Raw genomic sequence first — 43213 nt, 5'->3', positions numbered from 1 at the left:
TTTCAGAGAATTTCTTTTTCTCATTAAGTGTTAAAAAAGACATCATTTACAATTTTAACAGTTAACCATCTAAAATTCACTGTATTCCGGGGACTTCAACACTTTCTTTATGCTTACCTTAGATCTGCATAAAATTTCAAAAAAATGAAAACCAATATTAGTTCTGTTCTATTTTCGTTAGCCATAGTTATTTCTTCTATAGTTTTAGGAAATGCGTATATGAATCGCAATAAACCCGAAAGAACAATTGCAGTAACAGGGCATGGTACCACTAATTTTACTTCGGATCTTATTGTTTGGGAAGGAGAATTCATCAAAACAAATACCGACCTCCAACAAGCGTATAACGACCTAAAAGAAGATAAAAAAACGGTTACCGATTATTTAAACGCCAATGGTATCGATATAAAAACTGTAGTTTTTGATGCCGTGACAACCCATCGTATTACAAAACCTAATTACTCTAGTACCGGTAATTATCTTGGCGAAAGCTTTACAGGGTATCAATTATCACAAACCATAAAAATAAACTCTAGTGAAATCGAAAAGGTTGAACAAATATCTAGAGAGATCACAACATTATTAAACAAAGGAGTTCAGTTTTCTTCAAAAAAACCACGATATTACTATACAAAACTAGCAGAGCTAAAAATCGAAATGATCTCTAAAGCAACCGAAAATGCACAATTAAGAGCAGAGAAAATAGCTAAGAATTCTGGCTCTACACTCGGAGAGTTAACTCTTGCCAAAATGGGTATTTTTCAAATAACCGGTAAATATTCTGGAGAAGATCATTCATGGGGTGGAGCACTAAACACCTCTTCTAGAGAAAAAACAGCTTCTATCACCACAAAACTTATCTACACACTAAAATGATTTTTTGTAGTGATATTGACATAAGAAAGTAAGAAGTTAACCTAAATATTCTTACAAAGAATACAAATCCAGACACTTAGAATAGCTATTATTCTTACAAAAAATGTTAAAATATCAAGCGTAAAATGCATTTTTGTCTTAAAAAACTACTAAAAACCCTTCCTCTCTTCGTTTTCCACTCAAATCATGTAACATATTGAAAATAAAATAATTAAGGTGTCTCAATATTCTACATAAGCCGTCTTAACCATAGTTTAAGACAGGTGTTTGTTGATCTGAGGTTTTGTTTGGAATAATTTCGTCTCCTTAAAACAAACTCAAAATCAATAATTATGAAAAAAAAACTAAACATCTTAATTGCATTTGCAATGGTACTTATGCTTTCTTCTTATGGACAAGAGAAGTATAACATTGTTCAAAAAGGAGGCGACGGAATGGCCCCAAGAGCGATCGATTTTGATGCTGCTCAAAACGGAGCAAAAAAATCATCATTCTCTTCTCCAGAGATCTTTATGTCGGAGCACTTTGATAAAGTACCAGGGCAAGGCGTTATCATTTCTGAAGTTGTAAAAGATGAATTAGGTTTCACTCACTACCGTTTACAACAATCTATTAATGGGATTCCTGTAGAGAGTTCTATGTACTTGATCCATGTTAAAAACGGGCAGGTAACTTCTGCCAACGGAGAATGGTTTACAGCAACGCCAGCTAAATCTTTTGCAAAAAGCAGTACGTTATCTTCTGCTCAGGCATTACAAAAAGCAAAAGATGTAATTAAAGCAAAGCAATATGTCTGGGAAGCTAGAGCTCCCAGAGCTAACAATAAAACTTTCAGAGGTGAGAAAGTAAGTAGTGAAGGTGAATTAGTGTACATCACTAAAAACAATGCAATGAATGCCAACGCATTGAGATTAGCATACAAATTCGATATGTACTCTGTAGAACCTTTTGGACGTAAAGAAGTTTTTGTAGATGCTTCAAATGGCGAAATTCTTTTTATTGAAGAAAAGATACACCATGTAGATGGTACTACAGACACAGGATACTATGGTCCTCAAAACATAACGGTTACACAAAATGGTGGTCGATATGAAATGAGACAATCTGGAGATAGAAAACTTGCTTTATACGATATGCAAGGAGCACAACTACAAGTTAATGCTACAGGAACAGCAATACTTGAACCTACAAACACTCGTTCTATCTATTCGAGTCAAACTAAAGATTTTAGAATTGGCGGAGAACAAAACCACAGAACAGCTGCATACTGGGGAGCAGAAAAAACCTGGGATATGTTTAAAAACGAGTTTAATCGCTCTAGTTATGATAATAGAGGAAGCAATATCAACATATATGTAAACGGTGCCGGTCGATATGGTGATGACAATGCATTTTGGTCTGGCACCTGGATGTACTACGGAAATACCAGACAACTTCAAGGTACCCCGGTTACTGCGTTAGATGTAGTTGGTCATGAGATGGTACACGGGGTTACTCAAGAATCTGGAGCAATGGTATACCAGGGAGAATCTGGAGCTCTTAATGAATCGTATAGCGATATGTTTGGATCTTTGGTAGAGTATTACACCTTTAATAAAGTAGTAGATGCCAAGGTTTGGAAACTAGCAGATAAACACCCAGATCCAAGACTTAAAAGAGATCTATCTAACCCTAAGCAACATAATCAACCCGATACATATAGAGGAACTAACTGGGTATCTACTGCACAAGGTTCTGCTGACAATGGAGGCGTGCATACCAACAGTGGTGTAATGAACCATTGGTTCTATATCGTATCTCAAGGAGCAAAAGGATCTAATGATAATGGTACAGCTTATGATGTAGAAGGTATTGGTATCGAAAAAGCAGGAAAAATTGCATATCGTTCTCTAACAAATTACCTAACAAGAAGCTCAAAATATGCTGATGCAAGAAATGCAGTAATTAATGCCGCTAAAGATTTATACGGCGCTAATTCGTGTGAAATAAAAGTTGTAACTAACGCTATGAATGCTGTAGGTGTTGGTGCTAAGTTCACTGGTAATGCTAACTGTGATGGTGGCGGTGGTGACTGTTCTGCTGTAAGTGGAGTAGCAGCATCTAATATTACTAAAAATGGTGCTACAATTAACTGGAATGCAGTTACAGGCATCTCTACATACACTTTTGAGTACAAAAAAGCTGCAGATGCTTCGTATACTACATCTTCTGTAACAGGTACCAGCAAAACATTAGACGGCCTAACAGTAGATACTGCGTACGAAGTACGTTTAAAATATGCTTGTACCAATGGTGAAACTGCACCATACTCAACTGTGATAAGATTTACTACTGCTACAGATGGTGGCGGGGGTGATTGTAACGCCGTTACAGGTGTAAATTCATCTAATATAACTATAAACTCTGCAACTGTAAGCTGGACAGGTATAAGCGGAGTATCAAACTATACTTTTGAGTATAAAAAAGCCGCAGATGCTTCGTACACAACTTCTACAGTTTCTGGAGCTACTACTAACCTTACTGGTTTGGCAGCGAATACAAAATATGAAGCAAGAGTAAAATACACCTGTTCTACAGATGGCGGTACAGATCCTTGTGCTGGTGTACCAGCGTATCAAGCAGGTAACCCATATCAGGTTGGTGATAAGGTTACATACCAGGGGTATTTATATGAAAAAACTGCTACTTCATGGAAAAATCTTGGTCAATGCGGAACAACTGGTGGTAACCAGATAGACGCCCCTTACTCTGCTGTAATAAGCTTTACTACTCTAGAAGATACTAATGGTAATAACTGTGACACCATCCCAGAGTATCAACCAGGAAATACGTATTCTATTGGAGATAAAGTAAAATACTTTGGTACCATATACGAATTAACCGCTAGAGGTTGGATAGTTATTGGTTCTTGTGATTCAGCCTTTTTTGCCTCAGCATTTGGAAGTAACCTAAACAACGCTACTGGATTTAATGTGTATCCAAATCCGGCATCGAAAGATCTTAACATATCTTTCAAGTCTTTAGATAATGTATCTCAAATCAGAATTGTTAATATCCTAGGAAAAGTAGTATACAACAAAGAAGTAAAATCAACCTTAGGAAATAACACTATAAAGGTAGATGTATCTGGATTAAACCCTGGTATTTACTTTGTAAAGAGAGGGAATCAAGATGTAAAGAAAGTAATTATTAAATAGTAAGTTATTTGTGTTGTTATAAATATCAGCTAACTCTTTTAACTCAACTTAGATTTTAGCAGCAAGAATCGCCCGGAAATATTTCCGGGCGATTTTATTTTAACATCATAATAAATCGTTTATATACTTTAAGTAGTAACAGATTAGTTTAAAGTAAGGTCCTCAAAAACACAAATATTATGTATTGATATTTTGCAAATTCAATAACTAATTCTTTTCAAAATTAGACAATATCAGAATTTAAGCTATCAAAATAATCTGTTGGAGAAATACCCACAATATCTTTAAAATTTTTATAAAAAGAAGCTCTCGAATTAAATCCGGCTTCCCTAGCTAATGCTGTATTGCTATATTTTTGATACTTCTCTGATTCTATAAGTATTTTAAATTCTTCAACTCTGTAATGATTAAGATACATATTAAAGTTTTTATATTCCATCTCATTAATAGTTTTAGAAATGAGACGGCTCGATTCTCCCACTCTTTTAGCAAAAGTTTTTAATGTCATATCATGATCCAAAAAAGCTTTTTCCTCTACCATACATCGCTCTATTGCTTTGGAAACTCGTTTATAAATTTCCTTATTTTCTTCTTGTTTACGTTTTGACAACTTCACCTCGCTTTCAGACGTAATATTAACAATGTTAATTTGTGTCAAACTTCCTATGGTAACATAATAGAGCAACAATAAAGCCAAACCATCAAGTACAAATCGCATATACTCATTTTCAAGTGCGGTAATTACTGCGCCAAATGCAATTAAATGATAAGCAATAAATACAATACAAAATATTTTTAACCATAACAGAGATTTATATTTCGCATCCGTATAAAAGAAGGGTAAAAATTTATTGTGATCCTTGATAACCAGTATCGTTCTCACACACATATAAATTATAAAAACAGTGGAAGAAAATAAATCAAAATATAAAAACAAGATATGCTCCATAGAAAGTACAAGATCTGGGCTCCCAATTACTTTTATAAGGAGTATAGAAAACACTAAGAATTCTAGTATCGCGGGAATATAATATCGATATTTATTCTTAATCTCAATACCTGTAGTCTCTGTGGCATAGAAGAAAACGAGGACCATATTCAAAAAATTGAATGTGAACGGATTATAAGATTTGAACATTTCCTCCATGTCCCACAACAACACAAAACTCAGCAATTCAATACAAAGAGAGATAAAGAAAAACCCTAAATATTTATTTACTTTTTGTTTCTGGGATTTATAAAAAAATAAAATCAAGGCAACGATCATGGATTGTATCCCTAAAGCCAAATAGAATATAAATAAAGTATCCATTATTTTAAAAAAAATATTGATGCGTTAAAAAAATGATTTTTTGAACTAAAAAAACCTATATGGTATCCTGATTTAAACTCTCAAAATAATCTGAAGGAGAAATCCCTACAATATCTTTAAAGTTTTTATAAAAAGAAGCTCTCGAATTAAATCCAGCCTCTTTAGCTAATGCTGTATTGCTATATTTTTGATATTTCTCTGATTCTATAAGTGTTTTAAATTCTTCAACTCTGTAATGATTAAGATACAAGTTAAAGTTCTTATACTCCATCTCATTAATAGTTTTAGAAATGAGACGACTCGGCTCTCCCACTCTTTTTGCAAAAGTTTTTAACGTCATATCCGGATCCAGAAAAGCTTTTTCCTCTATCATACATTGCTCTATTGCTTTGGTAACTCGCTTATAAATTTCCTTATTTTCTTCTCGTCTACGTTTTGATAATTCTACCTCGCTTTTAGATGTGATATTGACAATGTTAATTTGTATTAAACTTCCTATGGTAAAATAATATAATAACAATAAAGACAAACCATCAGATATAGTTGTCATATACTTATATTCTGATAAAACAAGTACAGATGCTAATGCCATTATATGATAAATAATAAATATAATACAGAATATCTTTAGCCATAACAGAGATTTATATCTTGTATCTGTGTAAAAGAAGGGCAAAAAAGTAGTATGATTCTTAATAACAAATAGTATTCTTATACACATATATGCAATAAAAGCCGAGCAAGAAATGATATAAGAGTACAAAAATATTATAGTATTACGAGAATATACTAAATCCGGGGTATTATTTACTTTAACAAAAATCAAAGACAGAATAAGAAATTCTAATATACCAGGAATATAATATCGATACTTATTCTTGATTTCAATACCCGCAGTCTCTACAGCATAGAAATAAATAAGAATTATATTTAAAAAATTAAATCTAAAAGGATTATAAGATGCTATATATTGATCCGTATTTCGCATCAAAACGTAGCTAAATAATTCAATACTAAGAAAAATGAAAAAAAAACCTAAATACCTATTTACCTTTTGTTTTTTGGATTTATAAAAAAGTAAAATTAAAGCAACTATCAGGGATTGCACACCCAGGACTAAAAAGAAAAGAAAGATCGTATCCATAAAAAAAGTTGAGTTGTGTGTGTTTGCAAAATACTTATTTTTTTCACAAAATTTATACCAAATATGCAATAAAACCTTCAATACGCCTTCTGCATTCCTTATATATATAGATAACCAGTATATGAAGATATTATCATATAGGATATATAGGCTTATATATCAAAAATGAATATTCATGATCAAGATTATTGTTAAGAAGGCTATGTGTAGATGTAAAAATTTAAAACAGTTCTCCCCAATTTTCCCATACTTTTATAAAAAAGAATATAAGAAATCCTACAGATACAATAAACTTAAGAAATGTGCCTGCCAAAAAACCAATAAAGGAACCAAAAGCAGCTTTTAATGCTTTTGAAGATTCACTACTATCTCTTATGAGTTCGCCTATAAAAGCTCCCGCAAATGGACCTATTATGATACCAAAAGGTCCCATAAAAATGATCCCGATAATAAGGCCAATAGAACTACCTATCATTCCGTATTTGGTACCTCCAAACCGTTTTGTGCCCAGAGCAGGAACAATATAATCCAGAACCCAAACTACTATCGATATCCCTAAGGTAATTCCTAAAAAAGTCCAGTTTTGTGGGATAGCATCTGTAAAATGAATAATCAACAACCCTATCCACGAAGTAAATGGACCAGGTAATACAGGAAGAAAACTTCCCACCAAACCCAGAAGGCAAAATAAAAACCCTATGATGATTAATGCTATATCCATGCTCTTTATTTATATGACGAAAATGTTTCTGATTTGTTACGCAAATATCAATTAACAATGTGTTTCATCTATTAATGCCTTCATATCTCTTTTAATACATTTTTATTTTATTTTTTTGTTCCTGTAAATACAAATAATCCAATAATTGATTTAAAACTACCCCAAAATTATGCGATCTTTTTTAGTATTACTTATTGGATTAATGATATTTTCGGCATCTTTTTCCCAAAATAACCCCATTCTGAAATGTAAAGATTCGACCAATGAACGTATAAGACAAAACTGCATTATTACAGTAATACAAGAGTTTGTAGATGCCAATTATAATATCGCCGCAATAACACCATATGCAAAACCAGGAACCAACAGAGTGTACGTTCGATTTAAAATTGATCAAATTGGTCGAATCGTTGATATCCAGGCAAAGTCATCATCTATGGAGCTAGAATTAGAAGCCATAAAAACCCTACAAGCTTTTCCATATACAATTCCAAAATCAGAAAAGACTTCTCTAGAAGAGAAAGAAATTTTTGAAGACGTATACACCTTACCTATTGTATTCGAAATACAAACAACAGAGATCAACTTATCTTCACAAAAACGAATAACAGGTAACGATTAATTCTGAGGCTTATTTTTTTAAATGCACGCAGTCAACTTTTAATTTTTTCAACTAAAAAATTAGTTTAAACTAAAAATTTAGTTATATTTGCTTTATAGAACTAAGTTTTTAGTTAAATCATTTCCGTCTTTTCGGAAACAGGACATAACAACCAATAGATGAAACAACTCACAAAAGCAGAAGAAGAAGTAATGCAATGGTTATGGCAACTAGAAGAAGCCAATGTTGCTTCTATTATTGAGCAAATGCCAGAACCCAAACCTGCATACAACACCATTTCTACCATCATTAGAATCCTGGAGAACAAAGCGTTTGTTTCCCATCGTAAAAAAGGCAAAGGATATATCTACTTCCCTCTTGTTAAAAAAGAAGAATATAGCAATCAATCTCTTAACAAGTTGATGAACAATTATTTTAATGGATCTTTTAGAAATATGGTTTCTTTTTTTGTAAAAAAGAATGATATGGATATCAAAGACCTCGAACAGATTTTAAAAGAATTAGATAAAGAAAAATAAAAATCATGCTCTACTATCTTCTACAAACTGTTATTTTTCAAGTCCTATTTCTAGTGCTTTATGATGTGTTTCATAAAAAAGACACCTTTTTTACCTGGAATAGGTTGTATTTATTAAGTACCTCTATACTTTCTTTCATCCTACCTTTTATCAAAATAAAAAGTATACAAGAAAACATTCCAGAAGAATACGTTTTTCAGTTACCAACAGTATTTATAGGACAACAAATCGAAGTCGAAACCCCTTCCATCTTATACATTTGGAATTCAATGGGAAATATGAATTGGTGGCAACTGTGTTATGGTATCGGAATCTGTATTATGCTTATTTTATTCATAAGAAAAATAATAGCTCTTAAGACTATTCAAAACAACGCAACTTATAATTACATTCATGGTTATAAAATCTACACCATACGAGACAGTAAAGATGCTTTCTCTTTTTTTAAAACAGTATACATTGGTGATCAATTAAATAGTATAGAGAGAAAACAAGTTATTACTCACGAAATAGTTCATCTGCAAGAGAAACATTCTCTAGATCTTTTATGGTTCGAGTTACTCAAAATAGTTTTCTGGTTTAATCCTTTGGTATATCTATATCAATTAAGAATAAATGTTATACATGAATTCATTGCAGATGCAAAAAGCATTAAAATATTAGGTAAAAAAAAGTACTATGAACAATTATTAAATACTGTTTTTGCCACTGAAAACATAAAATTTATCAATCAATTTTTCAATTATTCATTAATTAAAAAACGAATTCTAATGTTACAAAAATCAAAATCAAAAAAAACACTAAAGCTAAAGTATTTACTCTTATTACCTATAGTTTGTAGTATATTGGTATATACCTCATGCACAGAAGATTTAAGCAATCAGGAACCTGAAAAAATTATTAAAAAGCAAGCAGATCAAAAAAGGCCAATAGAACTTATTAAAGACCTAAAAGATGCTATTACGGTTACTGGTGGATTAACTGACGAAGAAGAAGAAGCTTTAAAAGTATTGCTTGCAAAAGATCGTGAGGATTTATCAAAATACAAAAACGATCTTGGTAAAGTCGAAATTCCGTTTTCAATAATTGATAAAGTACCAACTACCAACAGTTGTAATAGCACTATAGATAACTCGCAAAGAAAGAAATGTGTGTCTAATGAAATTAAAAAGTTTGTAAACACCAATTTTAATATAAAAATAGCCGAATCTAATGGTCTAACAGGAATTAACAGGATTTATGTTCGATTCAAAATCGACAATACTGGTAAAATAGTCGATGTACAGGCAAGAGCACCTATTCCTGAACTTGAACAAGAAGCTAAAAGAGTAATACAATCTTTTCCTCAAATGATTCCGGGAGAACATCAAGGAGAAAAAGTAGGAGTTCTATATTCACTACCTATAGTCCTTATGATAGAGTAGAAGAATTTAAAATGTCCACTCTAAAGAGTATTAAAAAAAGAATCTTTTAATACTCTTTAGAGTGTATCATCATCGTTTATAAATTTCATTAACCTCAATCCAAAATAAAACCAAAAACAACTAGTACTTCCTTCTTAAAAACCTTATATAGTTTGGCTATTCAACTTATACTGAACTGAAAAACAATATCTTTCTAACCACATTACTTTTCTTATACAGAACCGATATAAAAAACATGAATAGAGCTTTAATATTTATCTTATACATAATCATTTATCAAGCCATGGCTCAGTCTTCGGCCTTAACCATAGCTGATAGTTTATATAGTTTTGGAGATTATTCTAAAGCAATTAAGAAATATCAGGAAATAGTCCCTAAAAATCAGTACGTACTATTACAAATTGCAAAATCACATAGAGCCAAAGGCACCTATGCAGATGCACTATCATACTACAAACAGGTATTAAAAAACACCACTCCTACAACTTCTGTAAAACTAGAATACGCCAAATTATTAATGATCACAGGTAAATTTAAAAAAGCAGATAGTATGTATACAGGTCTCGCCCTGAAGTATCCGAAAAATCCTGATTTTCAATATCGGTTAGGTGTAATCAAAAAAAAGTTGAAAGACACAGTGGCCATCTCTTATTTTAAAGAAGCGTTTCGACTAGACAGTACGCATCAGAAAAGCTGTTTTGAAATCTCTAAAAATTACCTGAAGAAAAGAAATTATGACATGGTCTGGAAAACGGCAAATATAGGTTTGCGTTCATATCCCGAAAATGTCGAACTTATAAGTGTTTTGGGGCAGAATTTCCTATTTCGAGAAGATTATGATACCGCACTCCCGTATTTTCAAAAACTGTTTGATTTAAATCAGGAAAGTGAATTTATACATTCTAAATTAGGATTGTGCTACAGCAAAGCCTATGCATATGAAAAGGCCATTTTTCATTTTAATGAAGTACTAAAATATAATAGCAAATCTCCAAACACGTATTCATTATTGGGACATGCTTATCAGCAGCTCAAAAAATATGACAATGCATTAGAATATTACAAAAAAGCACTTGCATTAAAAGATATATCCGTAGACGAAGATCTTCTTTCTATCGCATTACTATATCGGTTTCAGGAAAAATGGAAAAATGCAATACGGTATGCTAAACTAGCTATTAAAGAAGCTCCTAATAATAGTAGGGCTCACTATCAATTAGCAATGTTTGCAGATGCACACTATCAGGACCCTGAAATTAAACTAAAATATTATCAAACCTATCTGAAAAAGTTCGATACCGATAAAAAAGATTATTTTAATATGATTGTCAAAAAAAGAATAGCTCAATTAGAAGAAGAAATCCAAAATAAAACCAAAAACAACTAATACTTCTCTCTCTTAAAAATTTTATGTAGTTTGGCTATCCGAAATAGTCTACGCATAATGAGTGTAAGGAATTGGTATATAGGTCTATTGGTTTTTACGTTGTTTTCATGTAAAGATTTTGTGCTTAAAAAAGAGCATAAAGACGATATCATAAAAGAAGGATTAGAGAAACTAAATTGGAATGAGGTAGAACAACCTCCACTATTTGCAGTTTGTAAACGAAAATCTGAAGAAGAACTAGAACAGTGCTTTCAGAATACAATCACACAGCATATACACAACGATCTTATAAAACATACGATTACGGTAAAAGAAGCTGTTAATGATACCATATGGGTTCCTTTACTTATAACCAAAGAGGGAAAAATTATACTCGAAGATATTAGTTTACCACCCGATATAGAAACACAAATCCCAGATCTAAAAGACCGTTTAGAAAAAAGTATTCATTCTTTACCAGAAGTTAAACCAGCCCATACCCGTAGTACACCCGTAACTACACTCTATAAACTTCCTTTGGTAATACATATCGATTAAAGCTGTACTTATTCTTAATTGCTTAGCTTTGTAACATAAAACAATCCCTTCTTTTGAGTAACGAAAAAATTATACTAGGTATTGATCCCGGAACCACAATTATGGGGTTTGGACTTATTAAAGTTCAAAATAAAAAAATGTCTTTTCTACAATTAAATGAGCTTCAACTTGGTAAGTATGACGATCATTATATAAAACTAAAACTTATTTTTGAACGTACTATAGAACTTATAGACACCTATCACCCCGATGAAATCGCAATAGAAGCTCCTTTTTTTGGTAAAAATGTACAATCAATGCTCAAACTGGGGAGAGCTCAAGGAGTAGCTATGGCGGCAGGACTAAGTCGCGAGGTACCCATTACCGAGTATTCTCCAAAAAAAATTAAGATGGCAATTACCGGTAATGGTAATGCGACTAAAGAACAGGTGGCAAAAATGTTACAGAGCCTCTTACAACTCAAAACCTTGCCCAAAAACCTGGATTCTACCGATGGCCTGGCAGCAGCAGTATGTCATTTTTATAATATGGGTCGAGCTAATATCGTAGGCAAAAGCTATACAGGCTGGGCGGCTTTTGTAAAACAGAACGAAAAACGGGTGAAAAAATAACTACAAATCGTAATTCTAAAACCTAACAATATCAGCGGTATTTATATCCATATTCCCTTCTGTAAGCAAGCTTGCCACTATTGTGATTTTCATTTTTCGACCTCGATGAAGAAAAAAGATGAAATGATCACTGCCCTATGTAATGAAATTAAACTGCGAAAACCAGAAGTTGACACCAACGAAACGATTAAAACTATATACTTTGGTGGCGGTACGCCAACTGTATTATCAATAGATAAATTGCAACATATTATAAATGTGATTTATAAATACTATCATGTCGCTGATAATGCAGAAATCACCATCGAAGCCAATCCAGATGATCTTACCGAAGAGAAAATAGAATTATTAGCTAAGAGTAATGTAAATCGCTTGAGCATAGGTATCCAATCTTTCTTTGAAGAAGATCTTAAAATGATGAATCGTGCTCATAATGCCAAAGAAGCTAAAAAATGCCTCTCTATGGCAACACATTACTTTGATAATATCTCTATTGATTTGATTTATGGTATCCCAAATATGTCAATAGACCAGTGGAAACAAAATATCCAATTAGCATTAGATTTTAAAGTGCCGCATATTTCCTGCTATGCCTTAACGGTAGAGCCTAATACAGCCTTACCAAAATTGATCGAAAAAGGAGAAATCCCATCCGTTGATGATAATTTAGCTCAAAAACATTTTGAAATCCTCGTAACGTCTTTAGAAAAAGAGGGGTTCGAGCATTATGAATTATCTAATTTTGGTAAGCCCGGATATTTCAGTAAAAATAATACTGCGTATTGGCAAGGGAAACGCTATTTGGGTATCGGGCCTTCTGCACATTCCTATAACGGAAAACAACGAAGTTGGAACATTAATAACAATGTAAAATACATCAAAGCGTTACAACAAAATCAACTGCCTCGAGAGATCGAAGACCTAACTGTTACCGATACTTACAATGAATATATCATGACAGGATTACGTACCATTTGGGGAGTATCTCTACAAAGAATAGAAAAGGATTTTGGGAAAAAATACAAAGAGTACCTTCTTAAACAAGCTCAAAAACATATCGATACTCATCTTCTATACTTAGATGGTGATACAGTATTAGTAACCAAAAAAGGAAAGTTTTTAAGCGATGGTATTGCAAGTGATCTTTTCTTACTAAATTTAGAGTAATTTTCTTCCTAATAATAGTTGGAACAGCTTATGATTACAACAATAGAACACAATAATCAATCCTATAAAATTGATCTTTCAAAACCGTTAGATATATCCATTCCTTTACGAGCATCACAAGAAAATGTAAATGCGTGGTATATCGATGGCCCAAAGATCGAACCTGTAACCGATGGGGAATGGATTGGAAAAGTATCCGAAGGAGCTTCAACCAACTTCAACAATATTTATTTTAACCCTCATGGTCATGGTACTCATACCGAATGTGTTGGCCATATTACCCCCGAATTCTATAACATTAATGATGCGTTAAAGCACTACTTTTTTATTGCTGAAGTCGTTTCTATTTTACCAGAAAAGCAAGGAGAAGATCATATAATTACCAAAGATCATATTAAAAATGTAATAACTTCTGTACAACCCGAAGCACTTATTATAAGAACGATTCCTAATACAAAGGAGAAATGCAGTAAACAGTATTCTAATACCAACTGGCCATATCTTACAGAAGAAGCAGCTACTTATATAAGAACCTTAAATATAGAACATCTTCTCATTGATTTGCCATCGGTCGATAAAGAAAAAGATGACGGAAAATTATTAGCCCACAAAGCCTTCTGGGATTACCCAAAAGCAACCCGACATCATGCCACCATTACAGAAATGATTTATGTAGACACCAAAATCCCAGATGGGCAATACCTTCTTAATCTTCAGATAGCCTCTTTTGTAAATGACGCATCACCAAGCAAACCTGTTTTGTATAAAATGTTGTAAAAATGAAAACAACACTACAACTAGAAGAAATTGCAATGCTCGGATTAGGAGTATATTTATTTGGTTTATTACCCTACTCCTGGTGGCTGTTTTTAGCTTTATTCCTCGTACCCGACATTGGAATGTTAGGATACATTATAAATAATAAAATTGGAGCATTCACTTATAATATATTTCATCATAAAGGGATTGCAGTTTTGATATATCTTACAGGAATATACTTCTCGAACGAACTAGTACAACTTTCTGGAATCATTCTTTTTTCACATGCTGCTTTCGACAGAGTTTTGGGATATGGCCTAAAATATGAAAAAGGGTTCAAATTCACACATCTGGGCGAAATAGGTAAAAAGAATTAGATTAGAGTTTTTAACTAAAATATAACAATTTCTACAGACAACTTTTTTGATAACATTTCATCTAAGTAGTAGATCAAAGTTCTAAAATCATGAAAACAATACCATTTTCTTACTTACTAAAAATTTTTAGTATTCTTTTTTTATGTACTACTTTTTCATTCTCCTGTTCTGGTGATGACACCAAAAAAGCAGACTCTAATACCGATTTGGCAAAACTTAAAATAACGACTAAGCAATGCAAAGAACCCTGGTTACATGCAGAAGGAAATACATTAGAAAACAAAGTGTATAACTACCTAAAGAGTTTAAATATCGAGCTAAAAGATTTCGAAAATATTACTCCAAAAGATATAGCAATGTGCGAAGCTTGTGAGATTTGTTCTGGCCCTACAATTACAATAAAAGTAGACAAAACTCATGTTGACCGTTTGATTAAAGAAGGGTTTTCTCTAATGACCAATTAATGTAAACACCTGTATTTTCTTAAACGATATTCTTCATATCTTTACACCATGGAGTTATTGTTTATTGGACTTTTAGGGGGGGCTATTGTAGCCTATTTTATTTTTGCAAGATTTAGTGCCGCAAAAAACAAATCATCTGTACAAACACAATCTGTTGTACTTAAAGAAAAAATTAAAAGCGTTTGCAAGCTAGTTACTGTCGAAGGTGATTTTGCTGAAATCTACCATTATGAAAGTGTAAAAGAAAAGTTTTTCAAATTACTATCAGGAACCAAAAAAGCACTAATTATTATCGAAGCAAAAGCATATGTAGGGTTTGATTTATCTCAAATAGCACTAGAGAGCGACACCAAAAATAAGCGAATTATCCTTACGCATTTTCCACAGCCAAAACTCTTAACTATAGAAACCGATTTTAAGTATTATGACAAAAAAGAAGGTTGGCTAAATCCTTTTACCTCTGGTGATCTTACAGATCTTAACAAAGAAGCTAAGCAATTTATAAAAGATAAAATCCCTCAGAGTGGACTTATGGAATCTGCAAAAAAAGAAGCTCTGACAGCTATTTCTCTTATGGAAACTCTTGCAGAATCTATTGGATGGACATTGGATTATTCTGCTTTAAAAATCGACAACAATAATAAAGACGCAAAACAGTTAGAATAAAGAATAATGAGTATAGTTATTTCTACTGATAAAGAAAAATTAGATATTAACTTTATCCATGAGTTTTTAACTCGCTCGTATTGGGCAGCAGGAAGGACTAAAGAACAAGTAAAAACCACTATCGAACATTCGATGTGTTTCGGGATATATCTCGATGAAAAACAAATCGGTTTTACAAGGGTATTAACCGATTATGTGGTGTATGCATACTTAATGGATGTATTTATTATAGAACAACAACAAGGAAATGGATATGCTAAGCAATTAATGCAAACTGTTATGGATCACCCAGAACTACAGGCCATTCGTAGATGGATGCTACTTACAAAAGATGCTCATAAATTGTATCAACAGTTTGGATTTGATAGTATGGACAACCCATCCTGGGTGATGGGAAAATTAAATATATAAACTTTAAAAATGAACATCGAGGCATTTAGAGAATATTGTTTATCAAAAAAAGGAGTTACAGAAGAATTCCCTTTCGATGAAAGCACCTTGGTTTTTAAAGTAATGGGAAAAATGTTTGCTTTAACAGGATTAAATCGAATGCCTTTTAGTGTAAACTTAAAATGTGATCCTGATCGTGCTATCGAACTTCGCGAATATCACCCAGAAATAACTCCCGGATACCATATGAGTAAAAAACATTGGAATACTGTTAACTTTTCTGGTAGTTTGCCTACTAATATGATACTCGATTTGATCAATCACTCTTATGACCTGGTAGTAAGTGGTTTGACAAAAAAAGTAAAACAAGAATTAGAAAATCTTTAATAGTAAAAAACATTAGAATCATTGATAATCATCTCTAGGGATAATAAGGAAGTTCTGTACCCTTAGTCCTTTTACAAAATGGTATTCAATACTCTTATTTGATAAGTACAAAATGAACAACCCGCAACAATTTTATAAAGAGCAAATTTCTCTCCATACCGTATCACTAAAAAAAATAAAAAAACAACTCGCTATCTCTAGTATCATACGCTTATTTGTTTTTTTGGCGATAATAGCAGGAATATATTTTGGGTACCCTAATACTCAGATTATTATTGGTAGTAGTATTATTGGAATTACAGCTTTTATATTTTTAGTAAACAGACATACTGATCTCTCTTATTCTAAAAACAAACTACAAAAACTAATCGATATCAATACACTAGAGCTTGATATTTTTGAGGGTGATGTAACAAAACTTACTCCTGGAAAAGAATATATCGATGCTACACATCCTTACAGTCATGATATAGACCTTTTTGGAGAGCAGTCTTTTTTTCAATACGCCAATCGCACAACTACCCTGGCCGGAAAAAACAAACTAGCAGCTATCCTTAGTGCTAATGCTATTGAGCATATCGAAAAAAAACAAGAAGCAATAAAAAATATCTCAAAACTTCCCGAATGGAGACAAGAATTTAGTGCCATTGCATCACTGGTTAATGTAAGTGTTTCGGTTTCATTAATACAAAAATGGTTACAAAACTACACCGCTTTTGTCCCTAAGGTAATGCGTATACTTCCTGCAATAGTATCTGGTATCTCGTTGATACTATTAACGCTACTATTTCTGAATATGATTACTTTTACTATGTTTTTGATTTGGTTTTTTATTGGCTTGGGAATAACCGGGACACAACTTAAAAAAATCAACAAATTATATAGTAACGCCAATAAAGTAAAAGATACATTTGAACAGTATTATAAGCTAGTAGATAAAATTGAAAATGCAAATTTTGAAGCTGCCTTATTACAAGAAAAACAACAATTAGTAATTAGCGACAAAGAAAAAGCTTCGCAAACCCTAAAGCAGTTTGCCAGTATTCTCAATGCCTTTGATCAGCGCAATAATATGATGTTTGGAGTTCTTGCCAACGGATTACTATTATGGGATATTCTACAAAGTTATCGTATCGAACAATGGATCGTCAAAAACCATAATAAAGTAGCACAATGGTTCGAGGTTATTGCCTTTTTTGATGCATATAACTCCCTGGGTAATTTTACCTTTAATCACCCCGATTATATTTATCCAAAGATAACATCAAACCATAGTATACTCAAAGCCAAAGAACTGGGACATCCAATGCTTAATGCTCATAAAAGAATAGATAATGACATCACCATAGACAAAGAGCAGTTTTTAATCATTACAGGAGCTAATATGGCCGGAAAAAGTACGTTTTTGCGTACCGTTGCTTTACAAATTGTGATGTCAAACATGGGGCTACCTATTTGCGCAAAATCATGCGAATATCGCCCTATCAAATTGATAAGTAGTATGAGAACATCAGATTCACTAAGTGATGACGCCTCTTATTTCTTTTCTGAATTAACACAGCTTAAAAAAATTGTAAATGCCCTGGAAAAAGATGAATACTTTATCATCCTCGATGAAATCCTAAAAGGCACTAATAGTAAAGACAAAGCAGCAGGATCCCGTAAATTTGTAGAAAAACTGGTTAAGGCAAAAGCGACAGGTATTATAGCAACACATGATCTAAGTCTTTGTGAGATTGCATCAGAATTACATCAAGTAGAAAATCGCTTTTTTGATGCTCAAATAGTAAATGACGAGTTATTCTTTGATTATAAATTTAAAGATGGGGTTTGCCAGAATATGAATGCTTCATTCTTATTAAAGAAAATGGGGATTGTGTGATCCTGAAATCGAAAAACAACTATCAATTCGATAGTTATAGATAATAAAATATAATCTTAAATTTGGAGAATAATGCTATCAAAATAAGCATTTGATGCAAAATTCTCTAATTCTCAACTAGATTCAATAACTAAATTCATGCAAAAAGAAGACCTGATTCAGACCCACCAAAGAATTGAACCCTATATTCATAAAACACCTGTGCTCAGCTCTCGATTAATTGATGAAATAGTAGGAGCAACTCTTTATTTTAAATGTGAAAACTTTCAGAAAACAGGAGCATTTAAAATGAGAGGAGCTACCAATGCAATTATGCAACTTACCGAGGAACAGAAACAAAAAGGTGTCGTTACGCATTCTTCGGGGAATTTTGCGCAGGCACTTTCTCTTGCAGCTCTAAAATTGGGTATCAAGGCATTTATAGTAATGCCCTCTAATGCTCCTCAAGTTAAAAAAGATGCGGTAAAAGGTTATCAGGGAAATATTATCGAATGCGAACCTACATTGGTAGCAAGAGAAAATACGGCTAAAGAAATCTCACAAAAAGAAGGAGCCACTTTTGTGCACCCCTATAATGATAATAACGTTATTTTAGGACAGGGAACAGCTTGTAAAGAACTGTTAGAAAAACAGCCTGATTTAGATTATATATTTACACCAGTTGGCGGCGGCGGCTTAATTGCAGGAACAGCTTTATCTGCTCTTTACTTTGGAAATGATTGTACTGTAATCGGGGGTGAACCTTTTGAGGTTGATGATGCATATCGATCTTTACAAAGTGGAATTATCGAATCTAATTTGACCACAAATACTATTGCAGATGGACTTAGAGTGCAATTAGGAGATAAAAATTTTCCTATAATCCAGCAATATGTAAAAAGGATAACACGAGTTACTGAAGAAGAAATCGTAGAAGCTATGAGACTAATTTGGGAACGCTTAAAAATTGTTTCAGAACCATCTTCTGCTGTAGCGTTGGCAGCCATGTTAAAAGAGAAAAATAGTTTCAAAAACAAGAAAATAGGTATTATTATTTCAGGAGGAAATGTAGATCTAAATCAACTACCTTTTAACCTTTAATCAATAAAGAGAGAAAAAACCTGTCGTTTTTAGTACAATAATTGGCAAACTTAATATTAAAAACAAAATGGCTACACAATTTTTTGATCACATCAACATGTTTGTCAACATTGACGAAAAAGATTTTCAAAGAATACTAACCTTCTTTGATTTGCGTAGCGTAAATAAAAAAGAAATTATTGTTAAGGCAGGAGATCTATGTAATTTCAATCATTTTGTAGTAGACGGATGCCTTCAGATGTTTTATATCAATGATAAAGGAACAGAGCGAACCATTCAATTTGCAATTGAGAATTGGTGGATGACAGATTTTTTGGCTTATCATAATCAAAGTATAACAGACTTTTATATTCAGGCAGTCGAAAACACAAAAATCCTTTCTATCTCTTATGATAAACAAGAAGAATTATTAAATGAGTTTCCTAAACTCGAAAAGTATTTTAGAGTAATTTATCAAATTTCATACGGGGCATCTCTAATCAAAATGAAATATTTACTCGATCTTTCTAAAGAGGAAATCTATTTTCAGTTCACAGAACATTTTCCCAAATTCGCCCAAAGAGTCCCTCAATACTTAATTGCTTCTTTTTTAGGACTTACACCAGAATATGTAAGTGAAATCAGAAATAAAAAACGTTCTTAAACCAGTTTAAGTTTTTTCTTGGCAACGGCAAATACCTTTACATCCAATTCAAATACTAAAACAATGGAAAAAAGAATTCAAATTGATGTAAGTGAGCCTTTAGCCTATAAAGCCATGTATGCCCTGGGAAATTATGTAAGACAAAGTCAGTTAAGTGATATTCATAAAGAACTTATAAACATAAGAGTATCGCAACTAAACGGCTGTGCCTTTTGCATAAATATGCACACCAAAGATGCCCTTGAAAATGGCGAAACCCAACAACGTATTTTTTTGCTTGATGCCTGGAAGGGAACCGATATATTTACAGAAGAAGAAAAGGTTATTCTGCAAATTACCGAAGAAGTAACAATGATTCATAATAATGGATTAACCACCAAGACATATGAAAAAGCTATCGAAAAATTTGATGAAAAATATGTATCCCAGATCATAATGGCTGTAATAAATATAAATGCATGGAACAGAATTGCAATAAGTACCCACAAACCTATCGATCAATAATTTGTCTTAGTACGTATAATGTTCATAATTCGTTACAACAACAATGGCGATTTGATTATAAAGTCAAATCGCCATTGTTTTGAAGAACATTTCCTCAAATTCGTTCAAAATACCTCTTTTCAGCATTTAATCATCTCTTTTTGTGACTTATACTAGAACACGCATGTAAAATCCAGGGTAATAATAAGCATGAATTTTTAAAAACATACCGGTAAGAATGTTTTTTGTATATTTGTCATATGAATCAAAAAATCAAATCCAAAGAAACTCAAAATTTGATCATTAATAGCGCTTTTGAACTATTCTACAAGCATGGCTATAACAAAACCAGTATTCCCGAAATCATAAAAGGTACAGGACTTTCTAAAGGTGCTTTTTACCATCATTTTAACAGCAAGAGAACTATTGGGGAGAAAGTAATTGATCTTACCGTAAGGAAAAGAGTCTATGAAAGAATGGTTGCTCCTCTCAAAAATCCGGATAACGCACCTATAATACCATTGTTATGTGATGTCTTTGTTAAGCGTATCGAGGGGTATTCTGATTTGGAAAAAGATTTAGGTTGCCCTGCAAATAACTTGATTAATGAAATCGGGTATTCAGAAAATTCATTTAGAGAAATGCTTAGAGATATAATTGATCATTGGAAGCAGATCATGGTCGATCTATTAGAGCAAGGCAAAATTAAGGGTGAGATTAGAAAAAATGTCGATACATCGGCAACAGCCATTTTTCTGATAAGTGCTTTTGAAGGAGTAAGAGGTATTAGAAAAGTATATAATAATGATAAAATATTAGACGAATACCTTATAGCTGTAAAAAGTTATATCGAGCAACTAGCATAATTTTTTAATCAAAAAATGAAATGGAAACAATTCGAATAACACTAGGACAAATATCAAATACAGCAATGAAATTAAACAATGATTCCATAAAAGTTATTGTAGATCGACCTATAAGTCAAGGTGGCGGTGGCAATGGCTTAATGGGAGGTCAATATTTATTGACTGGTATTGGTGGCTGTTTTTGTAGTACATTTTTTGCCGCAGCACAATCCAGAAGTTTCGAGGTCGAAGGATTTCAGGTAGATGTTATCGCAACTAAAAGCGAAGACTTGCCCAAACGTTTTACAGATATACAACTTGATATATCTTATAAAAAATGCAGTGATCCAGTAGTGTTTAAAAAATTACTCAAAATTGCAGAAATGGGTTGTTTATCAATTAATACTATTAAAGAAGGAATGGGGTTTAAAGTACATCAAAAATAAAGAAGATATGAAACTTATAGAAAAATTTAAAGACATTACAGATTACTTCTCTCCAAAAATAATTGGAGAAGTTAATGATACTTATGTTAAGCTAGCAAAAATAAAAGGTGATAAAGTACCCTGGCATAACCATGAGCATGAAGATGAACTTTTCTACATTATCGAAGGAAGCCTGCTTTTTGAAGTAGAAGGAAAAGACCCTTTTACTATGAATCAGGGAGATTTGTTTATTGTAAAACGTGGTATTAATCATAGAGTTTCTTCGATAGAGGAATGTAAAATTATGTTGATAGAAAACAAAACGACAGCACATACAGGAAAAGTAGAATCTGAAATCACTAAAAATATTAAACAACAATTAGAATCATGAAAAATCTATTCTAAATTCAAAACTATTAGTATAAAATATTGTACTAAATACTTGCTTTAGGCAAGTATTTAGTACATTTGTATTATGGAAAACATAGTCAACAAAATCCGAAGGTTTAATCGCTTTTATACCAGAGTCATAGGAGTAATTAACAATCACATACTAGAAAGTCAATATTCACTTTCTGAGGTTCGTGTTATGTACGAAATTTATCATAATCCCAAAATTACAGCTCGGCAAATAAAAGAGATTATTGAGGTTGACGAAGGCTATTTAAGTCGCTTAATAAAAAAATTGGTTAAGCTAAACATCATCAATAAAATAAAATCACAAGACGACTATAGAATATCGTACTTAAACCTCACAGAAAATGGCAAAAAAATATTTTTAACCCTTAATCAACGCTCATCAGATGCTATTTCTGAGATCATCCAACATCTTAACCAAAAAGAGCAGGAAGAATTAATTCTATTGTATGAAAAAATAGAAATTTTACTAACTAAAAAAAGAAATTAAAATGCAGCTTAATGACATTTCTATCAGAACGACCATTAAACCTGGTGACCTGGGGTATATCATTCATCGTCACGGTAAAATATACGGAGAAGAATATAATTACGGCGTAGCATTCGAAACCTATGTTGGAGAAGGAATGCACGAATTTTATAAGAGTTATAATCCCGAAATGGACCGAGTCTGGATATGTGAGCATAATGACAAAATTGTAGGTTTTGTTCTATTAATGCATAGAGGGAACAAAACTGCTCAACTTCGGTATTTCTATCTCGAACCAGCTTATAGAGGATTAGGACTGGGGAAAAAATTAATGTCTCTTTTTATGGATTTCTTTTATAAAAAAGGGTACCAATCTGCCTATTTATGGACTACACACGAATTATCTGCTGCGGCTTCGTTATATAAAAAGCATGGATTTAAATTAACAGAATCAAAAAAATCAATCGCTTTTGAAAAACCCGTGATAGAAAATCGCTATGATTTGTCGACTATACCTAAAAACTATTGAAGAAAATAAAGAAATCATCATGATGTATTGTATCCTTTTTGACGACAATTCATATCCCCCCTTTCAGAAATTTTATACATCACTCACATCAATATTTCAATTAAATTTTCATAAAATTGTATAGCTAAGAAATACTGGCAGAAATAATATCGCTATCAAAACAGTAGTATAAATCATGGCTATGATTGAAAATAGTATCTCCTTTATAGCTGAAATGTCGTTATCAACAAAAAATGATATGAAAAAATTAAACATCATCTATCTCCTACTCATCTGTATCGTTCATGTTTCACTGAATTCCTGTAAAAACAATTCGAGCACTCAGGAAAGTACAAACCCCGAACCTCGGCAAGTAGATAAAGAAAATACTACACTAACAGAAGAAGAGCCCAAACCAACTAAATATCCTACACTAAACATTAAGCCAAATGATCAAATAAACTCCCCTATCGAAATAAAAGTGAACTCTGAAGGAGTTTGGTTTGCCAGTGAAGGGGAACTTGGATGGATTCAATTAATTGATGACAAAGGAAATGAATTAGCAAAAGGAATATTAAGCGCAGATGGGGATTGGATGAAAAGTGGTCCTGTAATGTTTTCGACTACCTTAACCTTTGATTCAAAAAATATAGAAACCGGTAAACTAATCGTTCATAACAACCCGGGAGAAGGAGACGGCGACGAAGCGGGAGAATCAATACATTTTGAAATCCCTGTCATTTTTTAGTCTCAAAAATGAATGTAAAGAAACCAGGAAGTGAAGAAAAAAAATTGATTCTAGAACAAGTAGACGATAATCACAAGATTCCTTTCGAATTACTTGAGTTGGCTGATCCATCAAGAAGTCAAATAGAAGAATACATAAAGACAGGGCAATGTTATATTGCAAAATTAAACTCTAAACTTATTGGAAGTATTGTGCTAAAAGAATTGACACCAACTACCATAGAAATAAAAAATATAGTAGTTAATGAATCTTTTCAGAATAAAGGGTATGGTAAACAATTATTGAGGTATGTACATGAAATAGCATTAAGGTCTATGTACAAAAAAATTGTTATTGGTACAGGTAATTCAAGTATTAAACAACTAGCTTTATACCAAAAAGAGGGATTCGAGATTTGTAGGATTGAAAAAGACTTTTTTATCGACAATTATAATCAACCATTTTTTGAAAACGGAATTCAATGTAAACATATGATTATCCTCGAAAAAGAAATATAAAATAACTTATGAATTACCAAAATGGCTTCTGAAATATGCAAAATGGATCATCTCTTCTATTAATGCATTGAGAACATAATAGGAGTTTTAAATATATTGAAATTTTTAAACGAATAAAACAAGTGAGTACTAAAGATACTTTTATGATGGATGGCTATGAAAGCCTAAATGATTACTGGGCAAAAACAAAATTAAGTTTGCTGCAGAAACTAAAAGTACATACTGTTGCTATTTTTATTACCATATTTAAACTTATCATTAAACCTATCAGATTTATATTGGGCAAAAACTTTAATTTACTCTCTAATATTGATGAGGATTTAGGTGAGTTTGAGATCTTAGGTAGCAAAAGAAAAGAAGAATTTGGGGAACATTACCTTACGCAACCAGAAATAGACAAGTTTATAAGTAGTGGTATTCATGGGCCATTTCGTGTATTAGATACTATGGAAGCCGAAAATCTTGCAAATGAAAGTGATGAGTTATTTAGAAAACACTTTCATGAAACGACCATATTTGGTAAAGATATTTTGAGTTCGTTAAAAGCATCTGGTGATTACTCTATTAATTATTTAGGTTTTTTTCAAGGATCAAAGTACAAAAGGCTTTGGGACGTATTGGTACACCCTAAACTATCACAGCCGCTTCAAAGTATTTTAGGGGATGATTTATTATGTTGGAGATCCCAGTTTTTTGAAAAAAAACCAGGTCAGGAAGGTACGTTTTGGCATCAAACAGGTACATTTCGAGAATCTGATGAAAAACCAAAATTAGAACCCACTCGTCCTACACACCCTGCAATTGCACAATTATCTGTATGGATCGCTCTACGAGATACTAATAAAGAGACAGGATGTCTACGTATGATAGAAGGCTCATTTCGGGATGGACGTTTCGAAAGAATTGTAACTAATATCCAGGATGATTTAACTGGTTATTTAATGTCTCTGCCCTATTCAGAAATTACCAAAACCCTAAAAACTATTTGGTATACTACAGGTAATTTTAAGAAAGCACAACTAGTATTTGAGAAGATAAAAAAAAAGGTGCCCTCTCTTTTCGAAAATGTTACCATTAGAGATCTGGAAATGAAAGCAGGCGAGGCAATTATTTTTACCTCCTTAAACACTCATGCATCGTATGCGAATACTTCTAAGGATCGTGTGCGCCTTGCTATGGCAGGAAGATATACTCGATCAGATGTTCACATATTTAAACATGAATCTATTTCTGTATTACCTACCAAAAGTGGTGGCATTCCTTATAATGTACATAAAGAACCTTCTATCCCTGTGTGTGGTAATCCTAAACATTCAAAAACTAATAATATTATAGCAGAATACCCTTTATCATAAAAGAAGTAAAGATTAAGTAAAACTTGGTTCATGTAACCTTTTTTTATAATCAGACGGAGTCATCCCTTTTATTTCCTTAAATTTTCTATTAAAATTAGACAGATTTTTAAAGCCACTCCGATAAGAAACTTCAGAAATAGTGATATCCAATTCTCTCGATATTAATCTACACGCATTCTCAATTCGTACCTCGATCAAAAACTGAAAGAAGGTTTTATTAGTTCGCTGCTTAAAATATCGACAAAAAGCATTAGGAGTCATATTAGCCAGATCAGCTACCTCTTTCAGAGAGAAATCTCTATTAAACTCATCCATTACTACCTGAAAAACTTTTGCCATTCTCTTTCCTTCATTATCGGTATATGCTCTTTTTGAAATGAAAGATGATATGGTTTCGGTTTTTGATGTTTTCAGTATTTTTAAAATCTTCAAAAAAATGGTAAAGCGATCTAGTTTTTCTTTTTTCTCAACAATTTTCAAAAACTGTTTTTTTAATTTTTCTTTTTTAGAAAGCACTCTGATCCCATATACCGAGTTTCTAAAAAATCCCGATAAATCATTAAATTCAGGAAGTTTAAAAAATAGATTTCCAAAAGATTCTTTAGTAAAAAAAAGAGAAATCATATATGACTCTACAGGAGAAGAGGCACTCTTTAATACGTGAGGAACATTACTTCCAAAAATCAAAATATCATTAGGCTTATAATCCGTAATCGTATCTCCTACGATTAAGCTCCCCTCTCCAGATATTATAATCGATATCTGTATCTCTTCATGCTGATGAAATTTATCATAAAAAACAACTTCCTTATCTTCCTGAACGATTAAGGTATCAGTCGAGGATTTCGGTATTTTAAAAGGTAGTGCTTTCATTTCTAATTCATCTATGAATCAATATTAATCATAATTATGCATATATTAACAATAAAAGGTAATATAGTATCATATATAGATAATTTCTCAATGTATCTTTCATGGGTTTCATAATATCTTTGAAAAAATTTAAATATGGCTATAGATTGGAAAGGTGTAATGCCTGCAGTGACTACAAAATTCACAAAAGACGATACACTAGACTTAAAAATGTTTGAAATTAATATCAATGCCCAACTTAAAGCTGGAGTTCACGGAATTATACTAGGCGGGACTTTGGGTGAAGCAAGTACATTAACTGATGATGAAAAAAGAACTTTGGTTAAAACCACTGTCGATATTGTTAAAGACAAAGTTCCGGTTATCATTAATATTGCAGAACAAACTACAAAAGGAGCGATTGAGGCTGCTAAAAAAGCAAAAGAAGATGGAGCTAGTGGTTTGATGATGCTCCCTCCAATGCGATATAAAGCAGGAGATCGAGAAACTGTAATGTATTTTAAAGAGGTAGCCAAAAGCACAGATCTACCCATAATGGTTTATAATAATCCTGTTGATTATAAGATAGAAGTTTCTTTGGATATGTTTGAAGAGCTATTAGTATTAGATAATATACAGGCTGTAAAAGAATCTACAAGAGATATTTCTAATATAACACGAATTAAAAATCGCTTTGGTGATAGATTAAAAATCCTAAGCGGAGTAGACACATTAGCTCTCGAAAGTTTATTGATGGGTGCAGATGGTTGGGTTGCTGGGTTAGTAGATGCTTTCCCAGAAGAAACTGTAGCTATTTATGAACTTCAGAAAGCTGGTCGAATTAAAGAGGCTATAGCGATTTATCGTTGGTTTTTACCTTTGCTGGAGTTAGACATAAACCCTAAATTAGTACAAAATATAAAACTAGCAGAAGTAGCTACCGGAATCGGTACAGAATATGTACGCCCTCCCAGGCTACCACTGGTTGGAGATGAACGTAAAAAAGTATTAGAAATTATTGAAACTGGTCTAAAAACAAGACCGCAATTACCCAAATACAAAAACATTGAATTAGTAGATTAGTCTTTAACAGTGATGTTTCTAAAAATAATAAAGACAGCAGCATTCCTTCATTAAAAATTGATCTATTTTCACATTAAATCATTTTGAGATTATGATAACAGGCAAAAACTATATAGGAAATCAGCTTTCGGCTATAGGGAGTAAAACCTATACGACTTTTAATCCTAAGTTGAATATTGAAAATAAACATACATTTTTTGAAGCTTCGAAAGAAGAAATCGAAAAAGCAGTAGTATTAGCTTCTGAAGCTTTTGAAGTTTTTAGAAAGGTTTCTGGCGCTAAAAAGGCAGAATTTTTAAATGCTATTGCCGATGAGATCCTGGCTTTAGATGATCTTTTAATAGAGACATATAGATCAGAGACCGGTTTACCAGAAGGAAGAGCAAAAGGTGAGCGAGGCAGAACGATAGGGCAATTAAGAACTTTTGCCGATTTGGTAGCCGAAGGATCATGGGTAGAGGCCTCTATAGATACTGCTGATTTAGATCGCAGTCCTATTCCTAAGCAAGATATTCGTAAAATGCTGGTTCCTTTAGGTCCTGTTGTAGTTTTTGGGGCAAGTAATTTTCCTTTAGCCTACTCTACAGCGGGAGGTGATACTGCTGCCGCATTTGCTGCGGGGTGCCCTGTTATTGTAAAATCACACCCTATGCATGCAGGAACTGGAGAATTAGTATCTGCTGCAATTATCAAAGCAGCCACAAAAACAGGAATGCCAAATGGCGTATTTTCTAACCTCAATAGCTCAGGAATTGAAGTAGGTGTTCAATTAGTAGAACATCCTGCAGTAAAAGCTGTTGGTTTTACAGGAAGTATTAGAGGAGGTAGAGCTTTATTTGATTTAGCTTCAAAACGACCAGAGCCAATCCCGGTATTTGCAGAAATGGGAAGTATAAACCCTGTAGTTTTATTACCCGAAGCAACAATTACGAAAGGAGTCGATTTGGCTAAAACCTATGCAAAATCAATAACGCTAGGGGCTGGCCAGTTTTGTACAAATCCCGGTTTGCTCATAGGTATTAAAGGAGAAGCCTTAACTAATTTTATAACAACACTTTCTGAAGAAATTGTAAAAATTGAACCTTCCTGTATGTTGCATCCCAATATTATTGGAAATTTTGAAAGAAACAAAACAAATGCATTGCAACAAAGTGGGTTATCTGTTACCGCAGAACTTGATAGTGATGTTGCTGTAAATTATGCAAGACAAACGGTTACTACAGTAGAAGGAAAAACATTTTTAGAAAATACAACCTTACATCAAGAAGTATTTGGGCCATTCTCTATGGTTGTGCAATGCCAGGATATCGAACAATTAGAAACTATAATTAACACCTTAGAAGGGCAACTTACAGGGACCATTATTGCAGAAAACGAAGAAGCACTACAATACAATACGGTAATTGATGCATTGCAAAACAGAGTAGGAAGAATCATCTTTAATGGGGTTCCTACGGGAGTAGAAGTATGCCCATCTATGCTGCATGGTGGTCCATATCCTGCATCAACAGATAGTAGGTTTACAGCAGTTGGTATTCATTCTATTAAACGATGGGTACGTCCATTTAGCTATCAAAGCTGGCCTAATAATTTATTACCAGACGAACTTAAGAATGAAAATCCTCTGGGGATTTCCAGGCTAGTTAATGGTAAACATACAGATTCTAAAATCTGATTTTTGTAATCAACATTTAAAAAATTAATACTCATTTAGAATGAAATTTTTCAAAATTATAGCAATTCTAATATTGGTTTTCTGTTTTAGTTGTAAAGAACAGAAACAGAAAGATTCATCAGCTTCATTACATCAAATTATTACAGAAATTGAAGAAAGAGAAGGGTATGATGAAGAAGCATATCCTCTAGGTCTTTTCACCAAAGAATATTTCAAAAAAGAAGCTGATTTTGCTCAAAAAAAGATAGAAGAACTAAATGGTATTGATGCTACACAACTTAAAGAAACCGACAAAATATCTCTAGAGTTATTAAAATTTACCTTGCAAAGAACTGTTGATTTTTATGAGTTTGAAGCTTATCTCAATCCTTTATTATCTGATTCTGGATTTCATAGTAATCTCAACTATATGGTTAGGCCTTTGGCCAATTATAAGCAGGTTAAAAAATATTTAAATAGACTTAATGCAATTCCCGAATTTGTTGATCAGCATTTTATAAACTTAAGAGAAGGTCTTGAAAAAGGAGTTTCTCAACCAAGAGTCATTTTTAAAGGATATGAATCAACATATAATGACCATATCGTTGATAGCGTTGAAAACAGTTATTTCTATTCTCCTTTTAAAGACTTACCAGAAGTTTTAACGCAAACTCAAAAAGATTCTATACATACTGCAGCTAGAGAAATAATTAAAAACAAGGTTATTCCACAGTTTAAAAGAATAAAGGCATTCTTTGAAACCGAATATTTGCCTAAGACAAGAACCGCTATTGGTGTATCTCAGACTCCAAATGGTGAAGCTTATTATCAAAACAGGATTAACTTTTATACGACAAGTACTACATATACTGCAGATGAGATTCATAATATAGGATTAAAAGAAGTTGCCAGAATAAAAGCGCAAATGCAAGTAATAATAAAAGAGCTTAACTTTCAGGGTAGTTTTTCGGACTTTTTTAAATTTCTTCGTACCGATGAGCAATTCTATGCAAAAACGCCTGAAGAATTACTCATGATTGCCCGTGATATGGCTAAGCGAGCAGACGAGCAACTACCACGTTTTTTTAAGACATTACCCAGAAAACCATATGGAGTAGCTCCTGTACCAGATGCTATTGCTCCAAAATACACTAGTGGTCGATATGTAGGAACAGAAGCAAATAGTACCGATCCGGGATATTATTGGGTAAACACTTATGATTTACCAAGCAGAACACTATATACACTACCATCACTTACCGTACATGAAGCAGTACCCGGGCATCACTTGCAAGGCAGTTTAAATAATGAATTAGGAGATAGCATACCACAATTTAGAAAAGATTTATATCTATCTGCATATGGAGAAGGCTGGGGATTATATGCTGAGTTTCTGGCAGAAGAAATGGGAATGTATACTACTCCTTATGAGCAATTTGGAAAACTCACCTATGAAATGTGGCGAGCATGTCGCTTAGTTGTAGATACAGGAATTCATGCAAAAGGATGGACGCGTGAACAAGTCATCGATTTTATGTCTTCAAATACAGCATTATCATTACACGAAATACATACAGAAACCGATCGATATATTTCATGGCCAGGTCAGGCTTTGTCGTATAAAATTGGTGAATTAAAAATTAGAGAATTGCGTAAAAAAGCTGAAACCGCTTTGGGAAATAAATTTGATATCAGAGAATTTCATGAAATTATTCTTGAGCAAGGTACAGTTACGCTTTCCATCTTAGAAAATAGAATTAATACTTATATCGAAAAAACAAAAAATGGCTAGAACCACTTTTAAATGCATCGATGCTCATACCTGCGGAAACCCAGTAAGAGTAGTTACAACGGGCAGACCCGATCTAATTGGAAAAACGATGAGCGAAAAACGTCAACATTTCCTCAACACATATGATTGGATAAGAAAAGGATTAATGTATGAGCCTAGAGGGCACGATATGATGAGTGGTAGTTTCTTGTTCGAACCACACCATCCCGATAATGATTTTTCTATTCTATTTATAGAAACCTCTGGGTGTCTTCCTATGTGTGGCCATGGCACTATCGGGACTATCACCATAGCCATAGAAGAAGGATTGATACAACCCAAAACTCCTGGAAAAATTAGAATGGAAGCCCCGGCAGGTCTGGTAGAAATAGAATACCAGCAAACCAATAAAAAAGTAGATTGGGTAAAACTCAAAAATGTAAAATCATATCTGGCAGCAGAAGATTTAACCATAGAATGTCCAGAATTAGGAGAATTGGTTTTTGATGTTGCCTATGGCGGAAATTTTTATGCTATTGTAGATCCTCAAAAAAACTTTAGCGGGGTCCATGATTTTACAGCAAGTAAGTTAATCCAGTATTCTCAAATTGTACGTGAGCGTATTAACAAAAAATATCCCAACGCATTTATTCATCCAGAAAATGATACGATCAGAGATGTAAGTCATATGCTTTGGACAGGAGATCCTATCAACCCCGATTCATCGGGTAGAAATGCCGTTTTTTATGGAGACAAAGCTATTGATCGTTCTCCTTGCGGAACAGGAACCTCTGCAAGAATCGCACAGTTATATGCCAAAGGAAAACTACAACCAGGAGAAGAATTCGTTCACGAAAGTTTTATCGGAAGTACATTTATAGGTCGAATCGAAGAAGAAACACAATTAGGTGATATAAAAGCTATTATCCCAAGTATTCAGGGTTGGGCAAAAGTTTATGGATACAATACTATCATTATTGATGATGAAGATGATCCATATGCACATGGTTTTCAGGTTATTTAGACATTGATTTAATGCTATAATGAGAAAATGATTGAATAATTATATATGGAAAAACAAGAGTTCATCGAGAAATTTAAAAAGCGAACTAAAAAACTGTCTGTTGATATTATTTTAATGTACAACACACTCCAAAAAACCGAAGCTACTAAAATAATTGGTTATCAAATTATTAAAAGTGCTACATCCACAGCTGCAAATTATAGAGCATCTTGTATTTCTAGATCTAAAAAAGAATTTTATTCCAAAATTTCTATAACTGTCGAGGAAGCAGATGAAACTGTATTTTGGTTAGAGGTATTAAAAGACTCTAAATTAGCACCTGAAGATTCTATTAACCCATTATTAATTGAAGCTATCGAAATATCAAAAGTAGTTTCAAAAGCTAGAAAAAATACAACGTTTGATTAAAAATTACCATTTAACACATATTCATTGTTTCATTAAAACATTAAATCATTCATTCATTAAATCATTCATTCATTAAATCATCAAATAGATGAAAAATTGTATTGTTATCGGAGGCGGAATCATAGGATTATGTTCTGCATATTATTTACATAAAGAAGGACATCATGTTACTGTAATTGACCAATCTGCAATGGATTCTGGTGCTTCTTATGTTAATGCAGGCTATCTTTCGCCAAGTCATATCATCCCTCTTGCAGCACCAGGTGTAATGAAAAAAGGATTAAAATGGATGTTTAACCCTACTAGCCCATTATTTATAAAACCCCGTCTTAATTCGGATTTCTTACGTTGGACGTGGGCATTTAACAAATCTTGCTCGGTAAAAAATGTAAATCGAGGTATTGCTGCCATTAAAGATATTGCAGTATTAGGTAGAGATTTGTATTCTGAAATCAGATCTGATGAAAATTTCACATTTCAGTTAGAAAAAAAGGGGCTTTTAATGGTCTGCCAAACCGAAAAAATGCTCGAAGAAGAAATTCATGTTGGCAGGATAGCAATCAAAGAAGGATTGCCCGTAAAAGAACTTTCATTTGATGAATTGAAACAAATAGAACCTAATGTACAATTACAGGCAAAAGGAGCAGTACTTTATGAATGTGATTGGCATACTACTCCACAAACCTTTATGGATGAAATGAAAGCTTTTCTCGAAGCTTCTGGGGTAACAATTCATAAGAATGAAAAGGTAGAAGATATTCATGTAGAAAACAATAAAATTACTTCTATACATACTAAGAATACATCATACACAGCAGATGAATTTGTATTAGCAGCAGGATCATGGTCGAATTTGCTAAGCAAAAAATTAGGGATCAAATTGTTACTAGAAGCTGGAAAAGGATATCGTATTAATTCTGAAAGAGATTTAGGAATAACCATGCCGGCTATACTAACCGAGGCTAAAATTGCAGTAACCCCAATGCAGGGATTTACCAGATTTGCCGGTACTATGGAAATAGCAGGTATTAATCATAATATTAATAAGGTGAGAGTAGAAACTATCGCCAATGCCACGCAGCGGTATTATCCCGATATTAAACTTTCTAATACAGAAAAAGAGGCAGCTACATCTGGTCTTAGGCCTGTTTCTCCAGATGGGTTACCCTATATTGGTAAGTCTGGCGCATGCAACAATCTTACTATTGCTACCGGGCATGCTATGATGGGCTGGACTATGGGAACTTCTACAGGAAAACTGGTTTCAGAAATTATTTCTGATCAAAAACCTTCTTTGAATCTAGAAGCTTATCATCCTGATCGTAAGTTTTAATCAAAGAAAGTTCTATAGTCAAAGAAGGTTTCTATTTTATTTACATAATATTTGTAGTAAATAATAAGATCTTATTATCTATTGCATGAATGATTAGCACCATTTATAATACGAGATATTAAACTGCCATCTGTATCGTCAACTCTAATAAGATCATCCTTATTTCCTCCTTTTATTCTGGCTATATTAGAATCGGTAAGTTTGGTTACATTAATTTTTTTTAATTCGAGTTTTACTTTTTTATTCGTTTTCATGATGAGTTAATTTGAAATTTGTTATAATGTAAATGTAACCAACAAAAATTAATTGTTATATACATTTCTTATTGTTCTAGGTAAGATTTATAAATATGTAGTGGTTTTTACCAACCACATAAAACTTTTAAGCTACTCATTTTCAAATTCTTTTATATACTCGGCAGGATTACATCCATTTTGTTTATAAAAGGCTTTAACAAAAGACTGAATATTATTAAAGCCTACTTCTTTTGCCATAGATGTTATAGAATAGTGCCTAAATTTTTTATCATTTTTGATTTGTTGTATGCAATATTCAATACGTAAATCATTAATATAGTTAGCAAAGTTTTTTTCTTTATCCATATTGATAATCCTGGATAAATATGTCGAATTTGTTTTTAGTTTTTTGGCAACTATAGCTAATGTTAAACCATTTTTTAAAAAGGTTTTATTTTTCTCAAACTCTTCTAATTTCTTCAGAATATCATCTCTTAATTCTGGTGCGATTTCAACATCTTTAGTCTTCTGTGCTTTCTTTTTATTTAGATGTTTTGCATGTAGTAATTTTTCCTGGTATTCTTTTTCATAGTTTTTCTTTCTCTTTTTGTAGAAATAAAAATATCCCAGGCTTATCAATATAATAGTTAATCCACCAAAAATCCATAACTGGTTTATGGTTGTTCTATTATGATTTTTAATACTATCTATTAATTGTTCTTTGTCTTTGATAAGTTGTACATTATCATACTTTTTTACAATATTAATATGTAACTTGTTATACTTTACAGAAAAACTACTATCCAGTTTTATCAGTTTTTCCATGATTCTTAACTGATTAGCTTTATCGTTTTTCTTCTTGTAATGATCTATAAGTAATGTAAAAGCTTCTCTGGTTTCTAATATATAGTTAGAAGCATGTATGGCAGAGTCTATTTTTTTTAAATACCCAATAGCTTCTTCTTCCTGTTCTAGTTGTAGCAGTGTTTTTCCTAAATATAAATAGGTAATAAGTATATTAGTGTACGGAGTTTTTTTGGAAAGAGATAGAGACTTTTTTAAACTATCCTGTGCAGTGTTATATTCTTTTCTATAATAACTATTAACTCCATAAGATGAAAGTAACTCAGAATAGAAATGTGGGATATCTCCTGATAGAGTCGATGCAATTCCTTTTTTCAAATAGAAATGTGCAGTATCATATTTTTTAAACAAATTATAACTATCCGACAGTTTACAGAGAGTAGCAATATAATGTGATCTAAATTTACCAATAGTATCCTGAGTCGATAGGAGGTTTAAATTTTTTTTATAGATTTCTAAGGATTCTTCATCCTTTCCCAGGATGGTCTTGAGTATTGCAATATTATGCGTTATAGCAATAATATGACCAATATTATTATTGATTTCTGCATGTTTTTTTGAAATCAAATACGAAGTCAGAGCTTCATTATATCGTTCTAATTTTTGCAAAAGATAGCCTCTTAAAAGATACCCTCTTGCCGGGTAGAATTCATTTTTTACACCTTTGGTAACAACAATCATAGAATCTGTGTATGCCAAAGCTATTTTTGGATTATTTATATTCATTTCAAAGAATATTTGATATCCATTTGCTATCTCAATACTATCCTTGTCTTTCTTTGCTCTGGTAAGATATGTATTCGATATTTTTTTTACTAAAACCGAATCTTTATAATGTTTAATAAAAAGTGATCGCAATTCATCAAATGTTTTATGTGTTAATGAATCCGAAACTGAATATTGTTTTATACTAATCCTATTTTTCGTTATCATACTTACTCCTCTAGCAGGGAGAAAGGTTAAGCTTATAAAAATTAAAACAATACTATAAATATTCTTCATTCCTATATTCAAAGTGAATAGTTAAAAATTGTTGACAAGATAAGGGATAACCGTATAAATGTACATTTTTAATTAAAAAACAAATACATTAACAAAAAGGTTTTTGAGATCAAAAGTAATATCACTTTTCTATTATCCTACTAATAATAGCAATTAATTTAGATAAGCATATTCATCAATTATTTCATTGTAAACCTACAAAAACAAGGTTTTTTCAGGTGTCAAAACCTTAATATATAATAAATCGGGACTTTGTTTAGCTATTTTTGATCTTGTCAGTTACAGTTTTATATATTTTGTTGCGTATATCGTTTCGAAAAATGTGTCTGGAAACATTTTCTTGTATTACCGAAGAGATATATTTTCTAACAAAAAAGTAGATAATTCTTCTGTTTTTTCTAAATAAATTTACAGAATATTAAAACTGAATAGTAGCCGATTATACTATCATATCATTTAATTCTGATATCAATCATTACAGTCTTTTGATTTCTGAGGATTTGGGCACATCTTTTTTTTGACAAAAACAGTACTACCAGTATATAAATATATTTAACAGACCAATACAGAATAATGGTTAAGATTTATAAATATACTGATCAAGATTTATAAATCCTAAGTTATTCCTGTTGTCATAGTGTGATTTCCGCCTTTATCTTTGTTTCAAAATAAGCCAACATAGATCTACACAAAATTTGTAATAAATAATCAAAAAACATCCTCAATACAAAGCCTAAAAACAAATTCTATTAACTATTTATCAAATTAAAACTAACTCATTCATACTTATGAAAAAAATTATCTTTTTGGGTATACTACTATGCCTTACCCTAACCTCTTATGCGCAAAATATTTATATTCCTGATGGTAATTTCAAGAACGCTTTACTAAATTACTCTCCAGCCATTGACAAAAACGGGGATGGGGAAATTAGTAAAACTGAAGCAGAAAAAGTTTCATACATAGTGGTTACAAATAAGAACATTAACAACCTTTCTGGGATAGAGCACTTTACAAATATTACATCTCTTAACGTTTCTAAAAACAAGTTAATCTCTCTGAATCTTACAAAAAACACTAAACTACAGTATTTATATGCTAGTCAAAATCAGTTGACTAATTTAAATGTATCTGGGTGTACACAATTAGAACGATTAGATGCAAGTAACAATCAATTAGCACAATTGGATGTGTCTAAAAATGCGATATTATTTGAATTAAAAATATACAATAATAAATTTAAAAGAATTAATATTGATAGTAATACAAAACTATCTATACTTCATGCATGGACTAACCAATTAGAAGAATTAAATAGTACTAAAAACCTAAATTTAACCAGGTTATATTTATGGGGAAATAAATTAACAAGCTTAGATGTTTCTAAAAACACAAAATTAGATGAATTAAATATTGGTAATAACTTACTAACTACTATAGACGCTTCTAAAAATACAATGCTTACTCATTTAGATGTAAGAGAAAGTCTGTTGACTAGTTTAAAATTACCTGTTACCCCAACACTGAGGCTTATAAACGTTGAAAAAAACAAATTAACATCTATCAATCTTACCGGAAATCCTAATCTAGAGAGGTTAGATATAGGTTCTAATGCGTTAACAGAAATAGATCTTTCTAAAAACACCAACCTCGTTTCTCTATATTGCTCAAAAAACAAGATAACTAAACTGGATGCCAGAAACTGTAAAATTGTTAATCTAGATGTTAGTGATAATAGCGAGTTAAAAACCATGTTTTTAACACATCGATACCTAAGTAAATATATTAAGATCGATAAATGCCCCAAACTAGAATTTATTTGCCTGCACAAATATTATTCGGATACTGCTTACATACAAAATAGAGTTAATGCTTTAGGTTATAACTGTGTTATCAGTAGTGATTGTAGCTTAGCACCTACTTCTAAAATCATTAATTTTAATGACCTAAATTTTAAAGCTGGATTAGTATCAAAGTATGATATTGATGGTGATAACGAAATTTCTGTAGATGAAGCAGAAAAAGTGGGTGTCATCAATCTTGAAAATAAAAACATTAGTAATATAATTGGGATTGAATATTTTGTTAACCTAAGAGTTCTTCTTCTTAAAAACAATCAAATTTCTTCTGTAAATCTTAGTAAAAATAATAAACTAAACACTATAGATTTAGCTAATAATAAACTAACCTCAATCGATCTTAGCAATAAGCCTCTACTACGCTATCTTACTCTAGATAACAATCAATTATCACAAATATCTCTAAACAGCAGCATAGATTTACAGGTGCTACGTTTGCCTAATAATCAAATAACTACATTAGATATTACATCAAATACTAATTTAGAAACTGTAGATGTTAGTAGAAACTTAATATCGAAAATTGATATTAGAAATTGCAGATCTATAAATACATTAAACATTAGCAATAATCCAAATCTAAGACAAGCGTATCTAACAGGAAATCATTCTTTTTATCAAAGTTACCAGCATTTTTCTGGTGTAGTTCATCATGCCAGACGTCTTTACTTAGGTGGTTGTCCAAAGTTAAATTTTGTTTGTGTTAATTCTGTATCTTTTTTAAACGAAATTAAAAACTATATAAGATTTACATTAGGATATTCTAAATGTAACGTCAATACTAGTTGTAAACCTACCAAAACAAGTGCTTTTGATAATCACTTTATACTTTCACCAAACCCGGCAAAGAGTTATTTAGCATTAACTCCAAAAGATCATACAATGACAGGCAATGCTACTGTAACGATAGTAAGACTTTCTGGAGAAATTGTTAAAAAAGTAGTTGTTAAATTTATCGTTGATTCTAGAGAAGAACTCATAAGAGAAGATCCTTTTAGTGCTCCGATTCCAAGAGGTACAAATGATATATTAATGGGTCTTAATTCTGTTTTAATTGATGTTAATGGATTACCTGTTGGTCAATATATCCTTCATCTCCAATCTAGTAAAGGATTATTAACCACAAAATTTATTAAAAACTAAACAATACTATCTAAAGAAAAGAGGTTGTGTTATTTTATTTGTAAATGATCAGGGAAATAGGTTGAGTTAGAGATATAAACACCTGTAATAAGATAAAGAATATGTATTCACAACCTTTTTTACAGATAGTATTATAAAATATTGTTAAACAAACAGACCTCGTAAGCTATAGTATACGCTTTCGAGGTCTACTTTTTTAAGGTATATCAAATATTATAAGATCCCGGTTTGCTTTTTATAAAAAGCATCTTGTTGTTTTTTCATCATTTCCCGGGCAATTTTTTTCTTATATGCATATAATTCCTCTTCTTCAGAAAGGTCACCATATACTCTATCATTAATTGTATGATCTGTTTCTAACAGCACTTTTCGTTGATCTTCTTTCTGAGCAACCCATGTCTTTATTTCACCTTCTACATCTTCTAATTTAAAATCATACTCTCCTTTGGGAGAGAATAATTTTGCAAAAATAGGTGAGGTTTCTATGGCTAGAAATAATAAAAAGATAAAAAACGAAGGCAACCAAGGTAGTTCATTTAAGGCATTTACTCTAGCCATTAACCCATCAAAATTATCAATAATAGGTTGAGAAGTAGTTACTTGGTTATCATACTCGGCAGTCAATTCTGTTTTTTGAATTTCTAAGGCAGTTATTTTCTCTGCATTTGCTTTTTTCAATTCGGCCAATGCTGCCAAAGCTGCATCATGTTTTTCACGTTTTTCTTTATAAACAGGTCCTTTACCAATAATCTCGGTACCTTTTCTTCCTTCTGCTTCAGCAATATAGGTTTCATAAAGATCGTTAACCTCGGTTTCTTTGGTTGTTACTTCCTGTTTAAGTGTATTAATTTCAGAATCAATTGCGGCAATAGCCGGAGTATACTGTGTTGCTATTTGCTCTTTATTTGCTAAAGTAAAATCATTCTTTTGCTCGAGCAAAACACGATCAATTTCTTTCTCAAAAATCTTTAATTCTAACGGTTTAGAAATGACAACCGCAATAATTATGGCCAAAATAATTCTTGGTGAAGCTTGTAGGAGTTCATCCATAAAATTATCCTTCTTCTTAATAGTAGATACAATAAACCGGTCCAGATTAAAGATCAGTAGTCCCCAGATTAAACCAAAGAAGATAGCAGTAAAATAAGTATCAAATACTGTATATAGGGCATAGCTGGCAGCAATAAAAGCCATTACTGCTGTAAAGAAAACTGTTGCTCCGATACCAGCATATTTATTCTGTTCTCCATCAGAACTATCTGCTAATATATCGGCATCTGCGCCGGAGCATAAAATAAAAAAACGTTTTAACATCATCTAAGGGTTTTTTGATTGATAATAAGTATAACGCTGGTTTATAGCGATATGTTGCACAAAAAAACTCCCTACAGGGAGTTTTCGTTCTTAAAACTATCGGAAAACTGAATCTGTTAATTATTATCTTTTTCTCTTTTTTCCCGAGCTCTTTGTTGTTCTTTTCTCGCTTCTTGTATACGTTTTCGCATTTCTTTTCTCTCTTTGATAGTTTCTTTTCTTACTGCATCACGAGCTCTCTTGGCTTCGTCCATAGCTTTTCTACGGGCTTTTTCTGCCTGTTTTCTTGATTTCTCGGCTTGCTGCATAACTCGTTTCGCTTCTTCTCTACTCATTTTTGCATGAATCACAGCTTGTTTTTCGGCTTCAAATCTTGCTCTTTCAGCATTTCTCATGGCTTCTTCTCTTACCTTATAAGATTGCTCCCGGGCTCTATTTGATTCTTCCATAGCAATTACCCGGGCTTTCTCAGCCTGTTCCATCGCTATAGCTCTTACTTGTTCTGCTCTATGTCTTGATGCTTCTGCTCTCTCCATCGCCAAGGCAGCTATTTCTTCTTTTACTTGCTCTGCTTCATATCTTGCCTCCTCTGCTTGTTCAATTGCGACAGCTTTATCTATTTCTGCAAGTTCTGCGAGTTCTGCCCTCTCTCTTTCTACTTCTTCCTTTATACGCTCCGCTTCTCTTTCAATTTCTTCAAGTTCTTCAAGTTCTGCTCGGGGATAAGAAGATGCTTTCGGAAGCTTTGACACTTTTGGTGCCTTAAGTGGTTTTGGAGTTTTTATTTTTTTTGATCCTATAGGAGAAGGTGGAGGCCCAGGAACGACACCTACTCTCATTTTTGGTGGTGCCGGAGGTGAAGGTGGAATAAGGTCATGCCCATCTGGATTGGCTTTGTACAACCTTGTTTTTCGGTATACCTTATTGAGTTTTTTGAGAAACTTATCATTCGTATTTTCTAGTTTGATACTAAATTGAAACTCTGTTAACTCATGGTCTTTCCATTGTTTTGTAGCGTTATCAATAACGGTAGCCATACCGGATAAATCAGTGGTAATTCCATTAATGTTAATTTGTTCTCCACTAACTCTGATTTTCATTTTTTTATCAGGGTGAGTTGGTGCTACAGTAGTACTGATTGTTGTACTTTTTTGTTGAGCTACCATCTTATTGTTAAACAAAAGAATACATCCCAAAAGGATAGGTAGCAACAGCAACAATCGAGTTGTTGCTTTCGTTTTAGAAAATTGTTGTGACATCATAACGATTCGTTTTTTGGTTAATGAATAATTGATAGGGCTCGCTAATACAGCTTGATGAGAACTGTTTGGATAATTAACGAGTAAGTCCATATATCGATGTATTGAAAACTGTTGCTTCAATACTTTTTGATCTGCAAGAAATTCATGATTTAATTTAATTGATTTTTTTACCCAAAACCATATTGGATTAAACCAAAAAATCACTTGAAAAATCTCTACAAACAGAATATCTAAAGTATGTCTTTGTTTCACATGAGTTTTCTCATGTAATAATACTTCTTGCGGAATAGCTTTTTTCTGAAATTCTTTTTTAGGAACAAATATGTAATGTAAAAATGTATGCGGAATAATAGAATTCGTGAGTAGTACATTAACATGTGAGGGTTCTTTCAGGTTTTCATTTCTTCTCACCTTCTTTATCAAATGGTGCATATTTTTTAGAAATCTAACTGCAAAAACCAAAACACCTATACCATAAACAATCCATATAATTGTCGAAAGATAATCTGAAGATGTGGCTTCTACCTGTACATTATCTGGTAGGATTAGATGATTTACAGGTTGTTGAATATTTTCCTGATTAATTACTGTATCTGTTTCATAAGTAATAGTAATTAGCGGAATAGTATATGCAAAAATTAAGCTAAAAAGAAGATAAAACCTTTTAAAATGATGCATATTCTCTCGTTCTAAAAACAGCCTGTAAAAAGACCATAATAGCAACAAACAAAGAGACGATTTTATTATATATACAATCATTGCTTTTGTTTTTGAATTTGTTTATCTACTATCTTTTTAAGTTCTTCTAATTCTGTAGTAGATAAGTTGGTTTCTGATGTAAAAAATGATGCAAACTGCGAAGCCGAATCATTAAAAAAATTCTTAATCAGTCCATTTACATGTTTAGAAAAATAATCTGTCTTTTTTACTAATGGATAATATTCTCTTGATTTCCCGTATAACGTATAATTCACAAAACCTTTATCAATCATTCTTTTCAATAGTGTAGCTACCGTAGTAGTGGCAGGTTTCGGTTCTGGAAAAGAATCTAATAAATCCTTCATAAAGGCTTTCTCTAATTTCCAGAGATATTGCATTAATTGTTCTTCTGTTTTTGATAATTGCACTGTTCTACATTATTAGAATTTACTCTACAAATGTAGAATAAAAATTTAAAACTACAAAAAAACATGCTATAAAGTATCATTATAGCATTTATTACATATTAAAAATATTGTTATAAAACGGGGAAATTTCAACTTTATAACATTAACTCATTTAAATACATACACAAAGAAAAAAGTACTGTTAAAAAACTCAGAAATTAATGTAGATTCATTGCCAGAAGGGTTTTATTATGGCTATTGTTGATAACAATCAAGGTAAAAAATATTCTAAAAATTAATGATCAAACAATAACTAATCTATTGTATTTCTACATAAAAAAGCGGGTGTACAGTATAAGTAACTGACACCCGCTTCATATTGTCTAATCTA

At 32.3% G+C, this 43213-nt stretch carries 43 protein-coding genes; 34 read left to right on the top strand and 9 right to left on the bottom strand.

Going from position 1 to position 43213, the window contains the following annotated elements; genetic code table 11:
* Positions 1-144 precede the first annotated feature (144 nt).
* Both ATO12_RS23875 and ATO12_RS23870 read left to right on the top strand, forming a co-directional pair.
* Entirely contained in the window at positions 145-876 is a 732-nt protein-coding gene (locus ATO12_RS23875) for an SIMPL domain-containing protein (protein ID WP_034247487.1), read from the top strand.
* A 332-nt stretch (positions 877-1208) separates the two neighbouring features.
* Entirely contained in the window at positions 1209-4073 is a 2865-nt protein-coding gene (locus ATO12_RS23870; RefSeq protein ID WP_034247485.1) for a M4 family metallopeptidase, read from the top strand.
* A gap of 223 nt (positions 4074-4296) precedes the next feature.
* Here the strand turns inward: ATO12_RS23870 and ATO12_RS23865 are convergent, their stop codons facing one another.
* From ATO12_RS23865 to ATO12_RS23855, 3 genes are all read right to left on the bottom strand, one after another.
* Positions 4297-5169 (bottom strand): helix-turn-helix domain-containing protein, encoded by an 873-nt coding sequence (locus ATO12_RS23865; protein ID WP_165583454.1) that lies wholly within the window; start codon positions 5167-5169, stop codon positions 4297-4299.
* 271 nt (positions 5170-5440) lie between these two features.
* Complete coding sequence (locus ATO12_RS23860) at positions 5441-6373, bottom strand: helix-turn-helix domain-containing protein (RefSeq protein WP_165583453.1); 933 nt, start codon at positions 6371-6373, stop codon at positions 5441-5443.
* A 376-nt stretch (positions 6374-6749) separates the two neighbouring features.
* Positions 6750-7250 (bottom strand): DUF456 domain-containing protein, encoded by a 501-nt coding sequence (locus tag ATO12_RS23855; protein ID WP_034247479.1) that lies wholly within the window; start codon positions 7248-7250, stop codon positions 6750-6752.
* 169 nt (positions 7251-7419) lie between these two features.
* On the opposite strand from ATO12_RS23855, the gene ATO12_RS23850 reads away from it, so the two are divergent.
* From ATO12_RS23850 to ATO12_RS23730, 25 genes are all read left to right on the top strand, one after another.
* Positions 7420-7872: an energy transducer TonB gene (locus ATO12_RS23850; protein WP_034247477.1), complete on the top strand. Its 453-nt coding sequence runs from the start codon at positions 7420-7422 to the stop codon at positions 7870-7872.
* Positions 7873-8030: 158 nt separating this feature from the next.
* Entirely contained in the window at positions 8031-8390 is a 360-nt protein-coding gene (locus ATO12_RS23845) for a BlaI/MecI/CopY family transcriptional regulator (RefSeq protein WP_034247475.1), read from the top strand.
* Between the two features lie 5 nt (positions 8391-8395).
* The gene (locus tag ATO12_RS23840) at positions 8396-9814 is read left to right on the top strand and encodes a M56 family metallopeptidase (RefSeq protein ID WP_034247474.1); all 1419 of its coding nucleotides are present in this window, start codon (positions 8396-8398) and stop codon (positions 9812-9814) included.
* Between the two features lie 235 nt (positions 9815-10049).
* Positions 10050-11201 carry a tetratricopeptide repeat protein gene (locus ATO12_RS23835; RefSeq protein ID WP_081802154.1) on the top strand — a complete coding sequence of 384 codons (1152 nt, stop codon included), beginning with the start codon at positions 10050-10052 and terminating at the stop codon, positions 11199-11201.
* A 57-nt stretch (positions 11202-11258) separates the two neighbouring features.
* A complete protein-coding gene (locus ATO12_RS23830) occupies positions 11259-11738 on the top strand; it encodes a hypothetical protein (RefSeq protein WP_034247470.1) in 480 nt (159 codons plus the stop codon).
* A 53-nt stretch (positions 11739-11791) separates the two neighbouring features.
* A complete protein-coding gene (gene ruvC, locus ATO12_RS23825) occupies positions 11792-12349 on the top strand; it encodes a crossover junction endodeoxyribonuclease RuvC (RefSeq protein WP_034247469.1) in 558 nt (185 codons plus the stop codon).
* Between the two features lie 30 nt (positions 12350-12379).
* The gene (gene hemW / locus ATO12_RS23820; protein WP_034247467.1) at positions 12380-13516 is read left to right on the top strand and encodes a radical SAM family heme chaperone HemW; all 1137 of its coding nucleotides are present in this window, start codon (positions 12380-12382) and stop codon (positions 13514-13516) included.
* 30 nt (positions 13517-13546) lie between these two features.
* Positions 13547-14293 (top strand): cyclase family protein, encoded by a 747-nt coding sequence (locus tag ATO12_RS23815; protein ID WP_034247465.1) that lies wholly within the window; start codon positions 13547-13549, stop codon positions 14291-14293.
* 2 nt (positions 14294-14295) lie between these two features.
* Entirely contained in the window at positions 14296-14652 is a 357-nt protein-coding gene (locus ATO12_RS23810; protein WP_034247464.1) for a DUF4260 domain-containing protein, read from the top strand.
* A gap of 89 nt (positions 14653-14741) precedes the next feature.
* Positions 14742-15116 (top strand): hypothetical protein, encoded by a 375-nt coding sequence (locus tag ATO12_RS23805; RefSeq protein WP_034247462.1) that lies wholly within the window; start codon positions 14742-14744, stop codon positions 15114-15116.
* Positions 15117-15164: 48 nt separating this feature from the next.
* Positions 15165-15782, top strand: coding sequence for a DUF4230 domain-containing protein (locus ATO12_RS23800; RefSeq protein WP_034247460.1), 618 nt, complete (start codon positions 15165-15167; stop codon positions 15780-15782).
* A gap of 6 nt (positions 15783-15788) precedes the next feature.
* Positions 15789-16193 (top strand): GNAT family N-acetyltransferase, encoded by a 405-nt coding sequence (locus ATO12_RS23795; protein WP_034247458.1) that lies wholly within the window; start codon positions 15789-15791, stop codon positions 16191-16193.
* A 9-nt stretch (positions 16194-16202) separates the two neighbouring features.
* Entirely contained in the window at positions 16203-16559 is a 357-nt protein-coding gene (locus ATO12_RS23790) for an MmcQ/YjbR family DNA-binding protein (protein WP_034247456.1), read from the top strand.
* 112 nt (positions 16560-16671) lie between these two features.
* The gene (locus ATO12_RS23785; protein WP_034247454.1) at positions 16672-18441 is read left to right on the top strand and encodes a MutS-related protein; all 1770 of its coding nucleotides are present in this window, start codon (positions 16672-16674) and stop codon (positions 18439-18441) included.
* A 138-nt stretch (positions 18442-18579) separates the two neighbouring features.
* Positions 18580-19521, top strand: coding sequence for a threonine/serine dehydratase (locus ATO12_RS23780; RefSeq protein ID WP_034247452.1), 942 nt, complete (start codon positions 18580-18582; stop codon positions 19519-19521).
* 67 nt (positions 19522-19588) lie between these two features.
* On the top strand, positions 19589-20164 hold the full coding sequence (locus tag ATO12_RS23775) for a Crp/Fnr family transcriptional regulator (protein ID WP_034247450.1): 576 nt from the start codon (positions 19589-19591) through the stop codon (positions 20162-20164).
* 63 nt (positions 20165-20227) lie between these two features.
* Complete coding sequence (locus tag ATO12_RS23770; protein WP_034247448.1) at positions 20228-20668, top strand: carboxymuconolactone decarboxylase family protein; 441 nt, start codon at positions 20228-20230, stop codon at positions 20666-20668.
* 239 nt (positions 20669-20907) lie between these two features.
* The gene (locus ATO12_RS23765; RefSeq protein ID WP_034247446.1) at positions 20908-21513 is read left to right on the top strand and encodes a TetR/AcrR family transcriptional regulator; all 606 of its coding nucleotides are present in this window, start codon (positions 20908-20910) and stop codon (positions 21511-21513) included.
* 20 nt (positions 21514-21533) lie between these two features.
* A complete protein-coding gene (locus ATO12_RS23760) occupies positions 21534-21938 on the top strand; it encodes an OsmC family protein (protein ID WP_034247444.1) in 405 nt (134 codons plus the stop codon).
* A 7-nt stretch (positions 21939-21945) separates the two neighbouring features.
* The gene (locus ATO12_RS23755; protein WP_034247443.1) at positions 21946-22308 is read left to right on the top strand and encodes a cupin domain-containing protein; all 363 of its coding nucleotides are present in this window, start codon (positions 21946-21948) and stop codon (positions 22306-22308) included.
* A gap of 84 nt (positions 22309-22392) precedes the next feature.
* On the top strand, positions 22393-22824 hold the full coding sequence (locus ATO12_RS23750; RefSeq protein ID WP_034247437.1) for a MarR family winged helix-turn-helix transcriptional regulator: 432 nt from the start codon (positions 22393-22395) through the stop codon (positions 22822-22824).
* A 1-nt stretch (position 22825) separates the two neighbouring features.
* Entirely contained in the window at positions 22826-23332 is a 507-nt protein-coding gene (locus tag ATO12_RS23745; RefSeq protein ID WP_034247435.1) for a GNAT family N-acetyltransferase, read from the top strand.
* A 238-nt stretch (positions 23333-23570) separates the two neighbouring features.
* Positions 23571-24059: a hypothetical protein gene (locus ATO12_RS23740; RefSeq protein ID WP_131248894.1), complete on the top strand. Its 489-nt coding sequence runs from the start codon at positions 23571-23573 to the stop codon at positions 24057-24059.
* Between the two features lie 8 nt (positions 24060-24067).
* On the top strand, positions 24068-24556 hold the full coding sequence (locus ATO12_RS23735) for a GNAT family N-acetyltransferase (protein WP_081802153.1): 489 nt from the start codon (positions 24068-24070) through the stop codon (positions 24554-24556).
* A 122-nt stretch (positions 24557-24678) separates the two neighbouring features.
* A complete protein-coding gene (locus tag ATO12_RS23730; protein ID WP_034247432.1) occupies positions 24679-25911 on the top strand; it encodes a phytanoyl-CoA dioxygenase family protein in 1233 nt (410 codons plus the stop codon).
* A 12-nt stretch (positions 25912-25923) separates the two neighbouring features.
* On the opposite strand, the gene ATO12_RS23725 is transcribed toward ATO12_RS23730, so the two are convergent.
* The gene (locus ATO12_RS23725; protein WP_034247430.1) at positions 25924-26784 is read right to left on the bottom strand and encodes an AraC family transcriptional regulator; all 861 of its coding nucleotides are present in this window, start codon (positions 26782-26784) and stop codon (positions 25924-25926) included.
* A gap of 135 nt (positions 26785-26919) precedes the next feature.
* Between ATO12_RS23725 and ATO12_RS23720 the strand changes: the two genes are divergently transcribed.
* The 6 genes from ATO12_RS23720 (at position 26920) to ATO12_RS23695 (ending at position 34036) form a co-directional block, all read left to right on the top strand.
* Positions 26920-27846: a dihydrodipicolinate synthase family protein gene (locus ATO12_RS23720; RefSeq protein WP_034247428.1), complete on the top strand. Its 927-nt coding sequence runs from the start codon at positions 26920-26922 to the stop codon at positions 27844-27846.
* A 91-nt stretch (positions 27847-27937) separates the two neighbouring features.
* On the top strand, positions 27938-29521 hold the full coding sequence (locus tag ATO12_RS23715) for an aldehyde dehydrogenase (NADP(+)) (protein ID WP_034247426.1): 1584 nt from the start codon (positions 27938-27940) through the stop codon (positions 29519-29521).
* 40 nt (positions 29522-29561) lie between these two features.
* Positions 29562-31292, top strand: a complete 1731-nt coding sequence (locus ATO12_RS23710; RefSeq protein WP_034247424.1) for a DUF885 domain-containing protein — start codon at positions 29562-29564, stop codon at positions 31290-31292.
* Positions 31285-32295, top strand: coding sequence for a 4-hydroxyproline epimerase (locus ATO12_RS23705; RefSeq protein ID WP_034247422.1), 1011 nt, complete (start codon positions 31285-31287; stop codon positions 32293-32295). Before ATO12_RS23710 ends, ATO12_RS23705 begins: the two co-directional genes overlap by 8 nt.
* A 45-nt stretch (positions 32296-32340) precedes the next feature.
* Positions 32341-32703 carry a four helix bundle protein gene (locus ATO12_RS23700; protein WP_034247420.1) on the top strand — a complete coding sequence of 121 codons (363 nt, stop codon included), beginning with the start codon at positions 32341-32343 and terminating at the stop codon, positions 32701-32703.
* Positions 32704-32791: 88 nt separating this feature from the next.
* Positions 32792-34036, top strand: coding sequence for an NAD(P)/FAD-dependent oxidoreductase (locus ATO12_RS23695; RefSeq protein WP_034247418.1), 1245 nt, complete (start codon positions 32792-32794; stop codon positions 34034-34036).
* Positions 34037-34110: 74 nt separating this feature from the next.
* On the opposite strand, the gene ATO12_RS23690 is transcribed toward ATO12_RS23695, so the two are convergent.
* Complete coding sequence (locus tag ATO12_RS23690) at positions 34111-34290, bottom strand: hypothetical protein (protein ID WP_034247414.1); 180 nt, start codon at positions 34288-34290, stop codon at positions 34111-34113.
* A gap of 132 nt (positions 34291-34422) precedes the next feature.
* Positions 34423-36069 (bottom strand): AraC family transcriptional regulator, encoded by a 1647-nt coding sequence (locus tag ATO12_RS23685; RefSeq protein WP_165583452.1) that lies wholly within the window; start codon positions 36067-36069, stop codon positions 34423-34425.
* 857 nt (positions 36070-36926) lie between these two features.
* Here ATO12_RS23685 and ATO12_RS23680 point away from each other — a divergent pair.
* Positions 36927-39140, top strand: coding sequence for a leucine-rich repeat domain-containing protein (locus ATO12_RS23680; protein WP_034247411.1), 2214 nt, complete (start codon positions 36927-36929; stop codon positions 39138-39140).
* Positions 39141-39353: 213 nt separating this feature from the next.
* Here ATO12_RS23680 and ATO12_RS23675 read toward each other — a convergent pair whose 3' ends face one another.
* The 3 genes from ATO12_RS23675 to ATO12_RS23665 all read right to left on the bottom strand — a co-directional run bounded on the left by ATO12_RS23675 (position 39354) and on the right by ATO12_RS23665 (position 42843).
* Positions 39354-40454 (bottom strand): DUF4407 domain-containing protein, encoded by a 1101-nt coding sequence (locus ATO12_RS23675; protein ID WP_034247409.1) that lies wholly within the window; start codon positions 40452-40454, stop codon positions 39354-39356.
* 116 nt (positions 40455-40570) lie between these two features.
* The gene (locus ATO12_RS25200; RefSeq protein WP_081802152.1) at positions 40571-42475 is read right to left on the bottom strand and encodes a M56 family metallopeptidase; all 1905 of its coding nucleotides are present in this window, start codon (positions 42473-42475) and stop codon (positions 40571-40573) included.
* A complete protein-coding gene (locus ATO12_RS23665) occupies positions 42472-42843 on the bottom strand; it encodes a BlaI/MecI/CopY family transcriptional regulator (RefSeq protein WP_025663470.1) in 372 nt (123 codons plus the stop codon). Before ATO12_RS23665 ends, ATO12_RS25200 begins: the two co-directional genes overlap by 4 nt.
* Positions 42844-43213: the final 370 nt, after the last annotated feature.

Source organism: Aquimarina atlantica (assembly GCF_000626715.1).
GTDB lineage: Bacteria > Bacteroidota > Bacteroidia > Flavobacteriales > Flavobacteriaceae > Aquimarina > Aquimarina atlantica.
The sequence above is the reverse complement of the archived record's forward strand: the minus strand, read 5'-3'. Positions and strand labels throughout refer to the sequence as shown.

What these genes read in the sequence shown, in the direction of transcription:
- ATO12_RS23705 (WP_034247422.1), top strand. Translation starts at nt 31,285, where the DNA reads ATGGCTAGAACCACTTTTAAATGCATCGATGCTCATACCTGCGGAAAC.
- ATO12_RS23860 (WP_165583453.1), bottom strand. Translation starts at nt 6,373, where the DNA reads ATGCGAAATACGGATCAATATATAGCATCTTATAATCCTTTTAGATTT.
- ATO12_RS23765 (WP_034247446.1), top strand. Translation starts at nt 20,908, where the DNA reads ATGAATCAAAAAATCAAATCCAAAGAAACTCAAAATTTGATCATTAAT.
- ATO12_RS23830 (WP_034247470.1), top strand. Translation starts at nt 11,259, where the DNA reads ATGAGTGTAAGGAATTGGTATATAGGTCTATTGGTTTTTACGTTGTTT.
- ATO12_RS23800 (WP_034247460.1), top strand. Translation starts at nt 15,165, where the DNA reads ATGGAGTTATTGTTTATTGGACTTTTAGGGGGGGCTATTGTAGCCTAT.
- ATO12_RS23865 (WP_165583454.1), bottom strand. Translation starts at nt 5,169, where the DNA reads ATGGTCCTCGTTTTCTTCTATGCCACAGAGACTACAGGTATTGAGATT.
- ATO12_RS23735 (WP_081802153.1), top strand. Translation starts at nt 24,068, where the DNA reads ATGAATGTAAAGAAACCAGGAAGTGAAGAAAAAAAATTGATTCTAGAA.
- ATO12_RS23745 (WP_034247435.1), top strand. Translation starts at nt 22,826, where the DNA reads ATGCAGCTTAATGACATTTCTATCAGAACGACCATTAAACCTGGTGAC.
- ATO12_RS23855 (WP_034247479.1), bottom strand. Translation starts at nt 7,250, where the DNA reads ATGGATATAGCATTAATCATCATAGGGTTTTTATTTTGCCTTCTGGGT.
- ATO12_RS23685 (WP_165583452.1), bottom strand. Translation starts at nt 36,069, where the DNA reads ATGATAACGAAAAATAGGATTAGTATAAAACAATATTCAGTTTCGGAT.
- ATO12_RS23840 (WP_034247474.1), top strand. Translation starts at nt 8,396, where the DNA reads ATGCTCTACTATCTTCTACAAACTGTTATTTTTCAAGTCCTATTTCTA.
- ATO12_RS23710 (WP_034247424.1), top strand. Translation starts at nt 29,562, where the DNA reads ATGAAATTTTTCAAAATTATAGCAATTCTAATATTGGTTTTCTGTTTT.
- ATO12_RS23725 (WP_034247430.1), bottom strand. Translation starts at nt 26,784, where the DNA reads ATGAAAGCACTACCTTTTAAAATACCGAAATCCTCGACTGATACCTTA.
- ATO12_RS23790 (WP_034247456.1), top strand. Translation starts at nt 16,203, where the DNA reads ATGAACATCGAGGCATTTAGAGAATATTGTTTATCAAAAAAAGGAGTT.
- ATO12_RS23845 (WP_034247475.1), top strand. Translation starts at nt 8,031, where the DNA reads ATGAAACAACTCACAAAAGCAGAAGAAGAAGTAATGCAATGGTTATGG.
- ATO12_RS23690 (WP_034247414.1), bottom strand. Translation starts at nt 34,290, where the DNA reads ATGAAAACGAATAAAAAAGTAAAACTCGAATTAAAAAAAATTAATGTA.
- ATO12_RS23680 (WP_034247411.1), top strand. Translation starts at nt 36,927, where the DNA reads ATGAAAAAAATTATCTTTTTGGGTATACTACTATGCCTTACCCTAACC.
- ATO12_RS23780 (WP_034247452.1), top strand. Translation starts at nt 18,580, where the DNA reads ATGCAAAAAGAAGACCTGATTCAGACCCACCAAAGAATTGAACCCTAT.
- ATO12_RS23760 (WP_034247444.1), top strand. Translation starts at nt 21,534, where the DNA reads ATGGAAACAATTCGAATAACACTAGGACAAATATCAAATACAGCAATG.
- ATO12_RS23675 (WP_034247409.1), bottom strand. Translation starts at nt 40,454, where the DNA reads ATGTTAAAACGTTTTTTTATTTTATGCTCCGGCGCAGATGCCGATATA.
- ATO12_RS23850 (WP_034247477.1), top strand. Translation starts at nt 7,420, where the DNA reads ATGCGATCTTTTTTAGTATTACTTATTGGATTAATGATATTTTCGGCA.
- ATO12_RS23770 (WP_034247448.1), top strand. Translation starts at nt 20,228, where the DNA reads ATGGAAAAAAGAATTCAAATTGATGTAAGTGAGCCTTTAGCCTATAAA.
- ATO12_RS23695 (WP_034247418.1), top strand. Translation starts at nt 32,792, where the DNA reads ATGAAAAATTGTATTGTTATCGGAGGCGGAATCATAGGATTATGTTCT.
- ATO12_RS23875 (WP_034247487.1), top strand. Translation starts at nt 145, where the DNA reads ATGAAAACCAATATTAGTTCTGTTCTATTTTCGTTAGCCATAGTTATT.
- ATO12_RS23750 (WP_034247437.1), top strand. Translation starts at nt 22,393, where the DNA reads ATGGAAAACATAGTCAACAAAATCCGAAGGTTTAATCGCTTTTATACC.
- ATO12_RS23740 (WP_131248894.1), top strand. Translation starts at nt 23,571, where the DNA reads ATGAAAAAATTAAACATCATCTATCTCCTACTCATCTGTATCGTTCAT.
- ATO12_RS23805 (WP_034247462.1), top strand. Translation starts at nt 14,742, where the DNA reads ATGAAAACAATACCATTTTCTTACTTACTAAAAATTTTTAGTATTCTT.
- ATO12_RS23755 (WP_034247443.1), top strand. Translation starts at nt 21,946, where the DNA reads ATGAAACTTATAGAAAAATTTAAAGACATTACAGATTACTTCTCTCCA.
- ATO12_RS23870 (WP_034247485.1), top strand. Translation starts at nt 1,209, where the DNA reads ATGAAAAAAAAACTAAACATCTTAATTGCATTTGCAATGGTACTTATG.
- ATO12_RS25200 (WP_081802152.1), bottom strand. Translation starts at nt 42,475, where the DNA reads ATGATTGTATATATAATAAAATCGTCTCTTTGTTTGTTGCTATTATGG.
- ATO12_RS23700 (WP_034247420.1), top strand. Translation starts at nt 32,341, where the DNA reads ATGGAAAAACAAGAGTTCATCGAGAAATTTAAAAAGCGAACTAAAAAA.
- ATO12_RS23835 (WP_081802154.1), top strand. Translation starts at nt 10,050, where the DNA reads ATGAATAGAGCTTTAATATTTATCTTATACATAATCATTTATCAAGCC.
- ATO12_RS23810 (WP_034247464.1), top strand. Translation starts at nt 14,296, where the DNA reads ATGAAAACAACACTACAACTAGAAGAAATTGCAATGCTCGGATTAGGA.
- ATO12_RS23785 (WP_034247454.1), top strand. Translation starts at nt 16,672, where the DNA reads ATGAACAACCCGCAACAATTTTATAAAGAGCAAATTTCTCTCCATACC.
- ATO12_RS23775 (WP_034247450.1), top strand. Translation starts at nt 19,589, where the DNA reads ATGGCTACACAATTTTTTGATCACATCAACATGTTTGTCAACATTGAC.
- ATO12_RS23795 (WP_034247458.1), top strand. Translation starts at nt 15,789, where the DNA reads ATGAGTATAGTTATTTCTACTGATAAAGAAAAATTAGATATTAACTTT.
- ATO12_RS23720 (WP_034247428.1), top strand. Translation starts at nt 26,920, where the DNA reads ATGGCTATAGATTGGAAAGGTGTAATGCCTGCAGTGACTACAAAATTC.
- ATO12_RS23715 (WP_034247426.1), top strand. Translation starts at nt 27,938, where the DNA reads ATGATAACAGGCAAAAACTATATAGGAAATCAGCTTTCGGCTATAGGG.
- ATO12_RS23815 (WP_034247465.1), top strand. Translation starts at nt 13,547, where the DNA reads ATGATTACAACAATAGAACACAATAATCAATCCTATAAAATTGATCTT.